Origin of the sequence: Microbacterium sp. Root61, assembly GCF_001427525.1 — a bacterium.
Classification (GTDB): Bacteria; Actinomycetota; Actinomycetes; order Actinomycetales; family Microbacteriaceae; genus Microbacterium.
The window spans coordinates 456197-511985 of record NZ_LMGU01000002.1; the positions used below are offsets into that span (position 1 = coordinate 456197).

56 protein-coding genes (1 of these 56 only partly in view) are annotated in these 55789 nt (G+C 69.5%); 45 read left to right on the forward strand and 11 right to left on the reverse strand.

The features are described 5' to 3' along the window. Window positions 1–440 carry the 5' portion of an NUDIX domain-containing protein gene (locus ASD65_RS18375; RefSeq protein ID WP_056226174.1) on the reverse strand. 112 nt of this gene lie to the left of the window's left edge, so the window shows 440 of its 552 coding nt (coding positions 1–440); it begins with the start codon at window positions 438–440; its stop codon lies off the left edge, out of view. A gap of 100 nt (window positions 441–540) precedes the next feature. Between ASD65_RS18375 and dapA the strand changes: the two genes are divergently transcribed. The 15 genes from dapA to ASD65_RS18450 all read left to right on the forward strand — a co-directional run bounded on the left by dapA (window position 541) and on the right by ASD65_RS18450 (window position 15402). Next, window positions 541–1518 carry a 4-hydroxy-tetrahydrodipicolinate synthase gene (gene dapA / locus ASD65_RS18380; protein WP_056226177.1) on the forward strand — a complete coding sequence of 326 codons (978 nt, stop codon included), beginning with the start codon at window positions 541–543 and terminating at the stop codon, window positions 1516–1518. A 135-nt stretch (window positions 1519–1653) separates the two neighbouring features. Continuing rightward, complete coding sequence (locus ASD65_RS18385) at window positions 1654–3330, forward strand: ribonuclease J (RefSeq protein WP_056226180.1); 1677 nt, start codon at window positions 1654–1656, stop codon at window positions 3328–3330. A gap of 160 nt (window positions 3331–3490) precedes the next feature. Beyond that, window positions 3491–3925 (forward strand): GNAT family N-acetyltransferase, encoded by a 435-nt coding sequence (locus ASD65_RS18390; RefSeq protein WP_442922459.1) that lies wholly within the window; start codon window positions 3491–3493, stop codon window positions 3923–3925. A 49-nt stretch (window positions 3926–3974) separates the two neighbouring features. Next, entirely contained in the window at window positions 3975–6665 is a 2691-nt protein-coding gene (locus tag ASD65_RS18395) for a DNA translocase FtsK (protein WP_056226186.1), read from the forward strand. Beyond that, a complete protein-coding gene (gene pgsA, locus ASD65_RS18400; RefSeq protein ID WP_056226189.1) occupies window positions 6665–7240 on the forward strand; it encodes a CDP-diacylglycerol--glycerol-3-phosphate 3-phosphatidyltransferase in 576 nt (191 codons plus the stop codon). The genes ASD65_RS18395 and pgsA overlap by 1 nt, the downstream gene beginning before the upstream one ends. Beyond that, window positions 7230–7721: a CinA family protein gene (locus ASD65_RS18405; protein ID WP_056226192.1), complete on the forward strand. Its 492-nt coding sequence runs from the start codon at window positions 7230–7232 to the stop codon at window positions 7719–7721. Before pgsA ends, ASD65_RS18405 begins: the two co-directional genes overlap by 11 nt. A gap of 158 nt (window positions 7722–7879) precedes the next feature. Further along, on the forward strand, window positions 7880–8188 hold the full coding sequence (locus ASD65_RS18410; protein WP_056226196.1) for a helix-turn-helix domain-containing protein: 309 nt from the start codon (window positions 7880–7882) through the stop codon (window positions 8186–8188). 32 nt (window positions 8189–8220) lie between these two features. Then, entirely contained in the window at window positions 8221–8442 is a 222-nt protein-coding gene (locus tag ASD65_RS18415) for a DUF3046 domain-containing protein (RefSeq protein WP_056226199.1), read from the forward strand. Window positions 8443–8694: 252 nt separating this feature from the next. After that, window positions 8695–9747 carry a recombinase RecA gene (gene recA, locus ASD65_RS18420; protein ID WP_056226202.1) on the forward strand — a complete coding sequence of 351 codons (1053 nt, stop codon included), beginning with the start codon at window positions 8695–8697 and terminating at the stop codon, window positions 9745–9747. 2 nt (window positions 9748–9749) lie between these two features. Continuing rightward, complete coding sequence (locus ASD65_RS18425) at window positions 9750–10463, forward strand: regulatory protein RecX (protein ID WP_056226205.1); 714 nt, start codon at window positions 9750–9752, stop codon at window positions 10461–10463. 154 nt (window positions 10464–10617) lie between these two features. Further along, window positions 10618–11562 (forward strand): ABC transporter ATP-binding protein, encoded by a 945-nt coding sequence (locus ASD65_RS18430; protein ID WP_056226208.1) that lies wholly within the window; start codon window positions 10618–10620, stop codon window positions 11560–11562. Continuing rightward, window positions 11559–12437 carry an ABC transporter permease gene (locus ASD65_RS18435; protein WP_056226211.1) on the forward strand — a complete coding sequence of 293 codons (879 nt, stop codon included), beginning with the start codon at window positions 11559–11561 and terminating at the stop codon, window positions 12435–12437. Before ASD65_RS18430 ends, ASD65_RS18435 begins: the two co-directional genes overlap by 4 nt. Window positions 12438–12512: 75 nt before the next feature. Beyond that, window positions 12513–14060, forward strand: coding sequence for a tRNA (N6-isopentenyl adenosine(37)-C2)-methylthiotransferase MiaB (miaB, locus tag ASD65_RS18440; RefSeq protein ID WP_056226215.1), 1548 nt, complete (start codon window positions 12513–12515; stop codon window positions 14058–14060). Beyond that, window positions 14057–14986, forward strand: coding sequence for a tRNA (adenosine(37)-N6)-dimethylallyltransferase MiaA (gene miaA, locus ASD65_RS18445; RefSeq protein ID WP_056226217.1), 930 nt, complete (start codon window positions 14057–14059; stop codon window positions 14984–14986). Before miaB ends, miaA begins: the two co-directional genes overlap by 4 nt. Next, window positions 14983–15402 (forward strand): GNAT family acetyltransferase, encoded by a 420-nt coding sequence (locus ASD65_RS18450; RefSeq protein ID WP_056226219.1) that lies wholly within the window; start codon window positions 14983–14985, stop codon window positions 15400–15402. Before miaA ends, ASD65_RS18450 begins: the two co-directional genes overlap by 4 nt. Before the next feature lies 1 nt (window position 15403). Here the strand turns inward: ASD65_RS18450 and ASD65_RS18455 are convergent, their stop codons facing one another. Then, a complete protein-coding gene (locus ASD65_RS18455; RefSeq protein WP_056226223.1) occupies window positions 15404–15637 on the reverse strand; it encodes a PLDc N-terminal domain-containing protein in 234 nt (77 codons plus the stop codon). An 80-nt stretch (window positions 15638–15717) separates the two neighbouring features. Between ASD65_RS18455 and dapF the strand changes: the two genes are divergently transcribed. After that, a complete protein-coding gene (gene dapF / locus ASD65_RS18460) occupies window positions 15718–16593 on the forward strand; it encodes a diaminopimelate epimerase (protein ID WP_056226226.1) in 876 nt (291 codons plus the stop codon). A gap of 169 nt (window positions 16594–16762) precedes the next feature. Here the strand turns inward: dapF and ASD65_RS18465 are convergent, their stop codons facing one another. Continuing rightward, window positions 16763–17404 (reverse strand): class I SAM-dependent methyltransferase, encoded by a 642-nt coding sequence (locus ASD65_RS18465; protein ID WP_056226230.1) that lies wholly within the window; start codon window positions 17402–17404, stop codon window positions 16763–16765. A 95-nt stretch (window positions 17405–17499) separates the two neighbouring features. On the opposite strand from ASD65_RS18465, the gene hflX reads away from it, so the two are divergent. Next, window positions 17500–19017 (forward strand): GTPase HflX, encoded by a 1518-nt coding sequence (gene hflX / locus ASD65_RS18470; RefSeq protein ID WP_056226234.1) that lies wholly within the window; start codon window positions 17500–17502, stop codon window positions 19015–19017. Window positions 19018–19026: 9 nt separating this feature from the next. On the opposite strand, the gene ASD65_RS18475 is transcribed toward hflX, so the two are convergent. The 3 genes from ASD65_RS18475 to lexA form a co-directional block, all read right to left on the reverse strand. After that, window positions 19027–21006 carry a dipeptidyl-peptidase 5 gene (locus ASD65_RS18475; protein ID WP_056226236.1) on the reverse strand — a complete coding sequence of 660 codons (1980 nt, stop codon included), beginning with the start codon at window positions 21004–21006 and terminating at the stop codon, window positions 19027–19029. A gap of 34 nt (window positions 21007–21040) precedes the next feature. After that, window positions 21041–22522, reverse strand: coding sequence for a hypothetical protein (locus tag ASD65_RS18480; RefSeq protein WP_056226239.1), 1482 nt, complete (start codon window positions 22520–22522; stop codon window positions 21041–21043). 65 nt (window positions 22523–22587) lie between these two features. Then, window positions 22588–23280 carry a transcriptional repressor LexA gene (gene lexA / locus ASD65_RS18485; RefSeq protein ID WP_056226510.1) on the reverse strand — a complete coding sequence of 231 codons (693 nt, stop codon included), beginning with the start codon at window positions 23278–23280 and terminating at the stop codon, window positions 22588–22590. A 259-nt stretch (window positions 23281–23539) separates the two neighbouring features. Here lexA and ASD65_RS18490 point away from each other — a divergent pair, with 259 nt between their 5' ends. The 7 genes from ASD65_RS18490 (at window position 23540) to ASD65_RS18520 (ending at window position 29350) form a co-directional block, all read left to right on the forward strand. Further along, the gene (locus ASD65_RS18490) at window positions 23540–23917 is read left to right on the forward strand and encodes a LysM peptidoglycan-binding domain-containing protein (RefSeq protein ID WP_056226242.1); all 378 of its coding nucleotides are present in this window, start codon (window positions 23540–23542) and stop codon (window positions 23915–23917) included. Window positions 23918–23948: 31 nt separating this feature from the next. Further along, window positions 23949–25043 (forward strand): histidinol-phosphate transaminase, encoded by a 1095-nt coding sequence (locus tag ASD65_RS18495; protein WP_200948739.1) that lies wholly within the window; start codon window positions 23949–23951, stop codon window positions 25041–25043. Then, window positions 25040–25654, forward strand: a complete 615-nt coding sequence (gene hisB, locus ASD65_RS18500) for an imidazoleglycerol-phosphate dehydratase HisB (RefSeq protein WP_056226249.1) — start codon at window positions 25040–25042, stop codon at window positions 25652–25654. The genes ASD65_RS18495 and hisB overlap by 4 nt, the downstream gene beginning before the upstream one ends. Next, window positions 25651–26304, forward strand: a complete 654-nt coding sequence (gene hisH / locus ASD65_RS18505) for an imidazole glycerol phosphate synthase subunit HisH (RefSeq protein WP_056226252.1) — start codon at window positions 25651–25653, stop codon at window positions 26302–26304. Before hisB ends, hisH begins: the two co-directional genes overlap by 4 nt. Before the next feature lie 65 nt (window positions 26305–26369). Continuing rightward, a complete protein-coding gene (gene priA, locus ASD65_RS18510) occupies window positions 26370–27116 on the forward strand; it encodes a bifunctional 1-(5-phosphoribosyl)-5-((5-phosphoribosylamino)methylideneamino)imidazole-4-carboxamide isomerase/phosphoribosylanthranilate isomerase PriA (protein ID WP_056226255.1) in 747 nt (248 codons plus the stop codon). Further along, the gene (locus ASD65_RS18515) at window positions 27100–27897 is read left to right on the forward strand and encodes an SseB family protein (protein ID WP_056226258.1); all 798 of its coding nucleotides are present in this window, start codon (window positions 27100–27102) and stop codon (window positions 27895–27897) included. Before priA ends, ASD65_RS18515 begins: the two co-directional genes overlap by 17 nt. 64 nt (window positions 27898–27961) lie before the next feature. After that, the gene (locus tag ASD65_RS18520) at window positions 27962–29350 is read left to right on the forward strand and encodes a pyridoxal phosphate-dependent decarboxylase family protein (RefSeq protein WP_056226261.1); all 1389 of its coding nucleotides are present in this window, start codon (window positions 27962–27964) and stop codon (window positions 29348–29350) included. Here the strand turns inward: ASD65_RS18520 and ASD65_RS18525 are convergent. Beyond that, a complete protein-coding gene (locus tag ASD65_RS18525) occupies window positions 29343–29711 on the reverse strand; it encodes a DUF1844 domain-containing protein (RefSeq protein WP_056226264.1) in 369 nt (122 codons plus the stop codon). The two genes, ASD65_RS18520 and ASD65_RS18525, sit on opposite strands and share 8 nt — an antisense overlap. A gap of 306 nt (window positions 29712–30017) precedes the next feature. On the opposite strand from ASD65_RS18525, the gene infC reads away from it, so the two are divergent. The 10 genes from infC (at window position 30018) to pheT (ending at window position 39361) form a co-directional block, all read left to right on the forward strand. Then, window positions 30018–30659, forward strand: coding sequence for a translation initiation factor IF-3 (gene infC / locus ASD65_RS18530; RefSeq protein WP_156378982.1), 642 nt, complete (start codon window positions 30018–30020; stop codon window positions 30657–30659). 72 nt (window positions 30660–30731) lie between these two features. After that, window positions 30732–30926 (forward strand): 50S ribosomal protein L35, encoded by a 195-nt coding sequence (rpmI, locus tag ASD65_RS18535; protein ID WP_056226266.1) that lies wholly within the window; start codon window positions 30732–30734, stop codon window positions 30924–30926. Between the two features lie 32 nt (window positions 30927–30958). Next, complete coding sequence (gene rplT / locus ASD65_RS18540; protein ID WP_056226269.1) at window positions 30959–31342, forward strand: 50S ribosomal protein L20; 384 nt, start codon at window positions 30959–30961, stop codon at window positions 31340–31342. 104 nt (window positions 31343–31446) lie between these two features. Then, window positions 31447–32241, forward strand: coding sequence for a TrmH family RNA methyltransferase (locus ASD65_RS18545; RefSeq protein WP_056226272.1), 795 nt, complete (start codon window positions 31447–31449; stop codon window positions 32239–32241). Between the two features lie 94 nt (window positions 32242–32335). Then, window positions 32336–33133 (forward strand): amino acid ABC transporter ATP-binding protein, encoded by a 798-nt coding sequence (locus tag ASD65_RS18550; protein ID WP_056226275.1) that lies wholly within the window; start codon window positions 32336–32338, stop codon window positions 33131–33133. Window positions 33134–33218: 85 nt separating this feature from the next. After that, on the forward strand, window positions 33219–34088 hold the full coding sequence (locus ASD65_RS18555; protein ID WP_056226278.1) for a glutamate ABC transporter substrate-binding protein: 870 nt from the start codon (window positions 33219–33221) through the stop codon (window positions 34086–34088). An 88-nt stretch (window positions 34089–34176) separates the two neighbouring features. After that, window positions 34177–34824, forward strand: a complete 648-nt coding sequence (locus ASD65_RS18560) for an amino acid ABC transporter permease (RefSeq protein ID WP_056226280.1) — start codon at window positions 34177–34179, stop codon at window positions 34822–34824. Beyond that, complete coding sequence (locus ASD65_RS18565) at window positions 34821–35747, forward strand: amino acid ABC transporter permease (RefSeq protein WP_056226516.1); 927 nt, start codon at window positions 34821–34823, stop codon at window positions 35745–35747. The genes ASD65_RS18560 and ASD65_RS18565 overlap by 4 nt, the downstream gene beginning before the upstream one ends. Window positions 35748–35789: 42 nt before the next feature. Then, complete coding sequence (gene pheS / locus ASD65_RS18570; protein WP_056226284.1) at window positions 35790–36830, forward strand: phenylalanine--tRNA ligase subunit alpha; 1041 nt, start codon at window positions 35790–35792, stop codon at window positions 36828–36830. Continuing rightward, complete coding sequence (gene pheT / locus ASD65_RS18575; protein ID WP_056226288.1) at window positions 36830–39361, forward strand: phenylalanine--tRNA ligase subunit beta; 2532 nt, start codon at window positions 36830–36832, stop codon at window positions 39359–39361. Before pheS ends, pheT begins: the two co-directional genes overlap by 1 nt. 54 nt (window positions 39362–39415) lie before the next feature. On the opposite strand, the gene ASD65_RS18580 is transcribed toward pheT, so the two are convergent. Beyond that, on the reverse strand, window positions 39416–40555 hold the full coding sequence (locus ASD65_RS18580) for an AAA family ATPase (RefSeq protein WP_056226290.1): 1140 nt from the start codon (window positions 40553–40555) through the stop codon (window positions 39416–39418). Between the two features lie 41 nt (window positions 40556–40596). After that, a complete protein-coding gene (locus ASD65_RS18585) occupies window positions 40597–41151 on the reverse strand; it encodes a hypothetical protein (RefSeq protein ID WP_056226293.1) in 555 nt (184 codons plus the stop codon). A gap of 130 nt (window positions 41152–41281) precedes the next feature. Here ASD65_RS18585 and ASD65_RS18590 point away from each other — a divergent pair, with 130 nt between their 5' ends. From ASD65_RS18590 to ASD65_RS18630, 9 genes are all read left to right on the forward strand, one after another. Beyond that, window positions 41282–42259, forward strand: a complete 978-nt coding sequence (locus ASD65_RS18590; protein WP_056226296.1) for an NAD-dependent epimerase/dehydratase family protein — start codon at window positions 41282–41284, stop codon at window positions 42257–42259. 412 nt (window positions 42260–42671) lie between these two features. Beyond that, window positions 42672–43718 carry an N-acetyl-gamma-glutamyl-phosphate reductase gene (gene argC, locus ASD65_RS18595; RefSeq protein WP_056226299.1) on the forward strand — a complete coding sequence of 349 codons (1047 nt, stop codon included), beginning with the start codon at window positions 42672–42674 and terminating at the stop codon, window positions 43716–43718. Then, entirely contained in the window at window positions 43715–44872 is a 1158-nt protein-coding gene (argJ, locus tag ASD65_RS18600) for a bifunctional glutamate N-acetyltransferase/amino-acid acetyltransferase ArgJ (protein ID WP_056226302.1), read from the forward strand. Before argC ends, argJ begins: the two co-directional genes overlap by 4 nt. Beyond that, complete coding sequence (gene argB, locus ASD65_RS18605; RefSeq protein WP_056226305.1) at window positions 44869–45771, forward strand: acetylglutamate kinase; 903 nt, start codon at window positions 44869–44871, stop codon at window positions 45769–45771. Before argJ ends, argB begins: the two co-directional genes overlap by 4 nt. After that, window positions 45768–46979: an acetylornithine transaminase gene (locus tag ASD65_RS18610; RefSeq protein WP_056226308.1), complete on the forward strand. Its 1212-nt coding sequence runs from the start codon at window positions 45768–45770 to the stop codon at window positions 46977–46979. The genes argB and ASD65_RS18610 overlap by 4 nt, the downstream gene beginning before the upstream one ends. After that, window positions 46976–47899, forward strand: a complete 924-nt coding sequence (gene argF / locus ASD65_RS18615; protein ID WP_056226311.1) for an ornithine carbamoyltransferase — start codon at window positions 46976–46978, stop codon at window positions 47897–47899. The genes ASD65_RS18610 and argF overlap by 4 nt, the downstream gene beginning before the upstream one ends. Continuing rightward, window positions 47878–48999 (forward strand): heparan-alpha-glucosaminide N-acetyltransferase domain-containing protein, encoded by a 1122-nt coding sequence (locus tag ASD65_RS18620; protein WP_082561989.1) that lies wholly within the window; start codon window positions 47878–47880, stop codon window positions 48997–48999. Before argF ends, ASD65_RS18620 begins: the two co-directional genes overlap by 22 nt. A gap of 22 nt (window positions 49000–49021) precedes the next feature. Continuing rightward, window positions 49022–50452 carry an argininosuccinate lyase gene (gene argH, locus ASD65_RS18625; protein WP_056226315.1) on the forward strand — a complete coding sequence of 477 codons (1431 nt, stop codon included), beginning with the start codon at window positions 49022–49024 and terminating at the stop codon, window positions 50450–50452. Between the two features lie 72 nt (window positions 50453–50524). Beyond that, window positions 50525–51172, forward strand: a complete 648-nt coding sequence (locus ASD65_RS18630) for a SatD family protein (protein ID WP_056226318.1) — start codon at window positions 50525–50527, stop codon at window positions 51170–51172. Between the two features lie 3 nt (window positions 51173–51175). Here the strand turns inward: ASD65_RS18630 and ASD65_RS18635 are convergent, their stop codons facing one another. Further along, window positions 51176–51796 (reverse strand): hypothetical protein, encoded by a 621-nt coding sequence (locus ASD65_RS18635; RefSeq protein WP_056226321.1) that lies wholly within the window; start codon window positions 51794–51796, stop codon window positions 51176–51178. A gap of 96 nt (window positions 51797–51892) precedes the next feature. Between ASD65_RS18635 and tyrS the strand changes: the two genes are divergently transcribed. Together tyrS and ASD65_RS18645 are read left to right on the forward strand one after the other, a co-directional pair. After that, entirely contained in the window at window positions 51893–53197 is a 1305-nt protein-coding gene (gene tyrS, locus ASD65_RS18640; protein ID WP_082561990.1) for a tyrosine--tRNA ligase, read from the forward strand. A 13-nt stretch (window positions 53198–53210) separates the two neighbouring features. Beyond that, window positions 53211–54062 carry a DUF4184 family protein gene (locus ASD65_RS18645; RefSeq protein ID WP_056226327.1) on the forward strand — a complete coding sequence of 284 codons (852 nt, stop codon included), beginning with the start codon at window positions 53211–53213 and terminating at the stop codon, window positions 54060–54062. On the opposite strand, the gene ASD65_RS18650 is transcribed toward ASD65_RS18645, so the two are convergent. Beyond that, entirely contained in the window at window positions 54014–55354 is a 1341-nt protein-coding gene (locus tag ASD65_RS18650) for a CoA transferase (RefSeq protein ID WP_082561991.1), read from the reverse strand. The genes ASD65_RS18645 and ASD65_RS18650 overlap by 49 nt on opposite strands. Window positions 55355–55789: the final 435 nt, after the last annotated feature.

Consider the following 55789-nt stretch of genomic DNA (forward strand, 5'->3'; position numbering starts at 1 on the left):
CGCACGTCGGTGATCCCTTCTTCATGCTGGGTCGCCGCGAGGTCCGCCGTGTTCGGTGTCGCGTGAAGCGTGCGAGCGAGGAAGACGTGCTCCGGAGCATTGGCGATCCCGTTGAGCGCGTTCATCTGCCCGAGCTCGGTCCACTCCTCAGCAGTGAGTCCGGTTTCCTCCCGCAGCTCGCGCTGAGCACCGGCCAGCGGGTTCTCGCCGTCGGTTCCGCCGGCGGGCACCTCCAGCGACGGTCCGCCGGTCGCGTACCTGTCGATCGTGACGAAGCACACACGGTCGTCGTCATCCAGCGCGACGACGAAGACCGCAGGATGCCGCACGGTCACGACGCCGTAGATCCCCGGCCCGGCCGGGCCGATCACATCGTGCTCTTCCACCTGCATCCAGCGGTTCTCGTACACCGTCCTGGTCGCGAGGGTCTGCCAGCTCATGACCTCACACTAGAGCTCGCACTCTCGATCGGACTTCGGGAACGATTCGTTCACCCCGGCATCCGTTCTGCGAGTGTCGGTCAACCGATAGCCTGAGAACATGACGCACACCGGCAATCCCTTCGGTCAGGTGCTCGTCGCGCTCGTCACTCCGATGACGGCCGACGGCGAAGTCGATTGGGCCGGGGTCGAGAAGCACATCGACGACGTGATCTCGGCCGGCGCCGACGGCGTCGTCGTCACCGGCACCACGGGCGAGACCAGCACTCTGACGGACGCCGAGAAGATCCGCCTCGTCGAGGTCGGCAAGGACGTCGCGGCGGGCCGCGCCAAGATCATCACGGGTGGCGGCTCCAACGAGACGGCTCACGCGATCGAGCTGTACAAGGCCAGCGAGAAGGCCGGCGCCGACGCGATCATGATCGTGACGCCGTACTACAACAAGCCCACGCAAGCCGGCATCCTGACGCACTTCCGCCTCGTCGCGGACGCCACCGACCTGCCCGTCATCCTGTACGACATCCCGGGTCGCACCGGTGTGGAGATCAAGTACGAGACGATCCTGCGCCTGGCCAAGCACCCGAACATCCTCGCCGTCAAGGACGCCAAGGGCGACTTCAGCGAAGTGAGCCGCGTGCTGAACGAGACCGACCTGATGTACTTCTCCGGCGACGACTCGAACGTGCTCCCGCACCTGGCGATCGGCGCGACCGGCCTCATCGGTGTCACTGCGAACATCGCTCCGGCGCCGTACCGCACGATCGTCGACGCGGTGAACGCGGGCGACCTGAAGACCGCCACCGCCGAGCACATGCGCCTCGAGCCGCTCGTGCGCGCCACCATGACGCACATCCCCGGCACGGTTGCCGCGAAGTACATCCTGCACGGTCTCGGCCGCATCTCGAGCCCCCGCGTGCGCCTGCCGCTGGTGGGCCCCGAGGAATGGGAAGCCGCCAAGATCGAGGACGAGCTGGCCCTGCTCAGCGGCATCCCGGGTGCGGACTTCTCGAACTTCCGCCCCGACCGCAACGCCGCCGCCGGTGGCGCGCTGCCCAAAGTCTCCGGCACGACTCGATGATCGCCGGCATGTCCCGCCGTCCCCGCTCCTCCGATCACGGAGACGCGCGGATGCCGGACATGCGGCGTTCTGCGGAACGCACACCCCACTAACTGAATGAGCGGATGCCGCCACCGGCACCGCGAGGAGGCACTCATGCCCAACACTGTTTACGACCCGCCCGCCCTCGCGCCCGGGACTCTCCGCGTCACCCCGCTCGGCGGTCTCGGAGAGATCGGCCGCAACATGACGGTCTTCGAATACGAGGGCAAACTCCTCATCGTCGACTGCGGCGTGCTGTTCCCTGAGGAGCACCAACCGGGCGTCGACCTGATCCTGCCCGACTTCGAGCCGATCAAGCACCGCCTCGACGACATCGTGGGCGTCGTGCTCACGCACGGACACGAAGACCACATCGGCGCGGTGCCGTATCTTCTGCGCCTCAAGCGCGACATCCCGCTGCTCGGTTCCGGACTCACGCTCGCCCTCATCGAGGCGAAGCTCAAGGAGCACCGCATCAAGCCGTACACACTGACGGTCGCCGAGGGGCAGCGCGAGAAGGTCGGCCCGTTCGATCTCGAGTTCGTGGCGGTCAACCACTCGATTCCGGACGCGCTCGCCGTGGCGATTCGCACGCCGGCCGGAATGGTGCTGGCTACCGGCGACTTCAAGATGGATCAGCTTCCTCTCGACGGACGCCTCACCGACCTGCGCGCGTTCGCCCGGCTCGGCGAAGAGGGCATCGACCTCTTCCTCGTCGACTCGACCAACGCCGAGGTGCCCGGCTTCACGCCCACCGAGCGCTCGATCGGACCCGTACTGGACCAGGTCATCGCCAAGGCGCCCCGCCGCGTGATCGTCGCCAGCTTCTCCAGCCACGTGCATCGCGTGCAGCAGGTGCTGGATGCCGCGGCCGCCCACGGTCGCCGCGTCGCGCTGCTCGGCCGAAGCATGGTGCGCAACATGGGGATCGCGTCGGATCTCGGATACCTGCACGTGCCCGAGGGCATCCTCATCGACTACAAGAAGGCACGCGACCTGCCCGACGACAAGATCGTCTACATGTCCACCGGTTCGCAGGGCGAGCCGATGGCCGTCCTCAGCCGGATGGCGAATCTCGACCACGAGATCGAGCCGGGCCCGGGCGACACCGTGATCCTGGCCTCCAGCCTCATCCCGGGCAACGAGACCGCCATCTACCGCGTGATCGACGGTCTCACCAAGCACGGCGCCAACGTCGTACACAAGGGCAACGCCAAGGTGCACGTCTCGGGGCACGCTGCGGCGGGCGAACTGCTCTACTGCTACAACATCCTCAAGCCGCGCAACGTCATGCCGGTGCACGGCGAGTACCGACACCTCACCGCGAACGCGAAGCTCGCGCAGGAGACCGGCATCCCGCCGGAGCGCACGATCATCGCCGAGAACGGCACCGTCGTCGATCTCCGTGACGGAGATGCGACCGTCGTCGGGCAGCTCGACATCGGTTTCGTCTACGTCGACGGCTCCACGGTGGGCGCGATCACGGATGCTGACCTCAAGGATCGTCGGATTCTCGCCGAAGAAGGCTTCATCTCCGTCATCGTCGTGGTGGATGCGGCCACGGGCCGCGTGATCTCCGGTCCGGAGATCCACGCCCGCGGCGTTGCGGAGGATGACTCGGTCTTCGACGCCGTCAAGCCCAAGATCGCGGCGGCGCTGGAAGAGGCCGCCAAGTCGGGCGTCCGCGACACGCACGCGCTGTCGCAGATCGTCCGCCGCACGATCGGGCGCTGGGTCAACCAGTCGTTGCGTCGTCGACCGATGATCGTGCCCCTCGTCATCGAGGGATAGCACCGGTCTTCGCCGTCAGCCGCCCTCGCCGATCTCGGCGGGGGCGGTTCTCCGTTCGGCGCGTCATCGGCGCGAAACACACCCCGATTAGCATCGGAGGGTGCCCGCTACCTTCCAGCTCCGACCGGCCGCCCCGGGAGACGGCGCGTTCCTCGGCGACATGGTCGTCGAAGCCGCGAACTGGCGGCAGGGCGGGATCCGGCCGCGGCACGAGGTGCTCTCCGGCGCGGAGCACCTCCGGTACATCGCCGGATGGATGCGACCGGGCGATGCCGGGTTCGTGGCACACGATGCGCAGGGGGAGCCGATCGGCGCCGCGTGGTACCGCACGTTCCCGCGCACCGACCCCGGATTCGGATACGTCGGCACCGGCGTGCCCGAGCTGATCATCGGCGTGCGGCCGATCTGGCGTGCGCACGGAGTGGGACGGATGCTGCTGCAGCACCTGGCCGACCGCGCCCGAGCCGACGGGGCCGGTCGGCTCAGCCTCAGCGTCGAGCGCGGCAACCACGCCGTGACGCTGTACCGCAGCGAAGGATTCGCCGTCACGCAGAGCGGAATAGGGCGGGACACGATGGTCAAGCGCCTGCGCTGAGCCCGCGTCATTCCACGGGAATGGGGGTGATGCGACGTACCGTTGACTCATGGCCAGGAGTACCAGCCCGACCACGAGTGGTCGCGCGTCCGCGAAGGGGCCTTCGTCGCGCGCGCGGAAGCCCGATCCCGCACCCAAGCGCTACGTCGGCGACAGCGAGAAGCCGCCCGTCATCGTGCGGGCCTGGCTGGGGCTCGCGCACGGTGTCGGCGGGCTTTTCCGGGCCTTCGGTCCCGAGACCCTCGAGAAGGATCAGCGCCGTGACGGGTTCCCGTTCTTCCTGGTGCTGCTGGCGGTCGTCGGCGCCGTCAACGAGTGGTTCTTCATCGGCAACGAGGTCGCCAAGCTCATCAGCGCCTACTCTGTCGGCGGTCTCATCGGGCGGGTGTCGTTCATCCTGCCCGTGCTGCTGCTCCTGCTGGCCGGCTGGCTGTTCCGGCATCCGGCATCCGTGCATGACAACGGCCGTATCGGCATCGGCTTCGCCATCTTCATCATCATGATCGCGGGCTTCTGCCACGTGGTCGGCGGGCGCCCGCAGCCGCAGGAGGGCCTGCCCGCGCTGAGCGAGGCCGGCGGTCTGTTCGGGTGGATGGTCGGCGAGCCGCTCGCCCTCGGTCTGACCGACGTCGGCGCGTGCATCGTGCTGGGCCTGCTCACCGTGCTGAGCGTCCTGATCATCACCAAGACCCCGCCGAACCGCATCGGCCGTCGCCTCGGCGACCTGTACGCGTGGATGTTCGACGCGGAGCGTCCCGTTGTGGACCCCGACGCGGCGGCGCAGAAGAAGGATGCCGCCTCCGACGAGGACCCGTCGCTGCCCTGGTGGCGACGCAACAAGACCGGCCGCGAGGAGGATCCCGACGACGGGATCGGCTCGCAGGACCTCACCGAGCTCCTGCCCGCGGGAGCCACCGAGGGCAGCTTCGAGAAGGTCATCGCTCCTGTGCATCCGCCGTTGCCGCCGATGCCGGCCGCGCCCGACGCGCTCACCGAGATCCTCGATCTGTCCGGCGGGATCCCGCCGTTGCCGCCGGTCGCCGACACCTCCATCCGCGACGACGGCCCCGAGCACGACGGCGTCCTGCCGGGTCTTTCCGGGATCGGCACCGCTTCGGAGGGGATGCCTCCGGCCGCCCTGTACCGGCTGCCCTCGGTCGCGACGCTCGCGGCCGGCACGCCGCACAAGGCCCGCTCCGCCGCCAACGACGAGGTCGTGCGCGCCATCACGAGCGTGCTCGATCAGTTCCAGGTCGACGCGCGCGTCACCGGTTTCTCGCGCGGCCCGACAGTCACCCAGTACGAGATCGAGGTCGGCCACGGCGTCAAGGTCGAGCGCATCACCGCCCTGACGAACAACATCGCCTATGCCGTGGCATCCAACGAGGTCCGCATCCTCGCGCCGATCCCGGGCAAGAGCGCAATCGGCGTCGAGATCCCGAACACCGACCGTGAGATCGTCACGCTCGGCGACGTGCTGCGTTCGCAGGCCGCGGCCTCCAGCACCCATCCCATGACGATCGGTGTCGGCAAGGACGTCGGCGGCGGCTACGTCATCGCCAACCTCGCGAAGATGCCGCACCTCCTGGTGGCCGGTTCCACCGGCTCGGGCAAGTCGAGCTTCGTGAACTCCATGATCACGAGCCTCCTGATGCGCGCGAAGCCGTCCGAGGTGCGCATGGTGCTGATCGACCCGAAGCGGGTCGAGCTCACGTCGTACGCGGGCGTGCCGCACCTGATCACCCCCATCATCACGAACCCGAAGAAGGCCGCAGAGGCGCTGCAGTGGGTCGTGAAGGAGATGGACATGCGGTACGACGACCTCGCGTCGTTCGGCTACCGCCACATCGACGACTTCAACAAGGCCGTCGTCGCCGGCGAGGTCAACCTGCCGGTCGGCAGCGAGCGCGTGCTCAAGCCCTACCCGTACCTCCTGGTCGTGGTCGACGAGCTCGCCGACCTGATGATGGTCGCGCCGCGTGACGTCGAGGACTCGATCGTGCGCATCACGCAGCTCGCCCGTGCCTCCGGCATCCACTTGGTCCTGGCCACCCAGCGACCCAGCGTCGACGTCGTGACCGGCCTCATCAAGGCGAACGTGCCGTCGCGACTGGCGTTCGCGGTGACGAGCGTCACCGACAGCCGCGTCATCCTGGACCAGCCCGGCGCCGACCGCCTGATCGGTCAGGGCGATGCCCTGTTCCTGCCGATGGGCACGTCCAAGGCCGTGCGCGTCCAAGGTGCGTGGGTCAGCGAGGCCGAGATCGAGAAGGTCGTCAAGTACGTCACGGCGCAGGCCCGGCCGGAGTACCGGACGGATGTCGCGGTCGAGGCGCAGAAGAAGGAAGTCGACGCCGACATCGGCGACGACCTCGAACTGCTGCTGGCCGCCGCCGAGCTCGTCGTCTCGTCGCAGTTCGGCTCGACGTCGATGCTGCAGCGCAAGCTGCGCGTGGGCTTCGCCAAGGCCGGCCGCCTGATGGACCTGCTCGAGTCGCGCGAGATCGTCGGCCCTTCCGAAGGGTCGAAGGCGCGTGACGTGCTCGTCACGAATGAACAGTTGCCCGGCGTGATGGCGCGGCTGCGCGGTCAGGACGTGCCGGCCGCTCCGGCCGCTGCAGCGCCGGTCGCCCCGCCGCGCCCCATCGACCCGGTCGAGGCGCAGTTCGAGGGCTACCCGGTCGTCGAGGCCGACGATGCCGGCGATGAAGACGCCTGGGGATTGACGGGGCGCGACTGATGGCTGTTCCCCGGCAGTTGCCGAACACGATCACGATCGTGCGCATCCTGTGCGCGCCGGTCTTCCTCTGGATGCTGCTGGCCGACGGGGGAGCGGATGGTCCGCTGCGCTGGTGGGCGGCCGTGCTGTTCATCGTCGCCATCGCGACCGATGGCATCGACGGCTGGATCGCCCGTCGGTACAAGATCGTCACAGACCTCGGCAAGCTCCTCGACCCGATCGCCGACAAGGTGCTCACCGGGTTCGCCTTCATCGGGCTGTCCATCCTGAACGAGCTGCCCTGGTGGGTCACCATCATCGTGCTGATCCGTGAGGTCGGCATCACGGTGCACCGTCTCGTCGTGGCGAGCGACCATGTCGTGGCTGCGGCCTGGATGGGCAAGCTCAAGACGCTGGCACAGGGGGTCGCGCTGTCGTTGGCCCTGCTGCCCCTGGCGAGCGTCGTGGGGGACTGGATCATCTGGGTGAACATCGTGACGATGTGGATCGCCGTCATCCTGACGATCGCGAGCGGCATCGACTACGTCGTGACCGAGATGCGCGGTGCCCGCAAGGACAAGCGGCGTGGGGTCTGAGCCCGACGAACTGGCTGTGGCCGTTCTCGAACGGCTGCAGGCGCGGGGTTGGAGCATCGGCGTCGCCGAGTCTCTGACCGGCGGGCTCCTGGTGGCGGCGCTGGTCGCCGTCCCCGGTGCATCCGTGAGCGTGCGGGGCGGAGTGGTCGCGTACGCGACGGACCTCAAGCAGTCGGTGCTGGGAGTGGATGCGGCGCTCCTGGCGCAGCACGGACCGGTGCACCCGGAGGTCGCCAAGCAGATGGCATCGGGCGTCCGTGCGGCGCTCGGACGGGACGGGGTGCCCGCCGACGTGGGGATCGCCACCACGGGGATCGCCGGTCCCGACTCGCCCGACGGGCAGCCGGTCGGCACCGTGCACATCGGCATCTCCACCCCCGAGGCGACCACCGTCACATCCCTGCGGCTGGACGGGACGCGGGCGATGATCCGCACCGAGAGCGTGCGCCGCTCACTCCAGGCGGTGCGCGACGCCCTCTGACGAATTTCCGCGCGTCGGGAACACACCGTGTTTCAGGACGGTTACATTCGGCGATTCCCACCCTTTCCCCAGCGCACGGGATTAGATTGGCACCAGTCGGTGTTGTACAGTTATCGACCCAGACAACGGCAGGAATCAGCAGTGAGGAGGGGGCCCCAATGATTCTGGTACGTCAAGAGATCGGCGAAGTCCTGCGTGATTTCCGTCAGCAGAAGGGACGCACCCTCCGCCAGGTGGCCAGCCGCGCCAGTGTCGCGCTCGGCTACCTGAGCGAAGTGGAGCGCGGCCAGAAGGAAGCCTCGAGCGAGATCCTCGCCTCGGTGGCGGACGCCCTGGACGTTCCCATCTCGACGATCATGCGCGAGGTCGGCGATCGCATCTCCGTCCTCGAAGGTCTGCAGTCCTTCCCCGACGTCGTTCCCGACGACCTGGTCGCCGCCGTCGACGCCGAGATGTCGCTGCGCTGACGCGTCCGCGTCGCCAGTGACCGGCCACTCCTATGCGCCGCAGTGAGTTCCTCCGCGCCGTCGACGACGAGTTCGGCGCGCAATCCAGCACCCTGGTGCACGATCTCGTGCTCTCGGGCATCGGGCGCACGGCGCTGGAGGCCCTCGACGCCGGCGTGCCTCCGCGCGACATCTGGCTCGCGCTGTGCGCGGACACCGATGTTCCCGCCGACCGCCGGTACGGCGTCGGCCGCCTGGAGCCGCGCCAGGCCTGACACGGCGGGTCCGAGCGGGTCGAAATCGCCCGGCGTGTCGTCGAACGTTCGTTCGACAGAAGCGTAGGCTCCTGCACAGTGGGTATCGAGGACGTTTCCGTCCACGTCCACGGGTGGCGCAGGTCCGATGTCGGAAGCCATCCGTAGCGTGGGAAACGTCGATTGACACCACACGCCTTGTCGCAGCATCCGTCCCACCGGGCCGGATCGCGACAGCCTACAGGCGACGGAACGCGAACCAAGGAGCATGACATGCCATCACCCGCAGACCGCGAGAAGGCCCTCGAATCGGCCCTCGCCCAGATCGATCGGCAGTTCGGAAAGGGCTCGGTCATGCGACTGGGCAGCGACGACCGTGCTCCTGTCGAGGTGATCCCCACGGGATCGATCGCCCTCGACGTCGCGCTCGGTATCGGCGGACTCCCGCGTGGACGCATCATCGAGATCTACGGCCCGGAGTCCTCGGGTAAGACGACGCTCACTCTCCACGCGATCGCGAACGCTCAGAAGGGCGGCGGCATCGCGGCGTTCATCGACGCCGAGCACGCGCTCGACCCCGACTACGCGATGAAGCTCGGCGTCGACATCGACGCGCTCCTGGTGTCGCAGCCCGACACGGGGGAGCAGGCGCTCGAGATCGCCGACATGCTGATCCGCTCCGGGTCGATCGACCTGATCGTGATCGACTCGGTGGCCGCGCTCGTGCCGCGTGCCGAGATCGAGGGCGAGATGGGCGACTCGCACGTCGGTCTGCAGGCCCGACTGATGTCGCAGGCGCTGCGAAAGCTCACCGGCGGGCTCAACCAGACCAACACGACGATGATCTTCATCAACCAGCTGCGCGAGAAGATCGGTGTCTTCTTCGGCAGCCCCGAGACCACGGCGGGTGGCAAGGCGTTGAAGTTCTACGCGTCGGTCCGCCTCGACATCCGTCGCATCGAGACGATGAAGGACGGCACCGAGGCGGTCGGAAACCGCACTCGTGTCAAGGTCGTCAAGAACAAGATGGCGCCGCCGTTCAAGCAGGCGGAGTTCGACATCCTGTACGGCACCGGCATCTCCCGCGAGGGCAGTCTCATCGACTTCGGCGTCGAGCACGAGATCGTGAAGAAGTCCGGCTCCTGGTATACCTACGACGGCGAGCAGCTGGGGCAGGGTAAGGAGAACGCGCGGTCCTTCCTCATCAAGAACCCGGATGTCGCGGCCGAGATCGAATCGAAGATCATGACGAAGCTCGGCATCGGCGTACCCAAGGCGGTTTCGGCGCCCGCTGTGGACGAGCTGGCCAAGAAGCGCCCGGCCTGATCATGAGTGCGAGCGACGGTCACGAGGGCGAGCGCTGGGCCGACGAGCCCGGGCTCGCCCCCGTGACCTACCTCCCGGGCGTGCGGCCGCAGGCGCCGCGCCGCCCCACGACCGTCTCCTTCACGGAGTCGGCGTGGGCCGACGATGAGCCCGACCCTGACGGGGCGTCCGGGGGTGAGACGGCTCCGATCGCAGAGCCCGCAGAGCCTGACCGTGACGCCGTCGTCGCGGCGGCCTCAGTGACGCTCACACGCAGCCTCGGGCGCCGGGGGCTCTCCCTGTCCGAGGCCGCCGCGAAGCTGCGCACCGCGGGTCTGAGCGCCGAGGAGGCCTCCGACGTCGTCGAGGACTTCGTCGCTCGCGGGTGGCTCGATGACGCCGTGCTGGCCGAGCAGCTCGTACACTCGGCGACGACGCGCCAAGACAAGGGCACCAAAGCCATTCGACAGCTTCTGCAGAAGCGGATGCTGGCGCGTGAGGTCATCGATGCGGTCATCGCCGAGCTGCCCGACGATGATGCCGAGCGCGCGTTGGAGTTCGCTCAGGGCAAGGCCCGCGCACTGACCAGGTACGACGATGACACCGCGACGCGGCGGCTGATGGGCATGCTGGCGCGACGCGGGTTCGGGGGATCCATCGCGGGGACGGCGGCGCGGCGCGCGCTCGCGGAAGCACGCGCGGAGGCCGGTGGCGGGTCCGGCGTTCGTTTCCGCTGACATCCAGTACCACCGCTGAGATCGAGCGTCGCGGATGACATGCCGGCGCCGCGGCTGACCTGGACCCGCCTGTGTGCGGTCGATCCGACATCGCGGCCGGGTCCGGTCCTGTCCCCGTGCCGCATTACGGTGGCAGGACGGCAAAGGGAGCGACATGGCCATCGTGGTGGAACATCTGACCAAACGCTATCGACAGGTGCGAGCGGTCGATGACCTCAGCTTCTCCGTCGACGACGGCGTCATCTTCGCCTTCCTCGGCACCAACGGCGCGGGAAAGTCCACGACGATCGGATGCCTCACCACGACGCTGCCGTTCGATGCCGGCGCCGTGCGGGTCACCGGCCACGATGTGCGGACCCAGGGCGAACAGGTGCGGACCAACATCGGCGTCGTGTTTCAGGACTCCCTGCTGGACCCGATGCTCACCGTGCGGGAGAACCTCGCGATGCGGGCATCCTTCGCACACCTGGATCGGATCTCGGCACGGCGCCGCATCGGCGAGCTCGCGGAACTGATCGAACTGGATGACTTCCTCGACCGTCGCTACGGGCAGCTGTCCGGCGGTCAGCGCAGGCGCGTCGACATCGCACGGGCGCTCCTGCACGAGCCGCGCATCCTGTTCTTGGACGAGCCGACCGCGGGGTTGGACCCCGCCAGCCGGGCGGTCGTGTGGCGGACCGTGCAGGAACTGCGGCGGTCATCCGGCCTCACCGTTTTCCTCACGACCCACTACATGGAGGAAACCGAGCAGGCCGACCGCGTGTGCATCATCGATCAGGGTCGCATCATCGCCGATGGCACGCCTCCTGAGCTGCGGGCGGCCTACAGCCGCAGCGTGCTGACCATCACCAGTGCCGACCCGGACGCACTGGCGCAGCTCGCGGACGCCGCCGGGGTCCTGGCCGAACGAGCGGATGACGTGGTGAGTATCACCGTGCCCGATGCGCGCACTGCCCGGGCACTTCTCGCCCAGCACGGCGAGGCGGTGCGGGACTTCGAGTTCCGCCACGGACGCATGGACGACGTATTCCTCGCGCTCACGGGGCGCACCGGTGATGACGACGAGTCGACGGATGCCGCGAAGGGACGTGCCGCATGAACGTCGTCGGAGCGCTCGTCGCCCGCAACCTGCGGTTGTTCTTCCGCGACCGTCTCAACGTCTTCTTCTCGCTGCTCGGCGCGATTATTCTGTTCGCGCTCTACACACTCTTCCTCAGCAACCTGCAGACCAGTGGTTTGCAAGAGACCTTCCCCAGTGCCGATCCCGATGACATCAAGGCGTTCGTCGACAGCTGGATGTTCGCGGGCATCGTCGTCATCACGACGATCACGACCGGGCTCGGTGCGCTCTCGGTCCTTGTGGACGACTCCCAGTCGGGGCGGTTCCGCGACTTTCTGGTGTCCCCGATTCGGCGCAGCCAGATCGTGCTCGGCTACTTGATCTCGGCGGTCACCGTTGCGCTGATCATGTCGATGGTCGTGCTCGTGGTCAGCATCCTCTATCTGGGCATCGTGGACCAGGTGTGGCTCGCGCCGGACGCCGTCGTGCGTGCGGTCGGGATCCTCGTCCTGTGCTGCACCGCCTTCACCGCGCTGTCCGCGTTCGTGGTGTCCTTCGTCCGCACAGCCGGGGCGTTCTCGGCGCTGTCGACCATTGCGGGCACCATCCTCGGTTTCATCGCGGGGGCATACATTCCCATCGGGGCGCTGCCGGTCGCAGTCGGCAACGTCATCAACGCTCTGCCGTTCGGGCAGGCCGCCATGCTGTTCCGCCGCGAATTCACATCGGAGACGCTCCCCGCGATGTCGGGAGGTGTGTCCGCCGCAGAGGAGGCCATCCGTCAGGCGTACGGTATCGATGCCATCGTGGGGGACTGGACGGTACCCGCGGCCATTGCCGTCGGCATCCTGATCGTTCTCGCCATTGTCTGCACAGTGCTGTCCGCGTTCAGGATCCGCACCCGCATCCGGTGACATCACACTCCCGGCAAGGCTCCGCCACGTGCCGGGGGCCGCCTCGCGGGCGCGCGCTCGTAGAATGTCTCTACCATGTCTTCCCCGATCAGCTCCCCGACGTTCATCGCAGCGTCCCCGGCCGCACTCGACGCCGACGGCCACGCCCGCACCTACGAGGTGCGCACCTTCGGCTGCCAGATGAACGTCCACGACTCGGAGCGGCTCTCCGGATCCCTGGAGAGCGCCGGCTACGTGCCCGCCGAGGCGGGGACCGACGCCGACGTCGTCATCATCAACACGTGTGCGGTGCGCGACAATGCGGCCGGCAAGCTGTACGGCACTCTCGGGCACCTGAAGTCCCGCAAGGACGCTCACGCGGGCATGCAGATCGCTGTCGGCGGCTGCCTCGCGCAGATGGACAAGCAGACCGTCCTCGACAAGGCGCCCTGGGTCGATGTCGTCTTCGGCACGCACAACATGGGCTCCCTGCCGAGCCTGCTCGAGCGTGCTCGGCACAACGGCGAGGCGGAGCTCGAGATCCTCGAGTCGCTCGAGATCTTCCCCTCCACGCTCCCGACCAAGCGCGACTCGGTCTACAGCGGCTGGGTGTCGATCTCGGTGGGCTGCAACAACACCTGCACGTTCTGCATCGTCCCGAGCCTGCGCGGCAAGGAGAAGGACCGCCGCCCCGGCGACATCCTCAACGAGCTGCGCCTCCTCGTCGACGACGGCGCGATCGAGGTCACGCTGCTGGGCCAGAACGTGAACTCCTACGGCGTCGAGTTCGGCGACCGCCAGGCCTTCGGCAAACTGCTGCGCGCCGCAGGGGAGATCGAGGGATTGGAGCGGGTCCGGTTCACGAGCCCCCACCCCGCCGCGTTCACAGACGACGTGATCGACGCGATGGCCGAGACCCCGGCGGTGATGCCCCAGCTGCACATGCCGTTGCAATCCGGCAGCGACCGCATCCTCAAGGCGATGCGTCGTTCTTACCGCAGCGACCGGTTCCTCGGCATCCTCGACCGCGTCCGCGCCAAGATGCCGGACGCGGCGATCACGACCGACATCATCGTCGGCTTCCCGGGTGAGACCGACGAAGACTTCGAAGAGACGATGCGCGTGGTCGAGCAGGCCCGCTTCGCCAGCGCCTTCACCTTCCAGTACTCGATCCGCGAAGGCACTCCCGCCGCGACGATGCCCGACCAGGTGCCGAAGGCCGTCGTGCAGGCGCGCTATGAGCGCCTCATGGCTCTGCAGGACCGCATCTGTCTCGAAGAGAACCAGAAGCAGGTCGGCCGTGAGCTGCGGGTGCTCGTGTCGGCGGGGGGCAAGAAGGATTCCGCGACCCACCGCCTCACCGGCCGCGCCGAAGACAACCGCCTCGTGCACTTCGAGCTCCCCGAGGGCTCCGCGCAGCCGCGACCCGGTGACGTGGTCACCGTGACCGTGACCCACGCCGCGCCGTTCCACCTGCTCGCGGATTCACCCGACGGTGCACCGCTGACGATCCGCCGCACCCGTGCGGGCGACGCGTGGGACCGCACGCAGGCCGAGTCCTGCGCACTCCCGTCTGCGCCGGCCGATCCCGGGGCGCCGCGGGCCGTATCGCTCGGGCTTCCCACCCTCCGCGTCGGCGTGTGAGCGGCGCCTCCGCCGGTCCCCGGCTGTGGGCGATCGTCGGGGCGACGGGCACCGGCAAGAGCGCGGCATCGCTCGATCTCGCCGAAGCCTTGCGCGCGCGGGGCACCACGGCCGAGATCGTCAATGCCGACGCCATGCAGCTGTACCGCGGCATGGACATCGGCACGGCGAAGCTCCCGCTCGCGGAGCGGCGCGGCATCCCGCACCACCTGCTCGATGCCCTCGACGTCACCGACGATGCCGCCGTCGCCTGGTACCAGACGGCCGCGCGCGAGGCGATCGCCGCGATCCACCAGCGCGGTGCCGATGCGATCCTGGTCGGCGGCTCGGGGCTGTACGTGTCCAGCGTGCTGTTCGACTTCCGCTTCCCACCGCGTGACGCAGACTTGCGCGCCGCGCTGGAGGCCGAGCTCGAGGCCGACGGTCCCGGCGCGCTGTACACCCGGCTGAAGGCCGCCGATCCGGCGACCGCCGAGCGGATCGACCCGCGCAACGGGCGCCGCGTCGTTCGGGCGCTCGAGGTCCTCGCGCAGGGCGAGCAGAATCATGGCGCCGCGCTGCCGGAGGCTCCGCTGCTCTGGCATTCCGAGACACGCATCGCGGGGGTGCGGATGCCGCGCGAAGAGCTGGTCGCCCGCCTCGATGTCCGCGTCGAGCACATGTGGGCGGACGGACTGATCGACGAGGTCGCGGGGCTGCGGGAGCAGGGGCTCGAGCAGGGCGTGACCGCCCGGCGCGCCATCGGCTACGCGCAGGGTCTCGCCCAGCTGGCCGGCACCATGACGCAGGCCGAGGCGATCGCGGAGACCCAGGCGCTCACCCGGCGCTACGCGCGCCGGCAGGTGTCGTGGTTCCGCCGCTACGACGACACGCTGTGGCTGGATGCCGGGGAAGAGGGGATCGCGGAGCGGATACTGGGTCGATGACTCGCATCCGCCCCTTCGCCATCGGCGACACCGAGGCCGTCGTCTCCCTCTGGCAGGACGCCGGCCTCACCCGGTCCTGGAACAACCCGTACCTCGATATCCAGCGCAAGCTCACCGTGCAACCCGAGCTGTTCATGGTCGCCGTCGACGGTGACGAGGTGATCGGCAGCGTCATGGCCGGCTACGACGGTCACCGCGGGTGGCTGTACTACCTCGCTGCCGCGCCGCATCGCCGCGGCGGGGGCATCGGACGCGCCCTCGTGGATGCCGCCGAGGAGGCCCTCACGGCGATGGGTTGCCCGAAGGTGCAGCTGATGGTCCGCCCGGGCAACGACGACGTGCTGGGGTTCTACGACGCGCTCGGGTACGAGCGTTTCGACATCGGTGCGACGGGCAAGCGACTGATCGCCGACTGAGTCAGTCGGCGGTGGATGCCGCGGCGCGCGGCCGTCCGAACAGGAACCACGCCGTCGCGCCGAGCAACGGCGCAACCACGACCAGAAGCATCCATCCCACGGCCGCGAATCCGCTCAGTGTCGCCTGCACCCGCCAGATCGACACCAGGGCGCTGACGGCGTAGACGGCGAGTGCCACGACGGCGATCGACCAGACGATGTCATACCCGGTCGGAAGCAGCGGGTTCACGGGCATGCCGCCATCCTAGAGCCGGCCCGGAATCCGGGTCCGGCAACACTCAGCTCGCGACTCCCCGGCCGACCTAGACTGAGGGGATGCCGCAGACCATCGCCTTCACGAAAGGCCACGGGACCGGCAACGACTTCGTCATCATCGCCGACCCCGCTGGCGACATCGACCTCTCCGACGCCCAGGTCGCCGCACTGTGCGACCGCCGGTTCGGGATCGGTGCGGACGGCATCCTGCGCGTGGTCCGTTCCGCCGCGATCCGCGAGGGGGCCGGGGCCGCGGCATCCGGCGCCGAATGGTTCATGGACTACCGCAACGCCGACGGATCGGCCGCCGAGATGTGCGGCAACGGCATCCGCGTGTACGTGAAGTATCTGCTGGAGACCGGTCTCGCCGAGCTCCCCGACGGCGGGGCGCTGGCGATCGGCACGCGCGCGGGCGTGAAGCCGGTGTCGCGTCCGGACGACGAGCTCGAGGTCGACCTCGGCGTCTTCGCGATCGACGCCGACGACGTGCTCGTGCGCGCCAAGGGACTCCCCGTCGCGCGGCCCGGGGTGGGCATCGACGTCGGCAACCCGCACATCGTGGTCGCCCTACCCGCAGAATCCGAGCTCGACGGCCTCGACCTCACCGTGCAGCCGATCCTCGACCCCGCGCCGCCGCGCGGAGCCAACATCGAGTTCGTCGTGCCCAGCGACCCGCTGGTGCATCACGGCGTCGGATCCATCCGCATGCGCGTGTTCGAGCGCGGCGTCGGAGAGACGCTCAGCTGCGGCACCGGCGTCGCGGCATCCGCTTTGGCCGTGCGCTACTGGGCCGGCGCCGCCGCGCCCGACCGGTGGAGCGTGGATGTGCCCGGCGGCACGCTCGGTGTCCGCATCTTCTCTGCGCCGGACGGCGATCACGTCGCGCTGAGCGGCCCGGCGACGCTGGTGTACTCAGGCGAGGTCGCGCTCGCCTGAGCCGCTCTGAGCCGCGGTCGACCCCCTCTGAGATCAGGGGATCTGGCGGAGGCAGGACGTTTCGGCGTGGATCGTCCTGCGTGGGCCAGATCCCCTGATACGAGCAAGCGGCAGCGCGCATGTCGGGCGGAAGCCGAGTCCCCCTGAGCGCGGTCCGCGACGGGAGTGCTCAGACGATGTCGATGGGTTCGCTGCGCGGCGAACCGTGGTGCCGCACCTTGAGCACGCGGAACCCGCGCGCCGTGGAGGCGCGGTGCACGCTGAAGCCGTCGGGGAAGGATGCCGCCAGCCAGCGCTGCAGCGAGTCCGAGCCGAGGTTGCGCTGCACGACGAGCCAGGCGTCGCTGCGTTCGTCGAGCCGCGGGATCCAGCGCTCGAGCAGCCCGTGCAGCTCGTTCTTGCCCACGCGGATCGGCGGGTTGGAGCGGATCGTGCGGAACACGATGTCGGCGGGAACATCGTCGGGCAATGCCGCGTTGACATTGGAGAGACCGAGGGCGTCGGCATTGCGCCGAACGAGATCCAGGGCGCGCTCATTGACATCGACGGCCCAGATCGTGGCATGCGGGGATTGAAGCGCGAGTGACAGCGCAATGGGCCCCCATCCGCTCCCGAGATCCAGCAGATGTCCGCCCGGAGGGGGCGGGGGTGTGTTCGACAGAAGCACCGCGGTGCCGGAGTCCACATGATCCGGGCTGAACACGCCACCCGCCGTCGTGACCTCGACGTCGTGGCCGGCGAGGGTGACACGGATACGCCGCAGATTCTCGGGACTCGCGGGCATCGCACTGAAGTAGTGGTCACTCGCCATGCCAGCGAGCGTACCGGAGGACCCCGCCGACGCGGGAGAGCTAGAGTTTAGAGAGTTTACGTCGCCCCGCCACGGTGGGGAAGTGGAAGGAACACATGACCGAATCGACGACACCGATGAGCACGGACGAGACCCCGGTGGACCCGGTGGATCGCGTGCTCGCGCGTGCGGACGCGCACTCCGGTGTGCGCGTGTTCGGTGCGGCCCAGGCGCTGCAGGACGAGACCACGGTGACCCGTGCCGACTCCGACGGCGCCCAATGGGACCGCGAGGAGCGCGCCGCTCTGCGCCGCGTGCCCGGTCTGTCCACCGAGCTCGAAGACGTCACCGAGGTCGAGTACCGCCAGTTGCGCCTGGAGAACGTCGTTCTCGTCGGCGTGCACCCGCAGGGCGAGCAGACGGATGCCGAGAACTCCCTGCGCGAGCTCGCCGCCCTGGCCGAGACCGCCGGCGCCGTCGTGCTCGACGCCGTGCTGCAGCGGCGACCGCATCCCGACCCCGCGACCTACATCGGGCGTGGCAAGGCCGATGAGCTGCGCAGCATCGTCGCCGCGCTCGGCGCCGACACCGTGATCGCCGACACCGAACTCGCACCCAGCCAGCGGCGCGCACTCGAGGACGTCGTGAAGGTCAAGGTCATCGACCGCACCACCGTCATCCTCGATATCTTCAGCCAGCACGCCAAGAGCCGCGAGGGCAAGGCCCAGGTCGAGCTCGCCCAGCTCGAGTACCTCCTCCCGCGTCTGCGCGGCTGGGGTGACTCGATGAGCCGTCAGGCCGGTGGCCAGGTCGGCGCGGGCGGTGCGGGCATGGGTTCGCGCGGACCCGGTGAGACGAAGATCGAACTCGATCGTCGCCGCATCCGCACGAAGATGGCGATCCTGCGCCGCCAGATCCGCGATTACGGCCCCGCCCGCGAGGCCAAGCGGGCCGAGCGCAAGCGCAACACGATCCCGTCCGTCGCGATCGCCGGATACACCAACGCGGGCAAGTCGAGCCTGCTGAACCGCCTCACCAGCGCCGGCGTGCTCGTCGAGAACGCCCTGTTCGCGACCCTGGACGCCACCGTGCGCCGGGCCGAGGCATCCGATGGCCGCGTGTACACGCTCACCGACACCGTCGGCTTCGTGCGCAATCTGCCGCACCAACTCGTCGAGGCGTTCCGTTCGACGCTCGAAGAGGTCGCCGACGCCGATGTCATCGTGCACGTCGTCGATGCCGCGCACCCGGATCCGGCGGCTCAGCTGCAGACGGTCCGCGATGTGATGGGCGACGTCGGCGCGCGCGACATCCCCGAGCTGGTGGTCTTCAACAAGGCCGACCTGGTCGACGACGACACGCGGCTGGTGCTGCGCGGACTCGAGCCGAAGGCGCTGTTCGCGTCGTCGCGCAGTGGCGAGGGCATCGACGAGTTGCGTGCTGCCATCGAGGCCGCCCTGCCGCTGCCTGCCGTCGAAGTCCGCGCCATCGTTCCGTACGACCGGGGCGACCTGGTCTCGGCCGCCCACGGGTCCGGACACATCGTGTCGCAGACGCACGAGGCCGAGGGCACCGCGCTGCACGCGTTCGTGTCCGAGCGCCTCGCCGCGGAACTCGCCCCTTATCGCGTCTAGGCGCCCGGCTCAGTCGAGCGCGAGCCTCGGCACGTCCAGGGGCTCGAACCCGAGTACCTGACCCAGGAAGCTCAGCTCGGCCTCCAGCGCCGCGATGACCGTCTCGGGCCGGCGGAAGCCGTGCGACTCGCCCGCGAACGCCAGGTACGCGTGCGGGATGCCGCGCGAGGCGAGCGCGTCGCGGACGGCCTCGGACTGCGCCGGCGGCACCACGGGGTCGTCGAGGCCCTGCTCGATCAGCATCGGGGTCGTGAAGCGGTCCAGGTGCGACAGTGGTGAGCGGTCGAGGTAGACCGCCTCCGCCTCGGGGAGGGGCCCGACGAGCCCGTCCAGGTACCGCGCCTCGAAGTCGTGCGTATCGGCGGCAAGGGCTCGCAGGTCGGCCACGCCGTAACGGCTGATCCCCGCGGCGAAGCGATCGCTGGCGGTGAGGGCGCACAGCACCGTCCAGCCGCCGGCGGAGCCGCCGCGGATCGCGAGGCGGGCACCGTCGGCGAGCCCGGCATCGGCGAGCCCGGAGGCTGCGGCGATCACGTCGTCGCGGTCGACGATGCCCCACTGACCGTTGAGCCGCTCGCGATACTCGCGGCCGTAGCCGGTGGATCCGCCGTAGTTCACATCCAGCACGCCGATGCCCCGGCTCGTGAAGTACGCGATGTCGACGGATGCCTCGCCCGCGCGGTGTGCGGTCGGCCCGCCGTGCACGAGCACGAGGTACGGCGGAGCCGCGTCGGCGGGGCCGGTCACGTCCGGATTCGTCGGTGGGTACGCGAACGCGTGCACGGCTCCGTGCTGGCCATCGACGGTGATCGACTGCGCCACCGGCAGCCAGGCTGGGGCCGGGGACTCGTCCACCGCGCTGCGCACCAGGCGCGGTGCCGGGTCGGTGGCGTCGAGGTCGAGCTCCCACAGGCCGCCGAGCGTGGTCGCCCCGGCGCCGGCGAACAGCACGCGGCTTCCGCGCACGTCGGTGAACAGCACGCGCGCGGTCACCGGTGAGGGGATCTCCCGCGCCGAGCCGTCCGGCTGCTGCAGCCAGAGCGAGTCCGAACCGTTGGTGCGGACGGAGACGATCCGGCCGCCCGGCAGCGGGACGTACCAGCGGATGCCGAGGTTCCACAGTCCGCCGCCCGTGTCGGCGTCGACCGGGGCGATCGCCTCCGGCGAGCTCATCCCGTCGAAGCCCACGCGGTGCAGATTCCAGCGGCCACCGGAATCCGTGACATAGAGCAGTTCTGGCCCCGGGGTGACCTCCGGAGTCGCGTACCGCCGGACCCCGGGGACCCATTCGGGCTGCAGGACCGATTGCGGCGCTTCACCCGGGTTGCCCACTTCCGTCGTCCAGCCGGCGACGCGACCGTCGACGAGTTCTCCCACGCGCAGTTTCGTGGCCTCCCACGGCATGTTCGGGTGGTTCCACGCGATCCACGCCAGCCGCGCGCCGTCGGGCGAGACACGCGGATACGCCACGAAGTCGCTGCCCGCCACGACCGACACGATCGCAGCGGCGTCCTCAGCCGCGGATCCGTCGACCGGAACGGTGACGATGTCGCGCTGCGGCATCCGTCCTTCGATGTCCGTTTCGCGCACGGCCAGCACGCGGTCGCCCCACATCACGAGATCCGCGAACCGCATGCCGCCTTCAGCCGGTGTCAGCGGCCGCGGTGCACCACCCGGCACCATCGTCCAGAGGCGCTGGTCCGAGCTCTCCACGAAGTAGAGCACGCCGTCCGCGACGGTCCACGCGCCGCCGCCGTACTCGTGCACGCGCGAGCGCACGTCCCACGGCGCGGGCAGGAGCGTCTCGGGCTCGGCTCCGGATGCCGCGGCGCGGCGCACCGCGGATCGACCGCGCTCGGACGGCATCCGCTCCAGCCACCAGATCTCGTCGCCGACGTAGCGGCCGCCCTCGACGGGGTGGGCCCCGGCGGCGACATCGCGCGCGGAGATCGGGGAAGGCCAGGCGCCGTAGGGGAGCGTTTCGGTCATGCCTCCACCGTACGGGTGCGGACCGGCCTGAGCGTCAACGCTTAGGGGGACGCTTCCCCGTCGTCGGCGGTGCGTCCGCAACGGGCGCATCATCGACGACGGTGACGGCATCCACGCCCACCGAGACCAGCTCGTCCTCCTCGGGCGCGGCGGCGTCGACAGCGGCTTCGGCGTCGGCCTCGGTCTCGACCACGAGCGCCGGGTCACGCTGCAGCAGCTCGACGATGAACCAGACGACCAGACCCAGGATGACGGTCAGCAGGATGTCGCCGATCGAAAGTGGCCGCAGTGCGAACAGCAGCAGCACCGTCAGCGCGAGGATGATCAGCCGCACGAGCGTGCGCTGCGCGTGCAGCCACGCTCCGAAGCGGCCGGTGTTCAAGCCGCGGCGCTGCAGTCCCGTGCGGGCGCTCGTGGTGAGCGAGCCGGTGAAGGAGCGCACGCGTGCGGCGGGAGCCCACCGCCCGGCGAGCCACGCGGTGATGCCGATGACGAGGCCCAGGAACGTCAGGACGATCGCGGTGTCGCGCATGGCGCCCACCACGGCGTAGAAGATCGTGTCGAGGGTGGCGGCGGGAATGCCGAGCGATCCGGCGCTCAGGCCCAGGACGACGCTCGCCCCGCTGAGTCCGGCGGCGAGCACCCCGGCGCCCACGAAGATCGCGACGCCCGTGCCGAGCACCGCTGTGGAGCGGCGACGGGCCAGGAGGATGCCGAGGGCGAAGAGCGCCAGCGAGATGACCGGCAGCCACCAGCCGAGCGTCACCGCGAGCTGGTAAATGGTGCCCACCAGCAGGAGCGCATCGGACTGCACGAGCACGATGGTGCGGTCGATGGCCGGGATCGAGGCGGCGAAGCCGAACCCCTGGTCGACCATCGTGGTCTTGAGCTCTTCGACGATCGGCCCGAGGTTGATGCCGAGGGCGCCCTGGCTGTCGACACTGACGGCCGCCGACTCGTCGTTGGTGGCGACCGCGACGAGGGCGCGATGGCTGGCCAGAAGCGAGCGCTGCCACACCGCGGAGAAGGCATCGGACTCGACGACGCGCGTGATCGACGAGTCGACGAGGTTCTGGAGTCCTGCCGCCGCCGGGACACGCATCAGATCGATTGCGCTCTGGGCCCGGGGCGGAAGATCGAGAGTCGCGAGCCCATCGAACAGATCGTTGGTGAAGGACGGGATGTCGAGGGCTTCGTCGACGGCGGTGGAGGTCTGGTCGATGATCAGCTGCTGCACGCCGGCGTCGTCGACGAGAGGTGCGAAGGTCTGGACGAACGACTCCTCGCTGACCAGCTCCGTGCGTGCCCACGCAGCCACGATCGAGACGGGCACCAGGATGCCGGCGACGGTGATGCATAAGGCCGAGAGCGCCCCCCGCCACCAGTTCGCACGTCGAGGGGACGGAGGCGCGACCTCATCCGGCTCCGGGGCGGGCGCGGTGACCGCCCGCAGCGCCTCGTTCTCGGCGCGCAGCCGATCGATTTCGGCACGAAGTTCAGCGGCATCCATGGACATGGCGGTCCCCTTCGAGTGATGTGTCGTCACACTATCGCTCGGGCCGGTCACGCCGGAAGAAGCGCCTAGACGGCGCGCAGCACTGCCACGACCTTGCCCAGCACCGTGGCGTGGTCGCCGAGGATCGGTTCGAAGGCCGAGTTTCGCGGCAGCAGCCAGGTGTGGCCGTCACGACGACGGAACGTCTTGACCGTGGCCTCGCCGTCGAGCATCGCCGCGACGATGTCGCCGTTCTCGGCGGTGGACTGCGATCGGATGACGACCCAGTCGCCGTCGCAGATGGCCGCGTCGATCATCGATTCGCCGACGATCTTGAGCATGAAGAGGTCGCCCTTGCCGACGAGCTGGCGGGGGAGCGGGAAGATCTCCTCCACTTGCTGCTCGGCCGTGATCGGCACACCGGCGGAGATGCGTCCCACCAGCGGCACCAGGGCGGCGTCGCCGACGGCGGGTGCGCTGTCGGCGGGGTTCTCGGTCGAGGTACCGGGCAGGTCGATGAGCACTTCCATCGCGCGGGTCTTGCCCGGGTCGCGCCGCAGGTAGCCGCTCAGCTCGAGCTGGTTCAGCTGGTGCGTGACGCTGGAGAGCGACTTCAGGTCGACCGCGTCGCCGATCTCGCGCATGCTCGGCGGATAGCCGTGGCGTGCGATCGAGCGCTGGATCACCTCGAGGATGGCCATCTGCTTGTCGCTCAGGCTCTTGCGTCGGCGGGTCTGCGGCCGTTCGCGCCCACCCAACCCAGACGTCGTCTCGGTCATCATCCTGCTCCTGTCTGAAGGGCCGTGCGGAGGACCCGTCTTCGAATGTCGGAGCCCCGTGGTGGGGTGTTCACATCGAAACCGTATCCGGTTCGAGCCGACTTCGTCGGCAACTTGTTCGCGTGTCGTGTTCGAAGAATCCGGCTCCGAACATCCACTTGACATCCTAAAACTTCGAAGATAACTTCGGAATAGAGATTCGCACCCGCTCCTCCCGGCCGAGGTGCGGATGCGAATCTCTCCCCACCTAGGAGGAGCCATGACCGCCATCGGAATCGCGAACCACGTCGCCGTTCGACCCGTCACCGGCAGCGCGACGCGCCTGCGCATCACGGTGCGCGGTCGTCGCGTGCTTGCAGCGGTCACAGCGTTTCCGGTCATCGTCGCCCTTGCCGCGGCGATCATCGGCGGCGGTGTCGCGGTCGCCTCGCGTGACGCGGGCGCACCCGCGGGTTCCTTCGAGACCGTCACGGTCATGTCCGGCGACTCGCTCTGGTCGATCGCACTGTCGGTGGCGCCGAACGCAGACCCGCGTGACGTGGTCTCCGCGATCGAACGACTCAACGCACTCGACGGCGCGACGCTCGCCGCCGGTCAGAAGCTCGCGATCCCCGCCGAGTACACCGCCGGTCACTGAGCGGCCGACGCGGTACGCGCACGGCTCTACGATGGGACAGGTGAGTGCCCGTCTCGAAGACCTCCCTCTGCGTGCCGATCTGCGCGGGTTGACGCCCTACGGCGCCCCGCAGGCCCCGCTGCCCGTCGCCCTCAATGTGAACGAGAACACGCATCCCGTTCCCGAAGAGGTCGCCGACGACATCCTGGATGCCGTGGCTCTCGCCCTGCGCGATGTGAACCGATATCCCGACCGCGAGTTCACCTCGCTGCGTGAGGGCTTCGCGGACTACCTGGGGCACGGGCTCACGCGTGAGCAGATCTGGGCCGGCAACGGTTCGAACGAGGTGCTGCAGCACCTGCTGCAGGCATTCGGCGGGCCCGGGCGCACCGCCTTCGGCTTCGCTCCGACGTACTCGATGTACCCGCTCATCACTCAGGGCACCGGCGCGTCCTGGATCGCCGGGACGCGCGGCCACGACTTCACGCTGACGGCACAGGATGCCGCATCCCAGGTCGCCGACGCGGCACCGGACGTCGTCTTCCTCTGCGCGCCGAACAACCCCACGGGCACGCCGCTGCGGCTCGATGTGATCGAGGCCGTCTACGACGCGACCGACGGCATCGTCATCGTGGATGAGGCGTACCAGGAGTTCGCACCGCGGGACGAGCGCTCCGCGCTGACGCTGCTGCCCGACCGTGAGCGCCTCGTGGTGTCGCGCACGATGAGCAAGGCGTTCGCGTTCGCCGGCGCACGCGTCGGATACCTCGCTGCGGACCCCGCGGTCATCGACGCGCTGCGGCTGGTGCGGCTGCCGTACCACCTCAGCGCGCTCACCCAGGCGGCCGCGACGGCCGCCCTGCGTCACGCCGACACGATGCTGCGCACGGTCGACGACATCGTCCTGCAGCGCGAGCGCATCGCCGCGACGGTGGCGGCCCTCGGCTACGAACCGTACGAATCGTGGACGAACTTCCTTCTCTTCGGCGGCGTCGCCGACCCGGCCGCGACGTGGCGCGCGCTATACGACCGCGGTGTGCTCATCCGGGACGTCGGTATCCCCGGCCACCTCCGCGTCACCGCGGGTACGGAGGCGGAGACCACCGCGTTCCTGGACGCGCTGGCCTCGATAGACTCGGCCTCATGACCCGCCCCACCGAGCACCGTACGGCGTCGCTGCGCCGCGCGACGAGTGAGTCCACGGTCGAGCTGTCGCTCGACCTCGACGGCACCGGCGTGAGCCACATCGACACGACGGTCCCGTTCTTCGACCACATGCTCACGGCGTTCGCCAAGCACTCGCTGACAGACCTCACGGTGCGGGCGTCCGGGGACACCGACATCGACGCGCACCACACGGTGGAAGACATCTCGATCGTGCTCGGCCAGGCGATCCGCGAAGCACTCGGCGACAAGTCCGGCATCTCCCGCTACGGCGACGCCCTGGTGCCGCTGGATGAGGCGCTCGCGCAGGCGGTCGTCGACATCAGCGGTCGTCCCTACCTCGTGCACGAGGGGGAGCCCGTCGGCTTCGAGCACCACCTGATCGGCGGGCACTTCACCGGTTCGCTGGTGCGGCACACGTTCGAGGCCATCGCGTTCAACGCCGGCCTCACGGTGCACGTCCGCGTCCTGTCCGGCCGCGACCCGCACCACATCGCCGAGGCGGAGTACAAGGCGTTCGCCCGTGCGTTCCGCCAGGCCAAGGCCCTCGATCCCCTCGTGGAGGGAATCCCGAGCACGAAGGGCGCTCTGTGACCCGCACGCCGCTCGTCGCGGTCCTGGACTACGGATCGGGAAACGTGCACTCCGCCGTCAAGGCATTGACGGCGGCCGGGGCTGACGCGCGACTCACGAAGGACCGTGGTCTGGTCGCCGAGGCCGACGGGCTCGTCGTACCCGGTGTCGGCGCTTTCCGCGCGGTCATGGACGCCCTGCGCGCCAGCCGCGGGGATGAACTCATCGGCCGGCGTCTCGCCGGCGGACGGCCTGTGCTGGGCATCTGCGTCGGCATGCAGGTGCTGTTCGAGCTCGGCGTCGAGCGCGGCGTGGACACGGAAGGCATGGGGGAGTGGCCCGGTGTGGTCACTGAGCTCGATGCGCCCGTGCTGCCGCACATGGGCTGGAACACCGTGCAGCCCGGCGAAGGGTCGCGACTCTTCCACGGCCTCGAGGACGAGCGGTTCTACTTCGTGCACTCGTTCGGCGTGCAGAAGTGGGTCATGGACGTCCAGCCGCAGTATCGGCAGCCGATCCTGACCTGGTGCGACTACGGTGCGTCCCCCTTCCTGGCCGCGGTCGAGAACGGCCCGCTGTCGGCGACACAGTTCCACCCGGAGAAGTCCGGCGACGCCGGCATCAAGCTCCTGTCCAACTGGATCGGCGGGCTCAGCGCGACTACGCTCTGACCTCGTGCCGTCCGCGGGTGAGTGATCTCCCCGCCGCCATACCCCGCCTACCCCCATTGGGAGCCATGAACGATTTCGCGTCCACCCCCGAGTTGATCCTCCTTCCTGCCGTCGATGTCGCCGACGGCAAGGCCGTCCGCCTCACGCAGGGCGCGGCGGGTACCGAGACGAGCTACGGCGACCCCGTCGACGCAGCGCTGGAATGGGCGCGCCAGGGCGCGCAGTGGATCCACCTCGTCGACCTCGACGCCGCCTTCGGCCGCGGCAACAACACCGCCGTGCTCCGCAAGGCGATCAAGGCCGTCCGCGGTGTGCAGGTGGAGCTCTCCGGCGGCATCCGCGACGACGCCTCGCTCGAGGCCGCGCTCGAGAGCGGCGCCACGCGCGTCAACCTCGGCACCGCGGCGCTGGAGAACCCGGAGTGGGCCGCCAACGTGATCGGCCGGTACGGCGACGCGATCGCCGTCGGGCTCGACGTGCGCGGCACGACGCTCGCCGCACGCGGCTGGACCCGCGACGGCGGCGACCTGTGGACCGTCCTGCAGCGACTCGAGGCCGCCGGCTGCACCCGCTACGTCGTGACGGACGTCACGAAGGACGGCACGCTGCAGGGTCCGAACATCGAACTGCTGCGCGAGATGGTCACGCGCACCCCCAAGCCGGTCGTCGCCTCCGGCGGGATCTCCAGCCTGGATGACATCGCCGCACTGCGCGAGCTCGTGCCGCTCGGTGTCGAGGGCGCGATCGTCGGCAAGGCCCTGTACGCCGGCGCGTTCACGCTCGCCGAGGCGCTCGATGTCGCAGGCGGCTGATCAGCCCGGTCACTCCGACCACGGGCACACGCACGCGGATTCCGCGGGCGTGCCCTGGGAAGGGCGGCGGTTCGAGCCCAACCCGCACTCCGGGGATGACGGCTCGGCCGACCCGGCGCTGCTGCGCGCCCTGATCGCGTTCCACGCCGGGCAGGGCAGTCCCGTCGCGGTGATCGACGCGTATCGCACGGCACGCCTGCTGATCCCGCTCGTCGCCGAGAAGGGCGACGAAGGCATCGGCGCGCACGGGCTCGTCGTCGACAAGACGCAGGAGCTGTCGATCGTCACGGTCGCCGCTCCGGACGGCCGGCGCGTGCTGCCCGTGTTCACGTCCGTCGCGGCTCTGTCGCGATGGGATGCCGCGGCTCGGCCGGTGCCGGCCGACGGTGTGCGCACGGCGCTGGCCGCCGCAGCCGATGACACCGACCTCATCGTGGTGGACCCCACGTCCGACACCGAGTTCGTCATCCGCCGCCCCGCCGTGTGGGCGATCGCGCAGGGGCACGCGTGGGAGCCCGCGGTCACCTCGGTCGAGGTGTTCACCGGATTGCAGGAGAGCGTCGCCGGTGAGCTCGCCGTGCTCGACCTGTCGGTCGAGGCGGGCGACCCGTCCGGACGCCTCCGCGGCCCGGAGCTCGTCGTGCTGCTCGAACTCATCCACGGCCTGGACCAGGCGGAACTCGACGCTGTGCTGGCGCGCCTGGCGCGGCGCTGGGCGGCGGACAACCGCATCGCCGTACTGGTGGACTCCCTCACCGTCAAGCTGATTCAGTCGGTCTGACCGCATCGTGCCGGCCCTTGCGGCCGGCGACCCGGAGCGGAAGGATCGCCGCAGGGGTGCCTCGATGGCTGACGACGGCGAATACGGCGCGGCTCTGGATGCCGCGCACCGGCACGCCCGCGCGTGGCTCGACTCGGTGGGCGAGCGCCCGATCCGCCCCGAGGTCGATGTGGACGGTGTCCTCGCACGCCTCGATCGGCGCTGGCGCGATGAGGGCGCCGACCCCGCCGCCGTCATCGACGAGCTCGCCGAGGCGATCGGTCCCGGGCTCATGGCGATGGGCTCGCCGCGCTTCTACGGCTTCGTGATCGGCGGGGCCTATCCGGCGGCGCTGGCCGCCGACTGGCTGGTGTCGTCGTGGGACCAAAACACCGGGTCCCGGCAGCCGACACCGGGAACCTCCGCGGTCGAGGAGGTGGCGGCCGCCTGGCTGCTGCACGCGCTCGACCTGCCCCGCGAGAGCGGTGTCGGCTTCGTGACGGGGGCGACCAGCGCCAATCTCGCGTGCCTGCTCGCCGCCCGCGACGCGGTGCTGCGGGCTCGCGGCCACGACCCGGAGCGCGGGATCCAGGGCGGCCCGCCGATTCTGTTCCTCGCCGGTGATGCCGTGCACACCTCGGTCGTGCTGGCCGGACGGATGAGCGGGCTCGGCGCGCCGATGACGGTCGGCGCCGACGAGCAGGGGCGCATCGACGTGGCCGGGCTCGCCCGTGCCCTTGCCGCGCACGACGGGCCGGCGATCGTGGCGCTGCAGGCGGGCGACGTGCATTCCGGGGCGTTCGACGACTTCGTCGGCGCGATCGAGGTCGCCCGCGCCGCCGACGCGTGGGTGCACGTCGACGGAGCATTCGGGCTGTGGGCGGCGGCGAGTCCGCGACTGCATCATCTCGTCGCGGGGATGTCTGCGGCCGACTCCTGGGCGACAGACGCGCACAAGACCCTCAACGTGCCGTACGACTGCGGCGTGGCGATCGTCCGGGACGAGGCGGCCATGACGGCCGCGCTCGGGGCGCACGCCGCCTATCTGCCGGCGGTCGGGAGTATCTCCGAGCCCTACGACCGCACTCCGGAGCTGTCGCGCCGCGCGCGGGGCGTGACCGTGTGGGCGGCGCTCCGATCGCTCGGGGCCACCGGTGTCGCAGGTCTGGTCGACGGACTGGTCGAGGCGGCCGCGGGGCTGGCGGACGGCTTCCGCGGTATCCCGGGGATGACGGTGCTCAACGATGTCGTCTTCACCCAGGTGTGCCTGGCGGGACCGGATGACGCGACCACGGCCGCGCTGGGGGAGTGGCTGCGCGCCGAGGGCACCGTGTGGGCATCGTCGTCCGCCTGGCGCGGGCGCACGATCATCCGCTTCGCCGTCAGCAACCGCGGGACCGACGCCGAGGCGGTGCGGCGCACCGTCGACGCCGTCGCCCGCGGTGCCGCGGCGGTGGGTATCCGGGCTAGTTGACCGGACCCGTCCACTTCTCGCCCGGGCCCTTGCCGATCGGGTCGGGGATGACCGATGCTTCGCGGAAGGCGAGCTGCAGCGAGCGGAGGCCGTCGCGCAGCGAGCGGGCGTGCATGTCGCTGATCTCCGGCGCTCCGGCCGTGATGAGTCCGGCGAGGGCGTTGATGAGCTTGCGCGCCTCGTCCAGATCCATCTGGGTCGCCGGGTCGTCGGCGAGGCCGACCTTGACGGCGGAGGCGCTCATCAGGTGCACCGCGGCGGTCGTGATGACCTCGACGGCGGGCACATCGGCGATGTCGCGCGTGGCCGAGGATGCCGCGCGCTCCTGCTCCTCCCAGCGGGCCTGGCGTGCGTCATCCACAGCCGTCCCTTCCTCCGGAAGCTGGCCGTCGGTGTCCCGAATCGTGTTCACGTGGTTCTCTCTGCTAAACTGATGCGGTCTTCGGGGTGTTGTGCCCCGGATCGAAAGAGGATTACATCCCACCCGCGCTTGCCGTTCCAGGCTACCGGGTCACGCACTCCGCCCCGTCCGCTTCGGACGGGGTTGCCCATGATGGGTCTGGGTGCAGAGCCGGCGCTCGCGCTGAGCCGGGTGGAATGACTCCTCTTCCGCCCGCGACGCATTCCGTGTCGTGGTGGTCACCACCCGCACGAAGAGGAGTTCCGCATCAGCGATCCCCGCACCAATGACCGCATCCGCGTTCCCGAGGTCCGCCTCGTGGGACCCGCGGGTGAGCAGGTCGGCGTCGTCCGCATCGAGGTGGCGCTGCGCCTGGCTCAGGAGGCTGAACTCGACCTGGTCGAGGTCGCCCCCAACTCGAAGCCTCCTGTGGTCAAGATCATGGACTACGGGAAGTTCAAGTACGAAGCTGCGCAGAAGGCCAAGGAAGCGCGACGCAACCAGGCGAACACCGTCCTCAAAGAGGTCCGGTTCCGTCTGAAGATCGAGCCGCACGACTACATGACCAAGCTCAAGCGTGCCGAGGGCTTCCTGCAGTCGGGCGACAAGGTCAAGGCGATGATCCTGTTCCGTGGTCGCGAGCAGTCGCGCCCCGAGCAGGGTGTGCGACTCCTGCGCAAGTTCGCCGAGGACGTCGCCGAGTTCGGCACCGTCGAGTCGAATCCGATGATCGACGGTCGCAACATGGTCATGGTGGTCGCCCCGCACAAGAACAAGTCCGAGGTCAAGACGGAGCAGAACGCCCAGCGCGCTGCCAACCGCGAAGCGGCCCGCGGGTCGCGTCCGGGCGGTGCCGGCGAGGCATCCGACGACGACACGGACACGCCGGACTCGACCGAAGCCGAGTAAGGCCCCACAGACTCCCGCTACGCGGGATGAACAACCAAGCCCCCCGGGGCACATCAACGAAGGAACAGGCAGATGCCGAAGCAGAAGACCCACTCGGGTGCCAAGAAGCGCTTCAAGGTCACCGGGAGCGGCAAGCTCATGAAGCAGCAGGCCGGAATGCGCCACAACCTCGAGGGCAAGTCCAGCCGTCGCACGCGTCGCCTCAACCAGGAGAAGGTCCTGGCCCCCGGTGATGTCAAGCAGGCCAAGAAGCTCCTCGGCCGCTGACGCGGACCGACGCAAGTTAGGAATAAGAAGACATGGCTAGAGTCAAGCGGGCCGTAAACGCCCACAAAAAGCGTCGCGTCATCCTCGAGCGCGCCTCCGGGTACCGCGGACAGCGTTCGCGTCTGTACCGGAAGGCCAAGGAGCAGGTCACCCACTCCCTCGTCTACGCGTACCGTGACCGTCGCAAGCGCAAAGGCGACTTCCGTCGTCTGTGGATCCAGCGCATCAACGCTGCGAGCCGCCAGAACGGCCTCACGTACAACCGCTTCATCCAGGGCCTCGGCCTCGCGGGTGTCCAGGTCGACCGTCGCATGCTCGCCGAGCTCGCGGTTCACGAGCCGGCGACCTTCGCGTCGCTCGTCGCGACCGCCAAGGCAGCACTGCCCAGCGACGTGAACGCAGCCAAGACCGCGTAATCCGTTTCTGCAGAAAGGGCGTCCACCTCAGGGTGGGCGCCCTTTCGCGTACCCGGCCCACCCGGGATACCGGATTCCGTGCGGCGCGCCCGTAGACTGGATCCGTGCTCGAGAACCCGCGGTCGCCGCGCGTGCGTGCCGTTGCGAAACTGACCAAGCGCAGCGCCCGTGAAGAGACCGGTCTGTTCCTCCTCGAAGGCCCGCAGGCCGCTCGGGAGGTGCTCGCGCATCGCCCGCACACTCTCGTCGAGCTGTACGCCACGCCGTCCGCGCTGGAGCGTCACACCGACGTCCGCGACGCGGCACGGGATGCCGACATCGAGGTCGTGTTCACGACCGAGGCCGTCCTCGCCGCGATGGCCGACACCGTCACGCCACAGGGCATCGTCGCCGTCGCCCGGCAGTCGCCGACCTCCGTGCGCGACGTGTTCGCCGCCTCGCCCCGCCTCGTCGCGATCTGCGAAGAGGTGCGCGATCCGGGCAACCTCGGCACGATCATCCGAGCCGCGGATGCCGCGGGCGCGGACGCCGTCGTCCTGACCGGCCGCACCGTCGATCCGTACAACCCCAAGGTCGTGCGTGCCACCACCGGATCGCTCTTCCACCTCCCGGTCGCCGTCGGCGTCGAGCTGCCGACCGTCATCGAACTGGCGCGCAGCGCAGGCATGCGCGTGATCGCTGCCGACGTCGGAGGCGATGACTTCCTCGCCTCGCGCTCACTGCTGTCGGAGCCCACCGCGTGGTTGTTCGGCAACGAGGCGCGGGGCCTCGACGAGGCATCCCTCGCCCTCGCCGACAGGTCGCTCCGCCTGCCCATCTACGGCAGCGCGGAGTCGCTGAACCTCGCCACCGCGGCGAGCGTCTGCCTCTACGAGACCGCCTTCGCTCAGCGCGCGTAAGCCCACGCCTGCTCGATTCCGGTCCTGTTACAGTCCGGTAAAGCTCGCCGCAAGGGGCTCCCCGTGACGCGGCCCGTCCCCCTAGGGTGGGGACATGGCGACACCGGAGACACCATCGACCGCGCCGAAGACCTCGAACATCAGCGTCCGACGCGGTGAGCCGCTCGTCGTCATCGAACACGTCGACAAGCACTTCGGCGACTTGCACGTCCTCAAGGACATCAACACCGTCGTGAGCCGCGGCGAGGTCGTCGTCGTGATCGGTCCGTCCGGTTCCGGGAAGTCCACGCTGTGTCGCGCGATCAACCGGCTCGAGACCATCGACTCGGGCAAGATCGCCATCGACGGCGTACCGCTCCCGGAGGAGGGGAAGGCGCTGGCCACCCTCCGCGCCGATGTGGGCATGGTCTTCCAGTCGTTCAACCTTTTCGCGCACAAGACGGTGCTCGAGAACGTCACCCTCGGCCCGATCAAGGTGCGCAAGCTCTCGCGCAAGGCGGCCGAGGAGAAGGCGATGGCGCTGCTGGATCGCGTCGGCGTCGCCAACCAGGCCAAGAAGATGCCTGCACAGCTCTCCGGCGGCCAGCAGCAGCGCGTCGCGATCGCTCGCTCGCTCGCGATGGACCCGAAGCTGATCCTCATGGACGAGCCGACCAGCGCGCTCGACCCCGAGATGATCAACGAGGTCCTCGACGTCATGATCGGTCTCGCGGCCGACGGCATGACGATGATCGTCGTCACCCACGAGATGGGCTTCGCGCGCAAGGCCGCCGACCGGGTGCTGTTCATGGCCGACGGCGCAATCGTCGAAGAGGCCACCCCCGACCAGTTCTTCACCAATCCTCAGAGCGAGAGGGCCAAAGACTTCCTGTCGAAGATCCTCGACCACTGACACCATGCCTCGGCCGCCGTACCGCGGTCAGGACCACGCAGGGGCAGGCACAACCAGCCCCTCCACAGCAAAGGACAGGTACGACATGAAGAAGACACGACTCAGTCTGCTCGCGGTGGCCGCAGCCGGAGCGCTCCTGCTCTCGGGATGCGCCACAGGCGGCGACGCCGGCGGCGGCGGAGAGACCACCACGCCGGAGCCGGCTCCCACTTTCGCCGCGGGCAGCACGATGGAGAAGCTCGCCGATGCGGGCAAGATCACGATCGGCACGAAGTTCGACCAGCCGCTGTTCGGCCTCAAGGGTCCGAACGGTCCAGAGGGCTTCGACGTCGAAATCGGCAAGATCATCGCGTCCGAGCTGGGCATCCCCGAAGACGGCATCACCTGGACCGAGGCGGTCTCCGCCAACCGCGAGCCGTTCATCGAGAACGGCGAGGTCGACATCGTCATCGCGACCTACACGATCAACGACAAGCGCAAGGAGGTCGTCTCCTTCGCGGGCCCGTACTACATGGCCGGTCAGTCGATTCTGGTGCTCGCCGACAACGACGACATCAAGTCCGAAGACGACCTGGTGGGGCAGCCCGTCTGCTCGGTGACCGGGTCTACGCCCGCGGCCAACCTGGAAGCGCTGGGTGCCGAGGTCCTGCTGACGGACACGTACTCGAACTGCCTCGAGCCGCTGCGCAACGGATCCGTCGTCGCCGTCTCGACCGACAACGTCATCCTCGCCGGCCTGGCCGCGCAGAACGAGGGAGAGTTCAAGGTCGTGGGCGAGCCGTTCACCGAGGAGCCGTACGGCATCGGTCTCGCGCTCGATGACACCGACTTCCGCATGTGGATCAACGACGTGCTGGAGAAGGCGTACGCCGACGGCCGCTACGAGGACGCGTGGGACGCGACGGCCGGCACGGTGCTGCCGTTCATCGACCCGCCGGCGGTCGACCGCTACTGATGGATCGGATGCCTCGGGCCGGCGCGCGACGCCGGTCCGGGGCATCCATCCTCACCACAACAACTACTGAGACACGAGGGGAGGCCTGATGGAACAGCTGCTGTCGTTGATGCCGGAGTTCTGGGAGGGCTTCCGTGTCACCCTGCTCCTGCTGGCGGTATCGGGGGTGGCGGCCCTCATCCTGGGCACGCTCATCGCGGCGATGCGGATCTCGCCGATCGCCTCGCTGCGGGGTTTCGCGGCGTTCTGGGTGGAGATCGCCCGAAACACGCCGCTGACCCTGGTCTTCATCTTCACCGCGTTCGTGCTGCCGATGCTCGGCGTCCGGGCGCCGTATCTGATCCTCGCGTTCGTCGCGCTGACCTACTACACGTCTCCGTTCATCGCGGAAGCACTGCGGTCTGGCATCAACGGAGTGCCGATCGGCCAAGCCGAGGCCGCGCGCAGTGTCGGACTCGGCTTCGGGCAGACGGTGACGCTGGTCGTGCTGCCACAGGCATTCCGCATGACGGTTCCGCCGCTCATCAACGTCTTCATCGCGCTGACCAAGAACACGTCGGTGGCCGGAGGCTTCTTCGTCGTCGAACTGTTCGCGACCACGCGCCAGCTCGCGAACGACAACGGCAACATCGTCCTGGAGATCCTGTTCACCGCGGCAGCCCTGTACCTGGTCATCACCGTGCCGCTCGGCTTCTTCGCCGGTCAGCTCGAGAAGCGATGGGTGGTGCGGCGATGACCGGCACGAGTGTCCTCTTCGACGCGCCGGGTCCCCGAGCGCGCCGCATCTCGCTGATCGCATCGATCGTCGCGCTGCTGCTGATCCTCGCCGGCGCATTCTGGGTCTACACGCTGCTCGCGGCCCCTCGGACGTCCGGCGGCATCTCTCTGCCGGGCATGTTCGATGCCTCGCGCTGGGACATCTTCCTCGATCCGCAAGTATGGGCGTTCATCGGACAGGGCGTCATCGCCACCCTTCAGGCTGCGGCCGTCGCGGGTGTCGGCGCCATCGTGCTGGGCATCGGACTGTCGCTGATGCGCAGCTCCACCATCGCGTGGGTGCGAATCCCGACGGCCTGGCTCATCGAGTTCCTGCGCGGCATGCCCGTGCTGCTCATGATGCTGTTCATCCTGCTGATCGCCTCGACCGGTGCGTTCTGGGCCGTCGTGATCGCCTTGATCCTCTACAACGGCACACTGATCGGCGAGATCCTGCGCGCGGGGCTCGTCGCCCTCCCGAGGGGGCAGCGCGAGGCCGCGCTGAGCGTCGGCATGCGCGAGTTCCAGTCGAAGATGCTCGTCGAGTTCCCGCAGGCTTTCCGCCAGATGCTGCCGATCATCGTCGCCCAGCTGGTGGTGCTGCTGAAGGACACCTCGCTCGGCTACATCGTCGGCTACAACGAGATCATCCGCACGAACATCAACAACCTGGGCAGCTTCTACGGCAACCGCTACCTGTTCTCGCTGTTCGTGGTGACGCTGGCCATCTACCTCGCCATCAACCTCAGCCTGTCGTGGTTCGCCCGCTGGCTCTCCCGCCGGACGGCGAGTGGCGGAACGCGTGGCCGCAAAGCCAAGGGGCCGCAGCCTCTGCTCGACCCCACCCAGGCGGTGCTGCTCGCCCAGGCGACTGCGGCAGCGAAGCAGTCCGAGAGTCAGTAGACGCACCGGGACGGCCACGCGTCGTCGGTAGACTCGACTCTCGTGTCTGACACTCCTGAAATCACGCCCGAGACGGTGGATGCCGCGGTCCAGGCGGCGCTCGCCGCCATCGCCGCGGCCGCGGATACCGCCGCCGTCAAGGCCGCACGTTCCGCACACACCGCCGAGGGATCGCCGCTGGCTCAGCTGAACGCGCAGCTGCGCTCCGTCGCCCCCGAGAACAAGGCAGAGTTCGGCAAGCTGGTCGGTCAGGCGCGTGCGCGCGTCACCCAGGCCCTCGCCGCCCGCGAAGCCGAGCTCGCCGAGGCCGAGACCGCCGCACGACTCGAGGCGGAGCGGGTGGACATCACCGCCCTCGCTTCCCGCGCGCGTGTCGGGGCGCGGCATCCGATCTCGCTCCTGCAGGAGCAGGTCGCGGACATCTTCGTCGGCATGGGGTGGGAGATCGCCGAAGGTCCCGAGCTCGAGCACGAGTGGTTCAACTTCGACGCCCTGAACTTCGACGTCGACCACCCGGCGCGCCAGATGCAGGACACGTTCTTCGTCGACCCGGTCGACCGCCACCTCGTGATGCGCACGCACACGAGCCCCGTCCAGGTGCGCTCGATGCTCGAGCGCGACCTGCCGGTCTACGTGCTGTGCCCGGGGCGGGTCTACCGCACCGACGAGTTCGACGCGACGCACCTCCCGGTCTTCACGCAGTTCGAGGGGCTCGTCATCGACAAGGGCATCACCATGGCGCACCTCAAGGGCACCCTCGACCACGCCGCCAAGGTGCTGTTCGGCCCCGAGGCAAAGACGCGCTTCCGCGCGAACTTCTTCCCCTTCACCGAGCCGTCCGCCGAGCTCGACCTGTGGCACCCGACCTTCAAGGGTGGCGCGCGCTGGATCGAGTGGGGCGGCTGCGGAATGGTCAACCCCAACGTGCTGCGCGCGGCCGGCATCGACCCCGAGGAGTACTCGGGCTTCGCGTTCGGGATGGGGATCGAGCGGACACTCATGTTCCGCAGTGATGTGCAGGACATGCGCGATATGGCCGAGGGCGATATCCGCTTCAGCGAGCAGTTCGGGATGGTGGTCTGATGCGCGTTCCGCTCTCGTGGTTGCGCGAGTACGTCGATGTGCCGGCTTCGGTGACCCCGGAGGATGTGCTGGAAGCACTCGTCCGCGTCGGGTTCGAGGAGGAGGACATCCACCGCTTCGAGCTGCAGGGTCCGATCGTCGTGGGTGAGGTGCTCGAGTTCGTCGAGGAGCCCCAGTCCAACGGCAAGACGATCCGCTGGTGCCAGGTGCAGGTCGCCCCGGATGGCGAGACCGCCGCCGACGGCGGACCCGCGGTGCACGGCGTCGTCTGCGGCGCCCGCAACTTCTTCGCCGGCGACAAGGTCGTGGTGACCTTGCCCGGCGCCGTTCTGCCCGGACCGTTCCCGATCGCTGCCCGCAAGACCTATGGCCACGTGTCGGACGGCATGATCGCCTCCGCCAAGGAGCTCGGCCTCGGCGACGAGCACAACGGCATCCTGCGTCTGGTGGAACTCGGCATCGACGCCCCCGTCGGCACGGACGCCATCGCCCTGCTGGGCCTGGACGACGTCGCCGTCGAGATCAACGTGACTCCCGACCGCGGCTACGCGCTGTCGATGCGCGGTGTCGCCCGCGAGTACTCGCACGCGACCGGTGCGGCCTTCCGCGACCCGGGCGACCGCGAGTGGGGCGACCTCCAGCACCCCGCCGGCGGCTTCGCCGTGACCGTCGATGACGCGAATCCGATCCGCGGCCGGGTCGGGGCATCCGAGTTCGCCGTCCGCATCGTGCGCGACGTCGACCCGACCAAGCCCACCCCGGCCTGGATGGTGGCGCGGCTCACGCTCGCCGGCATCCGCTCGCTCGGCATCCTGATCGACATCACCAACTACGTGATGCTCGAGCTTGGCCAGCCGATCCACGGCTACGACCTCGACAAGCTGCAGGGCGGCATCACCGTGCGTCGCGCGACGCCGGGCGAGAAGCTCGAGACGCTCGACGGCAAGGTGCGCGTCCTCGACGCGGAAGACCTGCTGATCACCGACGAATCGGGCCCGATCGGGCTCGCCGGCGTCATGGGCGGCGGCACCACCGAGATGACCGACGCGACCCGCAATGTGCTCATCGAAGCGGCGATCTTCGACACCGTGTCGATCGCACGCACGGCCCGCCGGCACAAGCTGCCCTCCGAGGCATCCCGCCGGTTCGAGCGCGGCGTCGACCCGCTCATCCCGTTCGTCGCCGCACGCCGCGTCGCCGACCTGATGGTGGAGTACGCGGGCGGCACGCTGGACACCGAGGTGGGCGGCGCGCTGTTCGCCACCGTCGAGATCGCCGGGATCGACCTGCCTCGCGGCTTCGTCGAGGGGCTGATCGGCGTCGACTACACGACCGAAGAGATCGTCGCGGCGCTCGAGCTGATCGGCTGCGAGGTGTACGACACCGGCGAGCACTGGTCGGTGCATCCGCCGTCGTGGCGTCCCGACCTCACCGACAAGTGGACGCTCGCCGAGGAGGTCGCCCGCATCGAGGGCTACGACCGCATCCCGTCGATCCTGCCCACGCCGCCGTCGGGTCGCGGGCTGACCCTCGCGCAGCAGGGCCGACGCCGTGTCTCCAACGCGCTCGCCGCGGCCGGGTACATCGAGACCCCGACGTTCCCGTTCACGACCGAGGCGGCCAACGACCTGCACGCGACGGTCTCGGGAGAGCACGTGCCGAGCGTCAAGCTCGCCAACCCGCTCGATGGGCAGTCGCCGTTCCTGCGTCGCACGCTCGTGCCCGGGCTGATCGATGTCGCGCACCGCAACCTGTCGCGCGGCTTCACCGATCTCGCCCTCTTCCAGACCGGCTCCGTGTTCCTCCCCGAGCCGGGTGTCACCTACGGCACCGACTTCGTCCCGCCTCTCGCGGTGCGACCGGATGCCGCGACGCTGGCCGCGCTGGATGACTCGATCCCGCCGCAGCACCGTCATGTCGCCGTGCTGCTGGCCGGCAACGTCAGCGCGAAGCAGCCCGGTCATCCCGCGGTTCCGGTGGAGTTGGGCGATGCGCTCGACGCCGTGCGGACGATCGCGTCGGCCGCAGGTGTCGCGGTCGAGGTCGCCCAGACGCAGCGCGCCGCGCTGCACCCTGGCCGCGCCGGGGTGCTCACGGTCGAGGGTCGCGAGGTCGGCTATGTCGGCGAGCTGCTGCCCGCCGTGGCCGACGCCGCCGACCTGCAGGGCCGCGTCGTCGTGGCCGAGCTCGACCTCGACCTCATCCTGCGGCTCGCGGGTGAGCGCGTGGTCGCCGCATCCCTCTCCAGCTACCCGGCCGCGACGCAGGACGTGTCGCTGGTCGTGGCCGCCGACCTTCCGGCGGCGACCGTGGGCTCGGCCCTGCGGGATGGTGCGGGGGAGCTGCTGGAGTCGCTGCGCCTCGTGGACGACTACCGCGGTACCGGCCTGCCCGACGGCACCAAGAGCCTCACGTTCGCGCTGCGCTTCCGCGCCCCCGACCGCACCCTGACGGCGGCCGAGGCGTCCGAGGCGAAGCTCGCCGGCGTGGCTGTAGCGGCCGAGCGCTTCGGGGCCCACATCCGCGACTGAATCGATCGATCGAACGGGCATGGTCATCAGACCGTGCCCGTTCGTCGTTCCGAGCTAGCGGGTGCCCCAGTTCCAGGACGGCCGATCGAACATGCCCTGGCCCTCGATACGGGTGCCGAATCCGTTCGACTCCAGCCGGACGAGGCGTGCCCCGGCGCGATCGAGGGCATCCGCGAGCGCGGCGGCATGAGTGACGACGATGACCTGCGTGCGCTGCGCCGCGTCGGCGATCAGCTCGGCCAGCGGCGAGAGCAGATCGGGGTGCAGGCTCGACTCCGGCTCGTTGAGCACGATCAGCGGAGCGGGACGTGCGGGCAGCAACGCGGCGCACAGCAGCAGGTACCGCAGCGTACCGTCGGACAGCTCGGTGGTCTCGAGTGGACGGAGCAGCCCGGGCTGACGCATCGTCAGCCGGAACTGCCCGTCGGCGGCCACCACCTCCACATGGGAACCGGGGAAGGCGCGCGACACCTCACGGTCGAGCGGCGCCCCGAAGCCCGACTCCTGGATTGTCGCCCAGACGGCGGCGAGGTGCTCCCCGGCGTGGTCGAGAGTCGTCGTGCGCGTCCCGATCCGGGGGAGTCGCGTGGGGGCATCCCGGTCCGTGCGGAATTGGTCGTAGAACCGCCAGGACGACAGCATCCGTCGCAGGTTCAGGAGTTCGGGTGCAGTATCGCCGTCCGCGAGGTCGGTGAGGATGCTCTCGTACGACGTGAGCGGCTGCATCAGGGTCCGCCACGCGGCATCCTTCACCCGCGTCGCCGCGCGCGTGCGCTCGATCAGCATGGTCGAGGGCTTCGCGATCTGACCGGCGAACACCCACTCCCGTTTGATCTCCGGGTCGCGTGCGAAGAGACTGCCCTGCGCGACCTGCGGCTGGCCGAGATCGAGGAGATACCCCAGCTCGTCCGTGGCGACGCCGAGCAGGATCGCCACGGGCTTCTTGCGCCGAGTGCCTTCCGCGCCCGGGCCTGTCGGTGTCTCAGGGCCCGCCCACAAGGCCGAGGGGTAGCCGCCCTCCTCAGCGATGGCCGCGACGACCCGACCTGTGCCGGCGGCGGACAGCAGTCGGAGGGCCCGGTAGAGGTTCGACTTGCCCGAGCCGTTCGGGCCCGTCACCACGGTCAGCGTGCCCAGGGGCAGGACGAGGTCGACGATCGAGCGGTAGCCGGCGACGGCGAGAGTGGTCAGCACGGGTTCATCCTTCCCGCCGGCGCCGACATCCGGCCGCGACGCTAGTCGATCCACCACTCCGTGGTCTGCGGCGAGTCCACGCCGTCCCAGCCGTCCCGGGTGGAGACGCACAGCAGCAGGGGGACTTTGCCCGTGAAGTTCATGCCCGTCGCCGCGCCGCGGGTGTCCAGGTAGCCTCCCTTCCAGTCGTCGCGCGCGTTCTGCAGGTGCAGCACCATCCGGCGCGCGATCTCGACGGTCTCGCTGCTGTCCGGGGAGAGCTGGAAGCGCCACTGGCCTGTGACGCCGGGGCGCTTGAGGTTCAGACCGCTGCAGTAGAGGTTGTCGTTGCACCCGGCGCGGCCGGTGTCCAGGAAGCCGACCCCGACGGACCGCAGCGTGAAGACGTCGTTGGTGAGCACGGGCTCTCCGAACTCCTTCCCCGTCGCCGATTCGATGACCCAGACCGACCCGAAGCCATCTCGCTGATGGTCGAGATGTCCGGGGTAGTCGGCCGTGGTGACCGCCTGGCTCTCCGGATTGGAGTCCAGATAGCCGCCGCGCCAGTCGTTCCAGCCGTTCTTCAGCCTGATGTTCTCGCCGTATGTGGTGACCATGCACGCGACCTTTCACTATCCGGTGAAAGTCACCGGGTGCTTCACCTTCTCAGGGCGCATGACGCGGTGTCTACCTCCGCCGTGAGCGAAAACGGATGCGACGGCGACGGTGAACTGATCGGATGACCCCATGACGGATGTCTTGATCCTCGGTGGGACCGGATGGTTGAGCGGGCACGTGGCTCGGGGGTGGATGGACGCGGGGGCACGCGTGACGTGCCTGGCGCGGGGAGGGCGGCCGGCGCCGGCCGGGGCGGAGCTCGTCGTCGCCGATCGCTCGGAGCCCGGTGCGTACAGCACCGTCGCCTCCCGCGACTGGGACGAGGTCGTCGACATCTCGTCCGACCCGGCCGTCGTCGAGTCCGCCGTCAGCGCGCTCGCCGCCCGGGCGCGACACTGGACCTACATCTCGACCGTCTCGGTCTACGCGGACGACGATGTCGCCGGCGCCGACGAGTCCGCGCGGCTCGCGCCCCCCGCCGAACCCGGGGACGAGTACGACTACAGCCGCGCGAAGGTCGCGGCCGAGGCATCCGTCCGCCGCGAGCTGGCCGATCGTGCCGCGATCATCCGGCCGGGGCTCATCGTCGGGGCGGGGGACCCCAGCGACCGATTCGGCTATTGGGTCTCGCGTTTCGCGCTCGCCGGCACCGAGCCCGTGCTCGCGCCGGACGTCGAGGGTCTCGGCGCGCAGGTGATCGACGTGCGCGATCTCGCCGCCTTCGTCATCGGCGTGGGGGAGAGGGGATGGGTCGGCACGGCCAACGCGGTGGGCGAACCGCTCACCCTGGCCCGCCTTCTCGCCGAAGCCGCGGATGCCGCGGGGTTCGGCGGACGGCTGGCCGAGGCATCCGACGACTGGCTTCTTGCCCACGAGGTCGCGCACTGGATGGGCCCGCGGTCGCTGCCGCTATGGCTGTCGCGCGACATGCCGGGCTTCGCGACCCGCTCGAACGCGCGCTACCTCGCGCAGGGCGGACGCTTGCGGCCGCTGCGCGAGACCCTCGAGTGGACCCTCGCCGACGAGCGCGACCGCGGCCTGGACCGCGAGCGGCGCAGCGGTATGAGCCGCGCCGAGGAGGAGGCGCTGCTCGCCGAGCTCGGCTGAGGCCCTCGCCCCGCCGGCGCGCTCGCGTGCCGAACTGCGGAGAGTGCGGGAGACACGCCGCGAAATTGGCCCGGCATCGCGGCGTGTCGCCGTTGTTCTCCGCCGTTGCGCACCCGTGGCAGACGGAGCGCCCGGCGCCGCCCGCCTGCCGACCTGGAAACGAGGCCCGGATTTGCGGATGCCGCGGCTCGGCGGCTATGGTCGGCCCATGCCTTCGGCCGTTCAGGTTCTCACGACGCCCCTCCCGGGTGTTGTTCCTGCGCGCCGACGTCTGGGCGGCCGCCGACTCTAGGCGACCCCGCGCTCCCTGCCGTTTCGGCGGGTCGAGCAGTCGGTGTCGCCTTTCCCGGACCGCGCACGAATGACCGTTGCGCGGCTGTTCGAGAACCGACCAGACCTTAAGGTGGAAAGCATGACCTATTCGGTCGCCGTCTCCGGCGCATCCGGCTACGCGGGAGGCGAGATCCTGCGGATTCTCGCCGCGCACCCGGACATCGAGATCCGCACAGTGACCGCGCACTCCAACGCCGGCCAGCCGCTCATCGCCCATCAGCCGCATCTGCGGTCGCTGGCGCACCTCACACTGCAGGAGACGACGCCCGAGATCCTCTCCGGGCACGACATCGTCTTCCTCGCCCTCCCGCACGGGCAGTCGGGGCAGTACACCGATGCGCTCGGCGACACCGCGCTCGTGATCGACGCCGGCGCGGACCACCGCCTCGAGTCCGTCGCCGACTGGGACGCGTTCTACGGCGGGGCGTTCCACGAGCCCTGGACGTACGGGGTCCCCGAACTCCTGGTGGACGGGGTCAAGCAGCGCGAACGGCTGGTCGGGGCATCCCGGATCGCCGCTCCCGGCTGCAACGCGTCGACGGTGAGCCTCAGCCTTGCGCCCGGCGTCGCCGCCGGTGTCATCGATCCGACCGACATCGTCAGCGTCCTGGCCGTCGGCCCCAGCGGTGCCGGCAAGAGCCTCAAGCAGAGCCTGCTGGCCAGCGAGATCCTCGGGACGGCGAACCCGTACTCCGTGGGCGGCACGCACCGGCACATCCCCGAGATCCAGCAGGCGTTGCGCGGCGCGCTCCCCGGAGCCGACCCGCGCATCTCCTTCACCCCCGTGCTCGTGCCGATGTCACGCGGCATCCTCGCCACCTCGACCGCGCCGATCGCCAACGGTGCGACGGATGCCGAGATCCGGGCCGCGTGGGAGTCCGTGTACGGCGACGAGACGTTCGTCCAGGTGCTGCCCGAGGGACACTTCCCCCGCACGGCGGACGTCCTCGGCGCCAACACCGCGCTGCTCGGCCTCGCGATCGACCGGCCCGCGAATCGCGTCGTCGTGGTCGCCGCGGTCGACAACCTCGTCAAGGGCACCGCGGGTGCCGCCATCCAATCCATGAACATCGCGCTGGGTCTTCCCGAAGGCCGCGCCCTCACCGTGAACGGAGTCGCGCCGTGAGTGTCACCGCGCCCCAGGGATTCGAGGCGGCCGGCGTCGCCGTCGGCCTCAAGAGCACCGGCAAGCCCGATGTGGCGGTGGTCGTCAACCGGGGCCCGCTCAAGGTCGGCGCCGCCGTCTTCACGAGCAACCGCGCCAAGGCCAACCCCATCATCTGGTCGCAGCAGGCGATCCAGGACGGCGTCGTCGAGGCGATCGTCCTGAACTCCGGAGGGGCCAACTGCTTCACCGGCACGTTCGGCTTCCAGACCACGCACCAGACCGCGGAGAAGGCGGCCGAACTGCTCGGCGTCAGCGCCGGCGATGTCCTGGTGTGCTCGACCGGCCTCATCGGCACCGGCGACGAGGTGTTCCGCAGCAAGGTCCTGACCGGCGTCGAAGAAGGCATCGCCGGGCTCAGCGCCGACGGCGGTGACGCGGCATCCTTCGCCATCATGACGACCGACTCGGTCAACAAGACCGCGGTCTTCACGGGCGAGGGCTGGAGCATCGGTGGCATGGCGAAGGGCGCCGGGATGCTGGCGCCCGGCCTCGCCACGATGCTCGTGGTGGTCACCACCGACGCCGTTCTCGACGCGTCGGAGGCCGACGCGGCCTTGCGCGAAGCGACCCGAGTCAGCTTCGATCGGCTCGACTCGGACGGCTGCATGTCGACCAACGACCAGGTGTCGCTGCTCGTCTCCGGCGCCTCCGGCGTGCATCCCGACGCCGCCGCGTTCGCTGCCGGCCTGACCGCCGTGTGCAGCGAGCTCGCCCGCAAGCTGCAGGGCGACGCCGAGGGCGCGAGCCACGACATCACCATCGAGGTGCGCAACGCGGCCGCCGAAGCCGATGCCGTCGAGGTCGGTCGTTCGGTCGCGCGCAACAACCTGTTCAAGGCCGCGATCTTCGGCAACGACCCGAACTGGGGTCGCGTGCTGGCCGCGATCGGCACCACCGAGGCCGCCTTCGACCCGTACGACGTCGATGTCTGGATGAACGGCGTCCGCGTCTGCACGGCCGGGGGACCGGACCGCCCACGGGAAGAGGTGGATCTCGCCCCGCGTGCGACGCACCTCGTGATCGACCTCAAGGTCGGCACGGCCACGGCGACCATCCTCACCAATGACCTCACCCACGACTACGTCCACGAGAACAGCGCCTACGCCTCATGACAGACATCGACCTCCAGGACACCGATCCTGACGAAGCGAGCCGGAACGCCGCGACCCTCATCGAGTCGCTGCCCTGGCTGCGCGAGTTCCGCGAGCAGATCGTCGTGATCAAGTACGGCGGCAACGCCATGATCAGCGACGAGCTGCAGGACGCGTTCGCTGCCGACATCGCGTACCTCCGGTACGTCGGCGTCTATCCCGTCGTCGTACACGGCGGCGGGCCGCAGATCTCCTCGATGCTGGATCGCCTGGCGATCCCGAGCGAGTTCAAGGGCGGCTACCGCGTCACCAGCACCGAGGCCATCTCGGTGGTGCGCATGGTGCTGACCGGCCAGATCAACCCCCAGCTCGTGGCGAAGATCAACGCCCACGGGCCGCTCGCGACCGGCCTGTCCGGCGAGGACGCCGGCCTGTTCGGCGGCCGTCGCCGCGGGGTCGTCGTCGATGGGGTCGAGCACGACCTCGGTCGCGTCGGCGACGTCGTCGAGGTCGATCCGCAGCCCATCCACGACCAGCTCGCGGCAGGCCGCATCCCGGTCGTCTCCAGCATCGCGCCGGACCTGGATCACCCCGGCAACTCGCTCAACGTGAACGCGGATGCCGCGGCCGCCGCGCTCGCCATCGCCCTCGGCGCCGCGAAGCTCGTGGTGCTCACGGACGTCGCCGGTCTGTACGCGGACTGGCCGAACCGGGAGTCGCTCGTCTCGCATCTGACCTCCACCGAGCTGCGCGCCATGATGCCGCGCCTCGAGTCGGGCATGATCCCGAAGATGCAGGCCTGCCTGGACGCCGTGGACGGCGGCGTGCCGACCGCGGCGATCATCGACGGACGGGTGCCGCACTCGGTGCTCGTCGAAATCTTCACCAGCAAGGGAATCGGAACAGAGGTAGTGGCATGAACGCGTGGCGGGATGACGCCGGACGGGATCTGGTGCGGAGCTTCGGCCCGCGGATGGAGATGTTCGTCCGCGGTGAAGGCGCCTACCTCTGGGACGACCAGGGCCGTCGCTACCTCGACTTCCTGGCAGGGATCGCCGTGAACTCGCTCGGGCACGCGCACCCGGTCTTCGTCGAGGCGATCGCCACACAGGCGGCCACCCTGGCGCACGTGTCGAACTACTTCGCCACGCCGCCGCAGCTCGAGCTCGCCGCGCGCCTGAAGCGTCTCGCGGGCACGGGGGAGTCCGGCCGCGTCTACTTCGGCAACTCCGGCGCCGAGGCGAACGAGGCGGCATTCAAGCTCGCCCGCCTGCACGGCGGCACCGAGCGCCCCCGCATCCTCGCGCTGACCAACGCCTTCCACGGCCGCACGATGGGCACGCTCGCCCTCACCGGCAAGCCCGCCATGCAGGAGCCGTTCCTGCCGATGGTGCCCGGTGTCGAGTTCATCGACTCGACCATCGAGGCGCTGGAGGCGGCGCTCGACGACCGCGTCGCTGCGCTGTTCGTGGAGCCCATCAAGGGCGAGGCCGGCGTCGTCGAGCTTCCCGCGGGCTACCTGCAGACTGCGCGCGCGCTCACCGAGAAGCACGGCGCACTCCTGATCCTGGACGAGATCCAGACCGGTGCGGGCCGTACCGGTGAATGGTTCGCCTTCCAGCACGCCGGCATCACGCCGGATGCCATCACCCTCGCCAAGGGCATCGGCGGCGGGTTCCCCATCGGGGCGCTCGTCACCTTCGGCGCGGCCAGCGAGCTGTTCTACCCGGGCACGCACGGCTCGACCTTCGGCGGCAACGCCCTGGGCACCGCCGTCTCCAGTGCGGTCCTCGCCGAGATCGAGGGCTCGGGACTCGTGCAGAACGCCGCCGATCGCGGTGCCCAGCTGCGCGAGGCGATCGAGGCGATCGGCTCCCCGCTGATCGACGGATGCCGCGGCCAGGGCCTGCTCATCGGCGTCGGGTTGTCCCAGCCCGTCGCCAAGGCGCTCGTGGAGGCCGCGCAGGATCACGGCCTCATCGTCAACGCCCCCAACGACGAGACCATCCGCCTCGTCCCCGCCCTCAACATCGGCGACGTAGAGATCGACGAGTTCATCCAGTTGTTCACTGCGGCGCTTGCCGCGGTCGAGGCCGCTCTGCCGGCCACCCAGGAGGTTTCCGCATGACCCGTCACCTGCTGCGCGACGACGATCTGACGGCTGCCGAGCAGTCCGAGATCCTCGACCTCGCGATCGAGCTGAAGAAGGACCGCTGGGCAGACAAGAGCCTCGCCGGGCCCCAGACGGTCGCGGTGATCTTCGACAAGTCCTCGACCCGCACCCGCGTCTCGTTCGCCGTCGGCATCGCCGATCTCGGCGGGACCCCGCTGATCATCTCGACGGCCAACAGCCAGCTCGGCGGCAAGGAGACCCCGGCCGACACTGCCCGGGTGCTCGAGCGCCAGGTGGCCGCGATCGTGTGGCGCACGTACGCGCAGGCCGGTCTCGAGGAGATGGCCGCGGGCACCCGCGTGCCGGTGGTCAACGCACTGAGCGATGACTTCCACCCGTGTCAGCTGCTGGCCGACCTGCTCACGATCCGCGAGCACAAGGGCGAGCTCAAGGGCCTGACCCTCGCGTTCTTCGGCGACGGCCGCAGCAACATGGCGCACTCGTACATGCTCGCCGGTGTGACCGCCGGCATGCACGTGCGCGTGGCGTCGCCCGAGGACTATGCACCGCGTGAAGACGTCGTCGCCGACGCCGACCGTCGTGCCGCCGACACCGGGGGATCGGTCACGCTGCACACCGACGCCCTGGAGGCCGCGGCCGGCGCCGACATCATCGTGACCGACACCTGGGTGTCGATGGGCAAGGAGGAGGAGAAGCTCGCGCGCCTCCGCGACCTCGGTGCCTACAAGGTCACCCAGGAGACCATGTCGCTCGCCAAGCCCGATGCGATCTTCATCCACTGCCTCCCCGCCGACCGCGGGTACGAGGTCGACGCCGAGGTCATCGACGGCCCGCAGAGCGTGGTCTGGGACGAAGCGGAGAACCGGTTGCACGCGCAGAAGGCGCTGCTGGTGTGGCTGCTGCGGCAGGGCTGAGTACACACCTCACGACGCGCTGGGACCGGTTGAACGGTCCCAGCCGCGTCGCGGGCATCGACCTGGCCCGCGGTCTCGCGGTGGTGGGGATGTTTGCGGCGCACCTGCTCTGGATCGAAGAATTCGACGTGACGGATGCCGCCACCTGGCTGGGCATCGTGCACGGGCGTTCGTCGATCCTCTTCGCCACCCTCGCCGGTGTGTCCATCGGACTGGTCACGGGCGGACGGACGCCGCTGACCGGCGCACCCGGGCATGTCGCGCGCGGGCGTCTCGCGGTACGCGCAGGCCTGTTGTGGGTACTCGGCCTGCTTCTCATCGCGACCGGCGTACCCGTGTATGTCATCCTCCCCGCGTACGCGATCCTGTTCCTGTTGGCACTTCCGCTGACGCCGTTGGGTGCGCGCGTCCTGCTGATGATCGCTGCGGCCCTCGCGATCGTGATGCCGTTCTTCTACGTCTGGCTCGACGGGCTGCTGTGGAGCTTCAGCGAGGGAGCGCTCATCGATGCGTCGATCGGCTGGCACTACCCCTTCCCTGTGTGGCTCGCCTTCGTCGTGGCAGGGATGGGGCTCGCACGTCTCGGCATCCGGGATGTGCGCGTGCAGTTCGGGGCTCTCGTGGTCGGTGCCGGACTCGCGATCCTCGGTTACGGGCTCGCGTTCCTCACGGGCGCGGACACCTCGGGCGAGCCGGCGTCCTACTGGGAGGCCATCTGGACCGCCCGTTCGCACTCCAGCGGACTGCTCGAGGTGATCGGTTCGGGAGGGTTCGCGATCGGAGTCATCGGCGCGTGCCTGCTGCTGTGCCGCACGGTCGTGACCTGGGTCGTGCTCCCGATACGCGCCGTCGGTTCCATGCCGCTGACCGCGTACACGGTGCAGATCCTGGCGTGGGCCGTCGCGGCGATCGTCGTCCTCGGCGACCCCACCGATCTCGTCGGCTTCCGTGATCTCGCACCCTTCTGGCCGCTCACTCTGCTGACCATCGCGGGGTGCACCGCGTGGGCGCTGCTGATCGGCCGCGGGCCGCTGGAATGGGCCCTGGACAAGGCCGCGCGGTTCGTCGTACCGAGTCGGACGAGGCGAATTCCGCAATGACCGCATCGATAGGCTGGAACACGTGAGCGATACGAAGAACGACGGGACCAACGAAGGCGCACTCTGGGGAGCCCGGTTCGCGTCCGGACCCTCGCCCGAACTGGTGGCGCTGAGCCGCTCGACGCATTTCGACTGGGCGCTCGCGCTGTACGACATCGCCGGATCGCACGCGCACGCCAAGGCGCTCGCCGCGGCCGGCTACCTCACGCCCGATGAGGAGACCCGCATGCACGCGGGCCTCGACACCCTCGCCGCGCGCATCACCGACGGCTCGCTGCAGCCCTCGCCCAGCGACGAGGACGTGCACGGCGCGCTCGAGCAGGCGCTGATCGCGACGGTCGGACCCGAACTGGGCGGCAAGCTCCGCGCCGGGCGCAGTCGCAATGACCAGATCGCCACCCTGGTGCGCATGTATCTCCTGGACCACTCCCGCACCATCGCCCGCGACATCCTCCGCCTCATCGACGCGATCGTCGCGCAGGCCGAGGCGCACGCCCTGGCGATCATGCCGGGTCGTACGCACCTGCAGCACGCGCAGCCGGTGCTGCTCGCCCACCACCTTCAGGCCCACGCGTGGCCGCTGGTGCGCGACCTGGAGCGGCTCCGCGACTGGAGTGCACGGGCATCCGTCTCGCCGTACGGCGGGGGAGCGCTCGCCGGATCGACCCTCGGGCTCGACCCCCAGCTCGTCGCCCGCGAACTGGGCCTGGCCCGTCCGTCGGAGAACTCCATCGACGGCACCGCCGCGCGCGACGTCGTGGCCGAGTTCGCGTTCATCGCGGCGCAGGTGGGCATCGACCTGTCCCGCTTCGCCGAGGAGATCATCCTCTGGAACACGCGGGAGTTCGGCTTCGTCACCCTGCACGACGGGTACTCGACCGGCTCGAGCATCATGCCGCAGAAAAAGAACCCCGACATCGCCGAGCTCGCACGCGGGAAGTCCGGGCGACTGATCGGCAACCTCGCGGGCCTGCTCGCGACACTCAAGGGCCTTCCGCTCGCGTACAACCGCGACCTGCAGGAGGACAAGGAGCCGGTGTTCGACTCCATCGCCACGCTCGAGGTGCTCCTGCCGGCGTTCACCGGCATGGTCGCCACGCTGCGCTTCGACACCGAACGGATGGCGGAGCTCGCACCGCAGGGCTTCAGCCTCGCAACGGATGTGGCCGAGTGGCTCGTGAAGACCGGTGTGCCGTTCCGCGACGCCCACGAGGCGTCGGGTCGTCTCGTGCAACTGTGCGAGGAGAGCGGCATCGAGCTGTCGGAGGTGACCGACGAGATGCTCGCCGCCGCCTCGCCGAATCTGTCGCCCGATGTACGCGAAGTGCTGACCATCGAGGGATCGGTCGCCAGTCGCGCCGGTGTCGGCGGCACCGCCCCGGTGCGCGTCGCCGAGCAGCGCGCCGAACTCGTGGCGCGCTCCCAGACGGTGGCGCACGCTCTCGGCCTTTAGCCGCGCGCGAGATCACGCTGAAACATAAGCGAAAGGCTTATCTTTCTAAAACATAAGCGCTATGCTTATGTGATGCCGGTATCAGTGACGCTCGACATGGTCGGTTCGCGGCGGTTGCCCGACCGACCCGCTGCACAGCACGCCCTGGACGCGGCGATCGCCCGCGTCGAGAGCGATCTGCCGCTCGCGGTCCGTCCCCTGGCTCCCACGGTCGGCGATGAGCAGCAGGGGATCTACCCGCACCTCGACGCCGCGCTGGCGTCGCTGCTGCTGCTGCAGCTGGCGTTGCCGGAGGGCGTCGAATGCCGCTTCGGGCTGGGGATCGGCGCGGTCGGCGTCGTGCCGTCCTCCTCGGGAGGGATCCCCGACGGTCCGGGATGGTGGGCGGCACGTGCGGCGATCGACCGCGTGCACGCGCTCGAACAGCGTGCGGTGCCGAGCGCGCGGACCTGGGTCGTGGCGCACGCCGACGAGCCGCCGCTCGCTCATGAGTCGGCGCGACAGGCGAACGCGTACCTGCTCGCGCGGGATCAGCTCGTCGGCGCGATGAGCGAACGCGCCCGACGGCTGACGTACGGGCGCTGCCTCGGCGTCACGCAGCGCACGCTCGCGGAGGAGGAGGGCATCACCCAGTCCGCGGTGTCCCAGACTCTGGCGAACTCGGGCTCGTCGGCGATCGTCGAAGGATTCCGGCTCCTCCGCGTCGCGCCCGAGGACTGACGGCTACCAGATCGCGAGTCGGACCAGCGCCGCCACGGCGCACGCCCAGAGCAGGCTCGCCAGGGTGCCGATGATGAACCGCTCGCGCGCCTCGGCGGAGTCGAGTTCCGAGAAGCGACCGATGCCCTTGACCGCCACGACGACGGCCAGTGCTTCAGGGAAGCCCGCGACGATCGCGACGACGGCGGCGAGGCGCTCGAGGTAGCCGATGGTCGTGCCGCCGCGCATCACCGTATGGGATGCGGCGGTCGGGGCATCCGTTCCGTCTGCGGTCGCGGTCGCGGTCGCGGGCTCGGGATCGCGGATGACGATGCCGCCGTCGAGGGTCTCGCGCACGCGACCGTGCGTGGCGATCTCCAGAACGCGGCGGGTGACCGGGTTACCACCGAGGACGCCGACGGCGATGCCGAGGAGTGCGACGATCAGGCCCATGATGGTCGGCACGTTCACCGGTGACACGATCACGACGGTCAGCATCAGCACCAGCAGACCCGTGGCGATGATGAGCGGAACAGTGGTGGGCTTGCGCATACTGACGATGATCAGCACCAGCACGCCGAGCAGCGCGAGGAACAGGAAGATCGACAGGAATGCGGTGACCAGGGCGTCGGTCGTCACGATCATCCCGTCAGTCTGGCACGGGCGCCGGACAGCACCCGGAGCGCGCGCGGGGTCGCGCGCGGAAGGAGGGGACGGTCGGCCGCTGATAGCCTGGCACGCGTGTCAACCAACGCAGTGATCCCCACCGCGCCAGCCAACGACCCCACGTTCGAGAACGTGTGGGACGAGATCGTCTGGCGCGGGCTCGTGCATGTCTCCACCGACCAGGACGCCCTGCGCGACCTGCTGGCAGGGCCGCCGATCACGTATTACTGCGGTTTCGACCCGACCGCGCCGAGCCTGCACCTTGGCAACCTCGTGCAGCTGCTGCTGATGCGCCGACTCCAGCTCGCGGGCCACAAGCCGCTCGGTCTCGTCGGCGGCTCGACGGGCCTCATCGGCGACCCGCGGCCGACCGCCGAGCGCACGCTGAACGATCGCGAGACCGTCGTCGAGTGGGTCGGATACCTGCGCGCCCAGGTCGAGCGCTTCCTGAGCTTCGACGGCGACAACGCGGCGCGGATGGTGAACAACCTCGACTGGACCGCGCCGATGAGCGCGATCGACTTCCTGCGCGAGATCGGCAAGCACTACCGGGTCGGCACGATGCTGAAGAAGGATGCCGTCAGCACACGGCTCAATTCGGAAGAAGGCATCAGCTACACCGAGTTCAGCTACCAGATCCTGCAGGGACTGGACTACCGCGAACTCTTCCTGAGTTACGGCTGCGTCCTGCAGACCGGCGGCAGCGACCAGTGGGGCAACCTCATCAGCGGTGTGGACCTCATCCGTCGCGCCGAGGGTGCGAGCGTGCACGCGATCGGCACGCCGCTGATCACCAACAGCGACGGCACGAAGTTCGGCAAGAGCGAGGGCAACGCCATCTGGCTCGACCCCGCGATGTGCAGCCCGTACCGGATGTACCAGTTCTGGCTCAACACCGACGACGGCGACGTCATCACGCGGCTCAAGGTCTTCACCTTCCTGACGCGCGACGAGATCGAAGAGTACGAGCGGCTGGTCGAGGCCGAGCCGTTCCGCCGCGAGGCGCAGCGCCGACTCGCGCTCGAAGTGACCGCGACGGTGCACGGAGCGGATGCCACTGCCGCCGTGATCGCGGCATCCGATGCCCTCTTCGGCCAAGGCGATCTCACGTCGCTGGATGCGGATGTCCTGCGCAGCGCGCTGGACGAGCTGCCGAATGCCGAAGTCTCCCGAGAGACCACCGTCGTGCAGGCGCTCGTCGAGACCGGCCTGTCGACGAGCCTGTCCGACGCCCGCCGGGCGATCAGCCAGGGCGGCGTGTCGCTCGACGGAGTACGGATCGAGGACGAGGGCGCTCTGGTGACGGGCGGCCTGCCCGGCGGAGTGTCCGTGCTGCGTCGGGGCAAGAAGACCCTCGCGGGACTGTTCGTCACGAACTGACCCGTCCGCGCCGATGCCGTTCACGCCCAGTCACGCCGTCGTCGCGCTGCCGTTCATCCGCACGCCGCTGATTCCGGCGGCGATCGCGATCGGCGCGATGACGCCCGACCTCCCGCTGTTCGTGCGGGGGATCGGGCTCGACTACGACCGCACGCACGCGTTCGCATGGCTCCCGGCGACGATCCTGGTCGCGCTCGTGCTGCTCCTGGTCTGGCGCTGCGTGCTGCGTCCGGCCACCCGTGAGCTCGCGCCGCGGTCACTCGCCGCGCGCCTGCCCGGTGAGTGGGACGGATCCGCCGCCGCGGCCGCGCGGGAGACCTTCGCGATGGCCGAAACGCCGCCGCGCGCGTCGTGGCGCGGCATGCTGCTCGTGCTCGTTTCGCTCGCCATCGGCATCGCGACGCACATCGTGTGGGATCTGTTCACCCACGAGGGGCGGTGGGGATCGGAGGTCCTCCCGATCCTCGACGAGCACTGGGGCCCGCTGACCGGCTACAAATGGCTGCAGCACGGGTCGAGCGCGATCGGGCTGATCATCATCGCGATCTGGGCGGCGCTGTGGCTGAGTCGCCGTCCCGGCGGTGGCATCCGCCGCGTTCTTCCGTCCGTCGTGCGGTGGAGCTGGTGGCTGTCGCTGCCGGTGCTGCTGATCGGCGCGTGGATCTGGGGGATGGCCGCATACGGCCCGTTCACCGCCGAATGGACGATTCCGCATCTGGCATATCGCGTGCTGCCGCCCGCGTGCGCGGTGTGGGGAGTGCTCACCCTGGCTCTCTGCGTCGTGGTGCAGGTCGTGCGCCGGCGCGGGGCGGCCGGTCAGAGCCATTCGGCGTCGTCGCGCCCCCACCGTCCGGGCGCTGAGTAGCGCAACGGCTTCCCTCCCAGGCTGAGCGCGGGGGCAGCCGTGGTGAGCCGGACGCCGTCGACATCGAAGTGCTGCAGGTGAGCGGCGGATTCGATGGGCGCGACGGATGCCGGCTCGTCGGTACGTGGCATCCCGAGCAGCTCGGCGGCGATGCGGCGGAGCGAGGTCTCGGCGAGCCACGTGCCGCCGGTCGTCGCCTGCCGTCGCAGCAGTTCCATGACGGCGGCGGCCAGCAGATACCCCGCAGTGTGGTCGAGCGCCTGCGCGGGCAGTGCGCCCGGAGTCTCGCCGTCGATCGACTCGATCCAGGCGATGCCGCTCGCCGCCTGCACCAGGCTGTCGAATCCGCGACGATCAGCGGATGCCGCGTCGAACCCCCACGCGGAGAGTCGTGCCACGACGAGGCCCGGATGCCGATCGGCAAGCTGCGCGGGGGAGAGCCCCCGCGCATCCAGTGCCCGTGGCCGGTAGCCGAGCACGACGACGTCCGCATCGTCGAGTAACCGGTGCAGGTGCTCTGGCTCACCACCGATGTCGAGCAGCGCCGAGGTCTTGCCGTGCCCGGTGTCGAAGTGCTGCCACTCGGGCTCGGCCATTCCGGGCGGGTCGATGCGCAGCACCTCGGCGCCCAGCAGCGCGAGGGTGCGGGTGGCGACCGGGCCCGCGATCACCCGCGTGAGATCCAGGACACGGACGCCGTGCAAGAGGAGGCCCTCGGATGCGCGGGGGCGCACCCGAGCCGCGGCAGGTCCGATCTGGCCGAGGCGCACAAGGGGCGTCTCGCGCAGGGAGGCGTCGACGGCCGGCCGCTCGCGCTCGACCGTGACGCACAGCCCTCCGGCAGCGGAGACCTCATGCGCGGATGCCGTGGACGGGCGGGCAGCGAGCACTTGGGCGAGTTCCCCTCGATCGGCGTCGGCGGGCAGTCCCAGTGCACCGCGCAGCGCGGCTGCGTGGTGGGGATAGTTCGCGTGGGTGCGCACCCATCCGTCGGATGTGCGGAAGAAGCCGGACATCGGCGACCACACATCGGGGGCAGCATCATCGATGCGCAGATACCGGTCACTCGAGTAGGCGACGGCGATGCGCGTCGGATCCAGCCCGACGAGCGTGGTCGGTTCCTCGGCCGCGGCCAGGGAGGCCGCGGCGACACCGGCCCAGGCGAGCTCCGCTGTGGCGGTGCGGGACGCGAGGGGGACTGGGCCGGCACTCCCTGGGACGTGCACAGGAGAGTGACCGAGGTCGCTCTGGATTCGCGCGAGTGTCGAATCGAAACGGGGGTCATCTGCCATGCGCCAGACGATACGCCCTGGCCCTTGCGCGGGCATGTTTCTGCGTGTCGGCGAAGGGGTGAGGGGGTGCGACACGCCCGGGGTGTGCGGCCGATTTGCGAGGTGGTCGGGATCCACGTAAATTCTTACTTGTTCGCCCCACAGGGATGCGGAGAGGCCGAGAGCCTCACCCCCCTCAAGCGGAAAACTAACCCCCCTTTCTGGTCCGGCTTCGGTCGTGATGTGATGGGGAGCAGTCTCTGAGACTGCGTGGGGGATTGCCTCTCTTCTGAGTGGTTTCGAGCTTCGGTTCGAGCCGGGAAGATGCCGGCGCGTCGATTTGACGGGTCAGGCCGGAGGGGCTAAGATAGAGAAGTTGCCCTGCGGGTGGAGCTGAGAAGCCGAACAGCAGGAGCATCCGATCCTTGAGAACTCAACAGCGTGCACTTGTCAAAT

Coding starts and splice junctions, on each gene's coding strand:
- ASD65_RS18430 (WP_056226208.1), top strand. CDS start 10,618: ATGGCCATCGTGGTGGAACATCTGACCAAACGCTATCGACAGGTGCGA.
- ASD65_RS18585 (WP_056226293.1), bottom strand. CDS start 41,151: ATGGTCACCACATACGGCGAGAACATCAGGCTGAAGAACGGCTGGAAC.
- pgsA (WP_056226189.1), top strand. CDS start 6,665: ATGGCTGTTCCCCGGCAGTTGCCGAACACGATCACGATCGTGCGCATC.
- ASD65_RS18480 (WP_056226239.1), bottom strand. CDS start 22,522: ATGTCCATGGATGCCGCTGAACTTCGTGCCGAAATCGATCGGCTGCGC.
- ASD65_RS18455 (WP_056226223.1), bottom strand. CDS start 15,637: ATGCCCGTGAACCCGCTGCTTCCGACCGGGTATGACATCGTCTGGTCG.
- ASD65_RS18495 (WP_200948739.1), top strand. CDS start 23,949: ATGGGACAGGTGAGTGCCCGTCTCGAAGACCTCCCTCTGCGTGCCGAT.
- ASD65_RS18560 (WP_056226280.1), top strand. CDS start 34,177: ATGGAACAGCTGCTGTCGTTGATGCCGGAGTTCTGGGAGGGCTTCCGT.
- ASD65_RS18390 (WP_442922459.1), top strand. CDS start 3,491: ATGGTCGTCGAAGCCGCGAACTGGCGGCAGGGCGGGATCCGGCCGCGG.
- argC (WP_056226299.1), top strand. CDS start 42,672: ATGACCTATTCGGTCGCCGTCTCCGGCGCATCCGGCTACGCGGGAGGC.
- hisB (WP_056226249.1), top strand. CDS start 25,040: ATGACCCGCCCCACCGAGCACCGTACGGCGTCGCTGCGCCGCGCGACG.
- argB (WP_056226305.1), top strand. CDS start 44,869: ATGACAGACATCGACCTCCAGGACACCGATCCTGACGAAGCGAGCCGG.
- argF (WP_056226311.1), top strand. CDS start 46,976: ATGACCCGTCACCTGCTGCGCGACGACGATCTGACGGCTGCCGAGCAG.
- ASD65_RS18415 (WP_056226199.1), top strand. CDS start 8,221: ATGCGCCGCAGTGAGTTCCTCCGCGCCGTCGACGACGAGTTCGGCGCG.
- priA (WP_056226255.1), top strand. CDS start 26,370: ATGAACGATTTCGCGTCCACCCCCGAGTTGATCCTCCTTCCTGCCGTC.
- lexA (WP_056226510.1), bottom strand. CDS start 23,280: ATGACCGAGACGACGTCTGGGTTGGGTGGGCGCGAACGGCCGCAGACC.
- ASD65_RS18425 (WP_056226205.1), top strand. CDS start 9,750: ATGAGTGCGAGCGACGGTCACGAGGGCGAGCGCTGGGCCGACGAGCCC.
- ASD65_RS18635 (WP_056226321.1), bottom strand. CDS start 51,796: ATGATCGTGACGACCGACGCCCTGGTCACCGCATTCCTGTCGATCTTC.
- ASD65_RS18590 (WP_056226296.1), top strand. CDS start 41,282: ATGACGGATGTCTTGATCCTCGGTGGGACCGGATGGTTGAGCGGGCAC.
- ASD65_RS18555 (WP_056226278.1), top strand. CDS start 33,219: ATGAAGAAGACACGACTCAGTCTGCTCGCGGTGGCCGCAGCCGGAGCG.
- rplT (WP_056226269.1), top strand. CDS start 30,959: ATGGCTAGAGTCAAGCGGGCCGTAAACGCCCACAAAAAGCGTCGCGTC.
- ASD65_RS18475 (WP_056226236.1), bottom strand. CDS start 21,006: ATGACCGAAACGCTCCCCTACGGCGCCTGGCCTTCCCCGATCTCCGCG.
- ASD65_RS18435 (WP_056226211.1), top strand. CDS start 11,559: ATGAACGTCGTCGGAGCGCTCGTCGCCCGCAACCTGCGGTTGTTCTTC.
- miaB (WP_056226215.1), top strand. CDS start 12,513: ATGTCTTCCCCGATCAGCTCCCCGACGTTCATCGCAGCGTCCCCGGCC.
- ASD65_RS18610 (WP_056226308.1), top strand. CDS start 45,768: ATGAACGCGTGGCGGGATGACGCCGGACGGGATCTGGTGCGGAGCTTC.
- recA (WP_056226202.1), top strand. CDS start 8,695: ATGCCATCACCCGCAGACCGCGAGAAGGCCCTCGAATCGGCCCTCGCC.
- dapA (WP_056226177.1), top strand. CDS start 541: ATGACGCACACCGGCAATCCCTTCGGTCAGGTGCTCGTCGCGCTCGTC.
- pheT (WP_056226288.1), top strand. CDS start 36,830: ATGCGCGTTCCGCTCTCGTGGTTGCGCGAGTACGTCGATGTGCCGGCT.
- ASD65_RS18630 (WP_056226318.1), top strand. CDS start 50,525: ATGCCGGTATCAGTGACGCTCGACATGGTCGGTTCGCGGCGGTTGCCC.
- ASD65_RS18410 (WP_056226196.1), top strand. CDS start 7,880: ATGATTCTGGTACGTCAAGAGATCGGCGAAGTCCTGCGTGATTTCCGT.
- ASD65_RS18520 (WP_056226261.1), top strand. CDS start 27,962: ATGGCTGACGACGGCGAATACGGCGCGGCTCTGGATGCCGCGCACCGG.
- ASD65_RS18650 (WP_082561991.1), bottom strand. CDS start 55,354: ATGGCAGATGACCCCCGTTTCGATTCGACACTCGCGCGAATCCAGAGC.
- ASD65_RS18550 (WP_056226275.1), top strand. CDS start 32,336: ATGGCGACACCGGAGACACCATCGACCGCGCCGAAGACCTCGAACATC.
- hflX (WP_056226234.1), top strand. CDS start 17,500: ATGACCGAATCGACGACACCGATGAGCACGGACGAGACCCCGGTGGAC.
- ASD65_RS18395 (WP_056226186.1), top strand. CDS start 3,975: ATGGCCAGGAGTACCAGCCCGACCACGAGTGGTCGCGCGTCCGCGAAG.
- ASD65_RS18490 (WP_056226242.1), top strand. CDS start 23,540: ATGACCGCCATCGGAATCGCGAACCACGTCGCCGTTCGACCCGTCACC.
- ASD65_RS18385 (WP_056226180.1), top strand. CDS start 1,654: ATGCCCAACACTGTTTACGACCCGCCCGCCCTCGCGCCCGGGACTCTC.
- ASD65_RS18450 (WP_056226219.1), top strand. CDS start 14,983: ATGACTCGCATCCGCCCCTTCGCCATCGGCGACACCGAGGCCGTCGTC.
- ASD65_RS18515 (WP_056226258.1), top strand. CDS start 27,100: ATGTCGCAGGCGGCTGATCAGCCCGGTCACTCCGACCACGGGCACACG.
- rpmI (WP_056226266.1), top strand. CDS start 30,732: ATGCCGAAGCAGAAGACCCACTCGGGTGCCAAGAAGCGCTTCAAGGTC.
- dapF (WP_056226226.1), top strand. CDS start 15,718: ATGCCGCAGACCATCGCCTTCACGAAAGGCCACGGGACCGGCAACGAC.
- ASD65_RS18565 (WP_056226516.1), top strand. CDS start 34,821: ATGACCGGCACGAGTGTCCTCTTCGACGCGCCGGGTCCCCGAGCGCGC.
- ASD65_RS18465 (WP_056226230.1), bottom strand. CDS start 17,404: ATGGCGAGTGACCACTACTTCAGTGCGATGCCCGCGAGTCCCGAGAAT.
- ASD65_RS18645 (WP_056226327.1), top strand. CDS start 53,211: ATGCCGTTCACGCCCAGTCACGCCGTCGTCGCGCTGCCGTTCATCCGC.